The 55,341-nt window shown below is 70.4% G+C and carries 53 protein-coding genes and 2 pseudogenes (2 of these 55 running past the window's edge); 28 read left to right on the top strand and 27 right to left on the bottom strand.

Annotation, left to right across the window (positions count from 1 at the left end; all coding sequences use genetic code 11):
* Positions 1-58, bottom strand: the beginning of a protein-coding gene (locus ACZ5U5_RS13560) for an extracellular solute-binding protein (RefSeq protein WP_469020315.1). 1,214 nt of this gene lie to the left of the window's left edge; 58 of the gene's 1,272 nt are visible here — the first part of the coding sequence; the start codon lies at positions 56-58; the stop codon falls past the left edge of the window.
* A 336-nt stretch (positions 59-394) separates the two neighbouring features.
* On the opposite strand from ACZ5U5_RS13560, the gene ACZ5U5_RS13555 reads away from it, so the two are divergent.
* The 6 genes from ACZ5U5_RS13555 to ACZ5U5_RS13530 all read left to right on the top strand — a co-directional run bounded on the left by ACZ5U5_RS13555 (position 395) and on the right by ACZ5U5_RS13530 (position 5,635).
* On the top strand, positions 395-1,435 hold the full coding sequence (locus ACZ5U5_RS13555) for a LacI family DNA-binding transcriptional regulator (protein WP_469020312.1): 1,041 nt from the start codon (positions 395-397) through the stop codon (positions 1,433-1,435).
* Between the two features lie 15 nt (positions 1,436-1,450).
* Positions 1,451-2,389 (top strand): adenosine kinase, encoded by a 939-nt coding sequence (locus ACZ5U5_RS13550; protein WP_469020310.1) that lies wholly within the window; start codon positions 1,451-1,453, stop codon positions 2,387-2,389.
* A 45-nt stretch (positions 2,390-2,434) separates the two neighbouring features.
* Positions 2,435-3,379, top strand: a complete 945-nt coding sequence (locus ACZ5U5_RS13545; protein WP_469020307.1) for an aldo/keto reductase — start codon at positions 2,435-2,437, stop codon at positions 3,377-3,379.
* Positions 3,380-3,425: 46 nt separating this feature from the next.
* Positions 3,426-4,175: an aminoglycoside phosphotransferase family protein gene (locus ACZ5U5_RS13540; RefSeq protein WP_469020305.1), complete on the top strand. Its 750-nt coding sequence runs from the start codon at positions 3,426-3,428 to the stop codon at positions 4,173-4,175.
* Between the two features lie 71 nt (positions 4,176-4,246).
* On the top strand, positions 4,247-4,372 hold the full coding sequence (locus ACZ5U5_RS13535) for a hypothetical protein (RefSeq protein WP_469020303.1): 126 nt from the start codon (positions 4,247-4,249) through the stop codon (positions 4,370-4,372).
* Positions 4,373-4,567: 195 nt separating this feature from the next.
* Entirely contained in the window at positions 4,568-5,635 is a 1,068-nt protein-coding gene (locus ACZ5U5_RS13530) for a YncE family protein (RefSeq protein WP_469020301.1), read from the top strand.
* A gap of 84 nt (positions 5,636-5,719) precedes the next feature.
* Here ACZ5U5_RS13530 and ACZ5U5_RS13525 read toward each other — a convergent pair whose 3' ends face one another.
* A complete protein-coding gene (locus ACZ5U5_RS13525; protein WP_469020299.1) occupies positions 5,720-7,015 on the bottom strand; it encodes an MFS transporter in 1,296 nt (431 codons plus the stop codon).
* 75 nt (positions 7,016-7,090) lie between these two features.
* On the opposite strand from ACZ5U5_RS13525, the gene ACZ5U5_RS13520 reads away from it, so the two are divergent.
* Positions 7,091-8,410: an aminotransferase class I/II-fold pyridoxal phosphate-dependent enzyme gene (locus ACZ5U5_RS13520; protein WP_469020297.1), complete on the top strand. Its 1,320-nt coding sequence runs from the start codon at positions 7,091-7,093 to the stop codon at positions 8,408-8,410.
* Positions 8,411-8,472: 62 nt separating this feature from the next.
* Entirely contained in the window at positions 8,473-9,012 is a 540-nt protein-coding gene (locus tag ACZ5U5_RS13515; RefSeq protein ID WP_469020865.1) for a GNAT family N-acetyltransferase, read from the top strand.
* 16 nt (positions 9,013-9,028) lie between these two features.
* Here the strand turns inward: ACZ5U5_RS13515 and ACZ5U5_RS13510 are convergent, their stop codons facing one another.
* Positions 9,029-9,874 carry an aldo/keto reductase gene (locus ACZ5U5_RS13510; RefSeq protein WP_469020294.1) on the bottom strand — a complete coding sequence of 282 codons (846 nt, stop codon included), beginning with the start codon at positions 9,872-9,874 and terminating at the stop codon, positions 9,029-9,031.
* 180 nt (positions 9,875-10,054) lie between these two features.
* Between ACZ5U5_RS13510 and ACZ5U5_RS13505 the strand changes: the two genes are divergently transcribed.
* Positions 10,055-11,194 (top strand): hypothetical protein, encoded by a 1,140-nt coding sequence (locus ACZ5U5_RS13505; protein ID WP_469020291.1) that lies wholly within the window; start codon positions 10,055-10,057, stop codon positions 11,192-11,194.
* A 30-nt stretch (positions 11,195-11,224) separates the two neighbouring features.
* On the opposite strand, the gene ACZ5U5_RS13500 is transcribed toward ACZ5U5_RS13505, so the two are convergent.
* The gene (locus ACZ5U5_RS13500) at positions 11,225-12,034 is read right to left on the bottom strand and encodes an SDR family NAD(P)-dependent oxidoreductase (protein ID WP_469020289.1); all 810 of its coding nucleotides are present in this window, start codon (positions 12,032-12,034) and stop codon (positions 11,225-11,227) included.
* Between the two features lie 110 nt (positions 12,035-12,144).
* Positions 12,145-13,623, bottom strand: a complete 1,479-nt coding sequence (locus tag ACZ5U5_RS13495) for an esterase (protein WP_469020286.1) — start codon at positions 13,621-13,623, stop codon at positions 12,145-12,147.
* Positions 13,624-14,030: 407 nt separating this feature from the next.
* Between ACZ5U5_RS13495 and ACZ5U5_RS13490 the strand changes: the two genes are divergently transcribed.
* Positions 14,031-14,318 carry a hypothetical protein gene (locus ACZ5U5_RS13490; protein WP_469020285.1) on the top strand — a complete coding sequence of 96 codons (288 nt, stop codon included), beginning with the start codon at positions 14,031-14,033 and terminating at the stop codon, positions 14,316-14,318.
* A gap of 67 nt (positions 14,319-14,385) precedes the next feature.
* On the opposite strand, the gene ACZ5U5_RS13485 is transcribed toward ACZ5U5_RS13490, so the two are convergent.
* From ACZ5U5_RS13485 to ACZ5U5_RS13465, 5 genes are all read right to left on the bottom strand, one after another.
* A complete protein-coding gene (locus ACZ5U5_RS13485) occupies positions 14,386-14,595 on the bottom strand; it encodes a hypothetical protein (RefSeq protein ID WP_469020282.1) in 210 nt (69 codons plus the stop codon).
* A 284-nt stretch (positions 14,596-14,879) separates the two neighbouring features.
* The gene (locus ACZ5U5_RS13480; protein ID WP_469020280.1) at positions 14,880-17,273 is read right to left on the bottom strand and encodes an ATP-binding cassette domain-containing protein; all 2,394 of its coding nucleotides are present in this window, start codon (positions 17,271-17,273) and stop codon (positions 14,880-14,882) included.
* Between the two features lie 305 nt (positions 17,274-17,578).
* On the bottom strand, positions 17,579-17,656 hold the full coding sequence (locus ACZ5U5_RS13475; protein WP_370443954.1) for a 50S ribosomal protein bL37: 78 nt from the start codon (positions 17,654-17,656) through the stop codon (positions 17,579-17,581).
* 145 nt (positions 17,657-17,801) lie between these two features.
* Positions 17,802-18,431: a cysteine hydrolase family protein gene (locus ACZ5U5_RS13470; RefSeq protein ID WP_469020277.1), complete on the bottom strand. Its 630-nt coding sequence runs from the start codon at positions 18,429-18,431 to the stop codon at positions 17,802-17,804.
* 89 nt (positions 18,432-18,520) lie between these two features.
* On the bottom strand, positions 18,521-19,513 hold the full coding sequence (locus tag ACZ5U5_RS13465) for a GlxA family transcriptional regulator (protein WP_469020275.1): 993 nt from the start codon (positions 19,511-19,513) through the stop codon (positions 18,521-18,523).
* Between the two features lie 179 nt (positions 19,514-19,692).
* Between ACZ5U5_RS13465 and ACZ5U5_RS13460 the strand changes: the two genes are divergently transcribed.
* Together ACZ5U5_RS13460 and ACZ5U5_RS13455 are read left to right on the top strand one after the other, a co-directional pair.
* Positions 19,693-20,784, top strand: coding sequence for a methyltransferase (locus tag ACZ5U5_RS13460; RefSeq protein ID WP_469020272.1), 1,092 nt, complete (start codon positions 19,693-19,695; stop codon positions 20,782-20,784).
* Between the two features lie 68 nt (positions 20,785-20,852).
* Positions 20,853-21,503: a hypothetical protein gene (locus ACZ5U5_RS13455; RefSeq protein ID WP_469020270.1), complete on the top strand. Its 651-nt coding sequence runs from the start codon at positions 20,853-20,855 to the stop codon at positions 21,501-21,503.
* 48 nt (positions 21,504-21,551) lie between these two features.
* Here ACZ5U5_RS13455 and ACZ5U5_RS13450 read toward each other — a convergent pair whose 3' ends face one another.
* Positions 21,552-22,775: a phospholipase D-like domain-containing protein gene (locus ACZ5U5_RS13450; RefSeq protein ID WP_469020268.1), complete on the bottom strand. Its 1,224-nt coding sequence runs from the start codon at positions 22,773-22,775 to the stop codon at positions 21,552-21,554.
* Between the two features lie 173 nt (positions 22,776-22,948).
* On the opposite strand from ACZ5U5_RS13450, the gene ACZ5U5_RS13445 reads away from it, so the two are divergent.
* Positions 22,949-23,191 (top strand): DUF6411 family protein, encoded by a 243-nt coding sequence (locus tag ACZ5U5_RS13445; protein WP_367047630.1) that lies wholly within the window; start codon positions 22,949-22,951, stop codon positions 23,189-23,191.
* Between the two features lie 36 nt (positions 23,192-23,227).
* Here the strand turns inward: ACZ5U5_RS13445 and ACZ5U5_RS13440 are convergent, their stop codons facing one another.
* The 3 genes and pseudogenes from ACZ5U5_RS13440 to ACZ5U5_RS13430 all read right to left on the bottom strand — a co-directional run bounded on the left by ACZ5U5_RS13440 (position 23,228) and on the right by ACZ5U5_RS13430 (position 26,756).
* Positions 23,228-23,845, bottom strand: a complete 618-nt coding sequence (locus tag ACZ5U5_RS13440; protein WP_469020266.1) for a TOPRIM nucleotidyl transferase/hydrolase domain-containing protein — start codon at positions 23,843-23,845, stop codon at positions 23,228-23,230.
* A gap of 54 nt (positions 23,846-23,899) precedes the next feature.
* A complete protein-coding gene (locus ACZ5U5_RS13435; protein ID WP_469020264.1) occupies positions 23,900-24,235 on the bottom strand; it encodes a hypothetical protein in 336 nt (111 codons plus the stop codon).
* A 116-nt stretch (positions 24,236-24,351) separates the two neighbouring features.
* A pseudogene (locus tag ACZ5U5_RS13430) lies at positions 24,352-26,756 on the bottom strand (phosphoketolase family protein).
* 214 nt (positions 26,757-26,970) lie between these two features.
* Between ACZ5U5_RS13430 and ACZ5U5_RS13425 the strand changes: the two are divergent.
* Together ACZ5U5_RS13425 and ACZ5U5_RS13420 are read left to right on the top strand one after the other, a co-directional pair.
* Positions 26,971-28,170 (top strand): AAA family ATPase, encoded by a 1,200-nt coding sequence (locus ACZ5U5_RS13425; RefSeq protein WP_469020862.1) that lies wholly within the window; start codon positions 26,971-26,973, stop codon positions 28,168-28,170.
* 17 nt (positions 28,171-28,187) lie between these two features.
* Complete coding sequence (locus ACZ5U5_RS13420) at positions 28,188-29,807, top strand: VWA domain-containing protein (protein WP_469020262.1); 1,620 nt, start codon at positions 28,188-28,190, stop codon at positions 29,805-29,807.
* Between the two features lie 22 nt (positions 29,808-29,829).
* Here ACZ5U5_RS13420 and ACZ5U5_RS13415 read toward each other — a convergent pair whose 3' ends face one another.
* The 3 genes from ACZ5U5_RS13415 to ACZ5U5_RS13405 all read right to left on the bottom strand — a co-directional run bounded on the left by ACZ5U5_RS13415 (position 29,830) and on the right by ACZ5U5_RS13405 (position 32,078).
* Positions 29,830-31,344 (bottom strand): exo-alpha-sialidase, encoded by a 1,515-nt coding sequence (locus ACZ5U5_RS13415; protein ID WP_469020259.1) that lies wholly within the window; start codon positions 31,342-31,344, stop codon positions 29,830-29,832.
* A 210-nt stretch (positions 31,345-31,554) separates the two neighbouring features.
* Positions 31,555-31,680, bottom strand: coding sequence for a hypothetical protein (locus tag ACZ5U5_RS13410; protein ID WP_469020257.1), 126 nt, complete (start codon positions 31,678-31,680; stop codon positions 31,555-31,557).
* A gap of 29 nt (positions 31,681-31,709) precedes the next feature.
* Positions 31,710-32,078, bottom strand: coding sequence for a hypothetical protein (locus ACZ5U5_RS13405; RefSeq protein ID WP_469020255.1), 369 nt, complete (start codon positions 32,076-32,078; stop codon positions 31,710-31,712).
* A 394-nt stretch (positions 32,079-32,472) separates the two neighbouring features.
* Here ACZ5U5_RS13405 and ACZ5U5_RS13400 point away from each other — a divergent pair, with 394 nt between their 5' ends.
* Positions 32,473-32,970, top strand: a complete 498-nt coding sequence (locus ACZ5U5_RS13400) for a MarR family winged helix-turn-helix transcriptional regulator (protein ID WP_469020252.1) — start codon at positions 32,473-32,475, stop codon at positions 32,968-32,970.
* Positions 32,971-33,010: 40 nt separating this feature from the next.
* Here ACZ5U5_RS13400 and ACZ5U5_RS13395 read toward each other — a convergent pair whose 3' ends face one another.
* A complete protein-coding gene (locus tag ACZ5U5_RS13395; RefSeq protein ID WP_469020249.1) occupies positions 33,011-34,177 on the bottom strand; it encodes a PP2C family protein-serine/threonine phosphatase in 1,167 nt (388 codons plus the stop codon).
* Between the two features lie 312 nt (positions 34,178-34,489).
* On the opposite strand from ACZ5U5_RS13395, the gene ACZ5U5_RS13390 reads away from it, so the two are divergent.
* Positions 34,490-35,395 carry an RNA polymerase sigma factor SigF gene (locus ACZ5U5_RS13390; RefSeq protein ID WP_469020247.1) on the top strand — a complete coding sequence of 302 codons (906 nt, stop codon included), beginning with the start codon at positions 34,490-34,492 and terminating at the stop codon, positions 35,393-35,395.
* Positions 35,396-35,482: 87 nt separating this feature from the next.
* Here ACZ5U5_RS13390 and ACZ5U5_RS13385 read toward each other — a convergent pair whose 3' ends face one another.
* Positions 35,483-36,310, bottom strand: coding sequence for an EamA family transporter (locus tag ACZ5U5_RS13385; protein ID WP_469020245.1), 828 nt, complete (start codon positions 36,308-36,310; stop codon positions 35,483-35,485).
* Positions 36,311-36,383: 73 nt separating this feature from the next.
* Here ACZ5U5_RS13385 and ACZ5U5_RS13380 point away from each other — a divergent pair, with 73 nt between their 5' ends.
* The 4 genes from ACZ5U5_RS13380 (at position 36,384) to ACZ5U5_RS13365 (ending at position 39,902) form a co-directional block, all read left to right on the top strand.
* Positions 36,384-37,322, top strand: a complete 939-nt coding sequence (locus tag ACZ5U5_RS13380) for a LysR family transcriptional regulator (protein ID WP_469020243.1) — start codon at positions 36,384-36,386, stop codon at positions 37,320-37,322.
* A gap of 91 nt (positions 37,323-37,413) precedes the next feature.
* Positions 37,414-37,653, top strand: a complete 240-nt coding sequence (locus tag ACZ5U5_RS13375; RefSeq protein ID WP_469020242.1) for a DUF5133 domain-containing protein — start codon at positions 37,414-37,416, stop codon at positions 37,651-37,653.
* Between the two features lie 443 nt (positions 37,654-38,096).
* Positions 38,097-38,939: a SigB/SigF/SigG family RNA polymerase sigma factor gene (locus ACZ5U5_RS13370; protein WP_469020240.1), complete on the top strand. Its 843-nt coding sequence runs from the start codon at positions 38,097-38,099 to the stop codon at positions 38,937-38,939.
* A gap of 495 nt (positions 38,940-39,434) precedes the next feature.
* Positions 39,435-39,902: a peroxiredoxin gene (locus ACZ5U5_RS13365; protein ID WP_469020238.1), complete on the top strand. Its 468-nt coding sequence runs from the start codon at positions 39,435-39,437 to the stop codon at positions 39,900-39,902.
* Positions 39,903-39,914: 12 nt separating this feature from the next.
* On the opposite strand, the gene ACZ5U5_RS13360 is transcribed toward ACZ5U5_RS13365, so the two are convergent.
* Genes ACZ5U5_RS13360 through ACZ5U5_RS13350 form a run of 3 tightly spaced genes read right to left on the bottom strand, consistent with a single transcriptional unit; the run spans position 39,915 to position 42,423 of the window.
* Positions 39,915-40,295, bottom strand: a complete 381-nt coding sequence (locus tag ACZ5U5_RS13360) for an STAS domain-containing protein (protein ID WP_469020237.1) — start codon at positions 40,293-40,295, stop codon at positions 39,915-39,917.
* Positions 40,292-41,614 carry a SpoIIE family protein phosphatase gene (locus ACZ5U5_RS13355; protein ID WP_469020859.1) on the bottom strand — a complete coding sequence of 441 codons (1,323 nt, stop codon included), beginning with the start codon at positions 41,612-41,614 and terminating at the stop codon, positions 40,292-40,294. The genes ACZ5U5_RS13360 and ACZ5U5_RS13355 overlap by 4 nt, the downstream gene beginning before the upstream one ends.
* Positions 41,614-42,423 (bottom strand): alpha/beta fold hydrolase, encoded by an 810-nt coding sequence (locus ACZ5U5_RS13350; RefSeq protein WP_469020236.1) that lies wholly within the window; start codon positions 42,421-42,423, stop codon positions 41,614-41,616. The genes ACZ5U5_RS13355 and ACZ5U5_RS13350 overlap by 1 nt, the downstream gene beginning before the upstream one ends.
* Before the next feature lie 281 nt (positions 42,424-42,704).
* Here ACZ5U5_RS13350 and ACZ5U5_RS13345 point away from each other — a divergent pair, with 281 nt between their 5' ends.
* The 4 genes from ACZ5U5_RS13345 to ACZ5U5_RS13330 all read left to right on the top strand — a co-directional run bounded on the left by ACZ5U5_RS13345 (position 42,705) and on the right by ACZ5U5_RS13330 (position 47,579).
* Positions 42,705-43,193, top strand: a complete 489-nt coding sequence (locus ACZ5U5_RS13345; RefSeq protein ID WP_469020233.1) for an ATP-binding protein — start codon at positions 42,705-42,707, stop codon at positions 43,191-43,193.
* 187 nt (positions 43,194-43,380) lie between these two features.
* A complete protein-coding gene (locus tag ACZ5U5_RS13340) occupies positions 43,381-43,875 on the top strand; it encodes a hemerythrin domain-containing protein (RefSeq protein ID WP_469020232.1) in 495 nt (164 codons plus the stop codon).
* An 81-nt stretch (positions 43,876-43,956) separates the two neighbouring features.
* The gene (gene uvrA / locus ACZ5U5_RS13335) at positions 43,957-46,452 is read left to right on the top strand and encodes an excinuclease ABC subunit UvrA (RefSeq protein ID WP_469020230.1); all 2,496 of its coding nucleotides are present in this window, start codon (positions 43,957-43,959) and stop codon (positions 46,450-46,452) included.
* Between the two features lie 119 nt (positions 46,453-46,571).
* Positions 46,572-47,579: a DMT family transporter gene (locus ACZ5U5_RS13330; protein ID WP_469020227.1), complete on the top strand. Its 1,008-nt coding sequence runs from the start codon at positions 46,572-46,574 to the stop codon at positions 47,577-47,579.
* A gap of 20 nt (positions 47,580-47,599) precedes the next feature.
* Here ACZ5U5_RS13330 and ACZ5U5_RS13325 read toward each other — a convergent pair whose 3' ends face one another.
* A complete protein-coding gene (locus ACZ5U5_RS13325) occupies positions 47,600-48,400 on the bottom strand; it encodes an endonuclease/exonuclease/phosphatase family protein (protein WP_469020857.1) in 801 nt (266 codons plus the stop codon).
* 231 nt (positions 48,401-48,631) lie between these two features.
* Here ACZ5U5_RS13325 and ACZ5U5_RS13320 point away from each other — a divergent pair, with 231 nt between their 5' ends.
* Positions 48,632-48,811 carry a transposase family protein gene (locus tag ACZ5U5_RS13320; protein ID WP_469020225.1) on the top strand — a complete coding sequence of 60 codons (180 nt, stop codon included), beginning with the start codon at positions 48,632-48,634 and terminating at the stop codon, positions 48,809-48,811.
* Between the two features lie 4 nt (positions 48,812-48,815).
* Here ACZ5U5_RS13320 and ACZ5U5_RS13315 read toward each other — a convergent pair whose 3' ends face one another.
* Positions 48,816-50,876 carry a SpoIIE family protein phosphatase gene (locus tag ACZ5U5_RS13315; protein ID WP_469020223.1) on the bottom strand — a complete coding sequence of 687 codons (2,061 nt, stop codon included), beginning with the start codon at positions 50,874-50,876 and terminating at the stop codon, positions 48,816-48,818.
* A gap of 578 nt (positions 50,877-51,454) precedes the next feature.
* Between ACZ5U5_RS13315 and ACZ5U5_RS13310 the strand changes: the two genes are divergently transcribed.
* Complete coding sequence (locus ACZ5U5_RS13310) at positions 51,455-52,210, top strand: sigma factor-like helix-turn-helix DNA-binding protein (RefSeq protein WP_469020221.1); 756 nt, start codon at positions 51,455-51,457, stop codon at positions 52,208-52,210.
* On the opposite strand, the pseudogene ACZ5U5_RS13305 reads toward ACZ5U5_RS13310, so the two are convergent.
* Positions 52,211-52,531, bottom strand: a pseudogene (locus ACZ5U5_RS13305) (MerR family transcriptional regulator); the annotation flags it as partial.
* Between the two features lie 850 nt (positions 52,532-53,381).
* Positions 53,382-53,606 carry a hypothetical protein gene (locus ACZ5U5_RS13300; RefSeq protein WP_469020218.1) on the bottom strand — a complete coding sequence of 75 codons (225 nt, stop codon included), beginning with the start codon at positions 53,604-53,606 and terminating at the stop codon, positions 53,382-53,384.
* A gap of 166 nt (positions 53,607-53,772) precedes the next feature.
* On the opposite strand from ACZ5U5_RS13300, the gene ACZ5U5_RS13295 reads away from it, so the two are divergent.
* Complete coding sequence (locus ACZ5U5_RS13295) at positions 53,773-54,528, top strand: ankyrin repeat domain-containing protein (RefSeq protein ID WP_469020216.1); 756 nt, start codon at positions 53,773-53,775, stop codon at positions 54,526-54,528.
* A 48-nt stretch (positions 54,529-54,576) separates the two neighbouring features.
* Here ACZ5U5_RS13295 and ACZ5U5_RS13290 read toward each other — a convergent pair whose 3' ends face one another.
* A protein-coding gene (locus ACZ5U5_RS13290) for a GDSL-type esterase/lipase family protein (protein ID WP_469020215.1) crosses the window boundary here: on the bottom strand, positions 54,577-55,341 show its 3' portion. 432 nt of this gene lie beyond the right edge of the window; the window shows 765 of its 1,197 coding nt (coding positions 433-1,197); its start codon lies off the right edge, out of view; the stop codon is at positions 54,577-54,579.

The raw sequence follows: 55,341 nt of genomic DNA, 5'->3' as shown, positions 1-55,341 counted from the left end.
CTGCCACCGTCAGGGACAGGGTCGCGACCAGTGCGGTGGCCGCTATGCCACGCCGCATGTGAACTCCTTCAACTGATCCCGGAACAAGGGGGAGGCGAAACCCCCAACAGAGCTGCCTCCTACGAGCCGCACTCGACGCGGCGCCGGGTTGCCAGGGAACGTAACAGGATTGAAAAGCGCCCGAAAGACCTTGCGGGAAATTTCTGCAAGGACTGCTGATCGTTACCGCCGTGTGTCCTTACGGTTGCTCTTGCCGCACTGGACAGGCTCCTGAGGTGGCAGGGGTCGCCCCCACTTGGCCCCAGATGTCCCGCAAGCTCCTTGCAGAACCGGAACTTTCTGCAAGCTTTCACAACCGGTGTGCAATCCGGCGTATCACCGGTACAGTCCCCGCATGACCGCACGGCTCGTCGACATCGCAGCGCAGGCGGGGGTGAGCGAGGCCACCGTCAGCCGCGTCCTCAACGGCAAGCCAGGCGTGGCGGCGGGCACCCGCGAATCCGTACTCGCCGCCCTGGACATGCTCGGCTTCGAACGTCCCACGCGGCTGCGGCAGCGCAGCAGCGCCGGCCTGATCGGTCTGATCACGCCCGAGCTGGACAACCCGATCTTCCCCGCCCTCGCCCAGGTCATCGCCCAGGCCCTCACCCGCCAGGGCTACACGCCGGTCCTGGCCACCCAGACGCCCGGCGGCTCCACCGAGGACGAGCTCACCGACATGCTGGTGGACCGCGGCGTCTCCGGGATCATCTTCGTCTCCGGCCTGCACGCCGACACCACCGCCGACATGGAGCGCTACGAAGTACTGCGCGGCAAGGGCGTGCCCTTCGTCCTCGTCAACGGCTTCTCCCCCAAGGTGCAGGGCCCCTTCGTCTCCACGGACGACCGCGCCGCGGCCCGGCTCGCCGTCACGCACCTCGCCTCGCTGGGTCACACCCGTATCGGACTCGCGGTGGGTCCCAAGCGTTTCGTGCCCGTACTGCGCAAGATCGAGGGCTTCCAGCTCGGCATGCGCGAACGCCTCGGGATGTCGTCGGCGGATTCCGAGCAGTTGATCGAGCACTCCCTCTACACCTTGGAGGGCGGCCAGGCCGCGGCGGGCACGCTGATCGGCCGTGGCTGCACCGCGATCGTGTGCGCCAGCGACATGATGGCGCTCGGCGCCGTCCGGGCCGCGCGGGAACGGGACTTGCGGGTGCCGCACGACATCTCGGTGGTCGGCTACGACGACTCGCCGCTCATCGCGTTCACCGACCCCCCGCTGACCACCATCCGCCAGCCGGTCCAGGCGATGGGACAGGCCTCCGTGCGTACGCTCCTCGAAGAGGTCGGCGGAACTCCCGCCCCGCACAGCGAGTTCCTCTTCATGCCGGAGCTCGTGGTCCGCGGCTCGACCGCGTCCGGCCGGTCCGACCCATCATCGGACCAGCACTGACGAGCAGGAGCGCCCGTGCCCACTGAGACCGAGATCGACGTCCTGGTGCTCGGCGGCGCAGGCGTGGACTCGATTGTGTACGTCCCCGAGCTGCCGCTCCCCTACGCCGACAGCTACATGGTGCCCGCGATCGACATGCGCGCCGGGCAGACCGGCGACTTCGTCGCGCTGGGGGTGCAGGCGCTGGGGCTGCGCACCCACCACATCGACCTCATCGGCGACGACCACGAGGGCGACCTGGTCCGCGCGCTGCACCGCGAGCGCGCGATCCCCTTCACCGAGGTGCTCCAGCGCGGCGGCACCAAGCGCGCGGTGAACCTGGTCGGCCCCGACGGGCGGCGTCTCTCGCTGTACGACAACAGCCGGGCGCAGGGCACGGACCGGCTGCCCACGGCGACGGTCGAGGCCCTCGCCGCGGCGAGCAGGCACGCCCACGTCTCCCTCACCCATCCGTGCGCCTTCGCCCTGCCCACGCTGCGGGCGGCCGGTGTGAGCATCTCGACCGACCTGCACGACTGGGACGGCGCCGAGCCGTATCACGAGGCCTTCGCCTACGAGGCCGACATCGTCTTCCTCTCGGCCACCGCGCTGAGCGACCCGGAGAAGACCATGCGGCAGATCGCCGCGCGAGGCCGGGCCGAGGCGGTCGTGGCGACAGCCGGGGCCGAGGGCGCCCACCTTCTCGTCGACGGCGAGCTGTCCCACGTGCCGCCCGGCACGCCCCCGGCGCCCGTGGTGGACTCCAACGGCGCCGGTGACGCCTTCGCCGCGGCCTACCTCTTTGGCCGCCTTGCCGGTGAGTCCCCCCTGCGGTGCGCCCGCTACGGCGCGATCGCCGGGGCGTATGCCTGCACCGTCCCGGCCACCGGCACCGACGTCATCACCAGGGAACAACTCCTCTCCCTGGCCGCCGAGTCACCGGGAGGGCCGCCCACCGAACCACCTCGGGCCTGAGCGACGATGGCGGGGTCCACCACGCAGCGACACGGAGGAAGAGACATGGCATCGCGGACCGACGTGCACACCGGTCGTGTGCTGTACGGATGCATGGGGCTCGGCGGTTCCTGGGACACCACGCCGTACGCCGCCGAGGACATCGCCACGGCCGAGGCCGCCGTGGAGGCCGCGCTGGAGGCCGGCATCACGGTGTTCGACCAGGCCGACATCTACCGGCACGGCAAGTCGGAGGCGGTCTTCGGGGAGGTGCTCGCCAGGGCGTCCGGACTGCGCGAACGCATCGTGCTGCAGACCAAGTGCGGCATCCGCCTGGCCGACGGTGACCGGCCCGGTCTGTACGACCTGCGCGGGCCGAACATCGTCCAGCGGGTCGAGGAGAGCCTCACCCGGCTGCGCACCGACGTGATCGACGTCCTGCTGCTGCACCGGCCCGACCCGCTGACCGGGCCGGAGGAGATCGCGAAGGCGCTGGCCTCGCTGCACGGACAGGGCCTGGTGCGCCGGTTCGGCGTGTCGAACATGAGCGCCGCGCAGATCGCGCACCTGCGGGCGCACCTGGACGTACCGCTGGTCGCCAACCAACTGGAGATGAGCCTGGAGTGCCGCGACTGGGTGGAAGCCGGGGTACTGGTCAACACCCCGGCCGCGGCCGACAGCGGCTTCCCGCACGGGACGCTCGAGTACTGCGCCGCCAACGGCATCCAGCTGCAGGCCTGGGGAGCCCTCGCCCGGGGCCGCTTCACCGGCGGCGGCGAGACCCCGACCGCACGGCTCGTCGCCGACCTCGCCGCACGCAAGCGGACGACCCCGGAGACGATCCTCCTGTGGTGGCTCCAACGACACCCGGCACGGATCGCCCCCGTCATCGGCACCAGCCGCCCGGACCGCATCCTGGCCTGCCGCGACGCCGTCCACCGCGAACCCGACCTCACCCACGAGGAGTGGTACACCCTGTGGACCACCGCCCGCGGCGGCCCCTTGCCGTAGAGCTGCCGAAACGCCCGGTCCCGCCCCTACGGCCATAATCGACGGCGTGACCGAGCCTGCCGTCGAAGTCCAGCCCCTCGTACGCCAGAAGGCCCACAGCCTCGGAGATCTCGGCTACCGGTGGCTGGCTGAGTTGCCCGGCCTCATCGGGGAACTGGAGCGGCGCTGGTCGATCGAGGTGGGGGCATCGTTGCCCGGCGGGACTTCCTCGTACGTGGCGCGGGTCCGGACTCACGACGGTGGGGGCGCGGTGCTCAAAGTCGGGCTGCCCGCAGCGGACTTCGACGGCCAGGCGCAGACCCTGCGTCGGGCGGAGGGCCTGGGGTATGCGCGGCTCCTGGCCGACGACCTCGACCGGCGCGCGATGCTTCTGGAGGCGCTCGGGCCGTCGATGGACCGGCTCGGTCTCGCTCCTCGGCAGCAGATGGAGACCCTGTGCGCCATGCTGCGGAGCGCCTGGCGAGTGCCGCGCGCCGACCAGCCGGTCGTCGATCCGGCCCAGGAGAAGGCCCGTTGGCTCGGCGAGATGATCGGGCGGTCGTGGGAGAGCCTCGGGCGGCCCTGCTCGGAGCGGGTCGTGACCAAGGCGCTCACCTTCGCCGAGCGGCGCGCTTCCGCGTTCGACCCCGGACGCTGCGTCGTCGTGCACGGCGACCCCCATCCCGGCAACGCGCTGCGGGTCCCCGCGCCCCGGGCCGGGGCCGAGGCCGGTTTCGTCTTCGTGGATCCGACGGGTTCCTCGCTGATCCCGCGTACGACCTGGGAGTCGTACTCCGTGACTGGTGTACGGAGTTGAAGGGCCGGGACAGAGCTTCGGCCCGCGGTCTGATCCGTTCGTACTGCGGGCTGCTCGCAGACTGTACGGGCGTGGACGAGCGGGCGATCTGGGAGTGGGGATTCCTTGAACGGGTGTCCACCGGGCTCTACGTGCTCGGCTTCGGTGCGGAGGAGCTCGGTCGGCCGTTCCTGGACACCGCGGAGTTGCTGGCCTGAGCCTGTCTCCTTCCCTCAACTGACGCACAGGGACGCGGATTTCACATCGGCCTTACCCTCTGGGGTCGTAAGGTCGAGGGGCGTGAATGTGGCGGGCGCCACACAATCCGAGGCGTGCGACTTAGGTTAGCCTAAGCTAAGTTATCGAGTGATCGCCTCCCCCGGAGGCGCCTCAGTCAAGGAGATTGACGCAGCATGTCCTCACTCACCTGCCGCATCCGCCGTACCGCCGCAGTCGCCGTGGCCCTCGCCGCCGGCAGTGCGCTGGCCCTGACCGGTACCGCCTCCGCGCAGCCCGGCAAGGCCTCCGGCAAAGCGTCCGGCTCGACCGTCGAGTCCGCGCCGCTCGTGAAGGGGCTCTACCAGTCCGCGTACTCCGAGCGGAACAACGTGCTGTGGGCCACCTCCGCGGTGGGCCGGCCGCCCGTCACCAACTCCAGCCTGCTGAAGGTCGACCCGCGCACCCTGAAGGTGAAGGCCACCTACACGCCGCCGGTCACCAACGCCACGACCGGCGCCGTCGAGGCCGTCTACGGAATCGCCGTCGACGACGAGCACAACACCGTCTGGACGACGAACACCCGCGACAACTCCGTCGCCGTCTACGACCAGCGCACCGGCAAGCACCTCACCTCGCTGCCCAACGTGAACCACGCCCGTGAGGTCGTCGTGGACGCCAAGCACAACACGGCGTGGGCGAGCGGCTTCGGCGACGGCACCGTGGTCGCCTTCGACACCCGCACCCTCAAGGAGAAGAAGCGCGTCACGGTCGAGGGGGCGGGCCCGACCGGCCTCGCCGTCAACGCGCGGACCGGCGCCCTCTACGCCGCGGACCTCAACGGCGACCGGATCATCGAGATCACCCCGAAGGGCGAGAGCCCGCGCCTCATCCCGACCGGCGACGGCCCGATCTCCATCGCGCTCTCCAAGAACGGCCGCACCGCCTACACCGCCGACCAGGCCGCGGGCGGCCTCTCGGTCGTCGACCTCAAAAAGGGCACCGTGACGAAGTCCGTGCCGACCGGCGCGGGCGCCCTGTCCGTCGCCACCGACCGGCGTTCGGGCAAGGTCCTGGTCGCCAACCGGACCCCCGGCACCGTCACGGTCGTCGACCCCGCCAAGGGGGCCGTCATCGAGACGCTGGCCACCGGCGCCAACCCCAACCACGTGCAGGTGACGGGCGGTACGGCCTTCGTGGTCGACAAGTCCGGCTCCGGCCCCGAGGGCCAGGACAAGGCGCACCGCATCCGGATTGGCCGCTGAGCTCGCGCGCACGCCGCGAACCACTTGACGCCCCGTCCGCCACGCGATCGTGGCGGGCGGGGCGTCCGCGTACGCAGCGACGGGTCACGAGGTGAGCCGTTGACCGCGGTCTCTCGCCGCGCCGGGCGCATCCACCGGACCGCTCGCACGAGCAAGCCTCTTGCGTACGAGGTGGCTCTGCGCCGCGACTGTCGCGATCACACCCGCGCCGAGCACCGGCCAGGCCAGAGGACCCGCGGCGATCACCGCCGTGACCAGGAGCGGTCCCCCGCTGCGCTGGGCCGACGAGGAAAGGCCGTGCACGCCGAGGTAGGCCCCCTGGGCATCGTCGGGGGCGAGCGCGATGGAGAGTTCCCAGGACGCGATGGCGTGCAGTATCTCCGCGAAGGTGAAGGCGATCGCCGCGGCCACCAGGGCGGTGACGGACAGCCAAGGGCCGCCCGCCACCGATGCGGTCATCGCGGCGCAGCCGACGACGAAGCAGGCGGCCAGCGGTACGAGGAGTGCGCGGGCCGCGTCCGGCGTGCTCCCGAAGCGGGACAGCGGGACCTGGCAGCAGACGACCAGCACGCAGTTGAGGACCATGAGCAGCGGCGCGAGGCCGTGCGGGGCATCCGTGGCGTGCACGATCCACAGGGGCATGCCGACCTGGAGCACGGCGTCGTCGAGGAAGAGGGCCGCCTCGGTGGCGGTGAAGAGCAGATAGGGGCGGTCGCGCCACGGGTTCGACGGCGGAGCAGGACGCTCGGACGCCGTGGAATCGGTGACCACCCGGGAGGGCGAGTGCGGTTCCGCGCACCGCAGGGTGAGGAAGGCGGCGACGAGGAAGCTGAGCACGTTTCCGATGAGCAGGCCCTGGTAGGCGTGGTCCGTGCCGACGGCGAGGGCGAGCGCTCCGGCAAGGCCGCCGATGGCCCAGCCCGCGTTGGACACGGTGCGCTGCACGGCTTGGTACCTGGTGCGATCGGGGCCCGCGATGCGGGCGGCGTACAGCTTGGTGAGGACGTTGGCCCCACGGTCGGCGAGGCTGTTCACGGACGAGTACAGCAGGAGCAGGGAGAAGTTGTCCGTCGTCAGCAATGCCAACAGTGCGATGGCCTGCTGGAGTTGGGCGCCGAAGATGACGCGGGTGACGGGGAACCGGTCGGCGAGGTGACCCGCGAGCGGCGCACCCGCGATGCCGACGGCGCCCGAGACCCCCATGAGCACGCCGACCTCGGCGACGGAGAGTCCGGTGACCAAGGTGAAGTAGAGGGCGGCCGCCCCCATCCACAGTCCGGTTCCCATCTTGTTGATCAGGGCGATCCAGAGCATGCGGCGGCCGTCGAGACCCCCTGGTATGCGTGCGTACAGCGCGGCCCGCCGATGGCTGATGCCCACCGCTCCCCCTTGGTTTCCCACTTGCCCCGACTTCCCGCTTGACTCCGACTTTTGTACTGATACATAATTATTTACGTGGCAGCACAATATGCGATCAAGGGCACGACCGCCAAGGGCATTACCTCGTCGGTCGAACAGGCCGTATCCGAAGGAGGGTTGGGTCCGGGCGACGCCCTGCCTCCGGTGCGGAGACTGGCCGATGACCTCGGGGTCAGCGCGGGGACGGTGGCCACGGCCTACAAGGAGCTCCGGCAGCGCGGGATCGTGGTGACGCGCGGACGGGGCGGGACGGTGGTCGCGCAGGCGCCCGCGGTCGGCGCGCGTCGGCCCCCGAGAGTGCCGCACGGAGTGTGCGATCTGGCGGGCGGACATCCGGACCCGGCACTGATGCCCGTACTGCTGCCGCCCGAGCACGTGGCCCCCGTTCTCGGGTCGCACCGCAGCTCGCCGCGCCGTACGGGGCTTGAGGAACTGTCCCGTGAGTGGTTCGCCCGCGACGGGATCCCCGACAGCCGGGTGACCTTCGCGCACGGGGCACTGGACTGCATGGCGCGGCTGCTCTCCACAGAGCTGAAGCCGGGCGACGCGGTGGCCGTGGAGGACCCGGGATTCCACCATCTCCTCGATCTCGTACCGGCGTTGGGCCTGCGCATGCTGCCGGTCGCGGTGGACGACGAGGGGATCAGGCCGGACGCGTTGACCGTCGCGCTGCGGGCCGGGGCCAGGGCCGTGGTGTGCAGCCCGCGGGGGCAGAATCCGATGGGCGGCTGCTTCTCGGAGGCGCGACGCGACGCTCTGCTCGAAGCACTCGGTGACGTCCCGGACGTCCTGGTCATCGAGGACGACCACAACGCGGAGGTCGCGGGCGCACCCTCGTACTCGCTGGCTTCCGGCGGGCTCGCGCGGTGGGCGCAGGTACGGACCGTGTCCAAGCATCTGAGCGTCGACCTGCGGTGGGCGGCGCTGGCGTGCGACGCGACCACGCTGGCCAGGCACGAGGGCCGCATGCTGCTCACTTCGGGATGGGTCAGTCACCTGCTGCAGGAGACGGTCGAGCGCACGCTGCCCGATCCCGCCGCGCGGACACTGGTCGCGCGGGCCGAACAGGCCTATACCGAGCGGCGCGAGGCGCTGATCGCGGAGCTCGCGCGGCACGGCATCGCGGCACGCGGCGTGAGTGGGATGAACGTGTGGGTACCGGTGCGGGACGAGTCCGCAGTGGTCAACGGCCTGCGCTCACACGGGTGGTGGGTGGCCGCGGGCTCACGCTTCCGCATCGCCACACCCACCGCCGTACGGATCACCACAGCCACGCTTGAGGCGCCGGACGCGGCTCGGTTCGCCGGGGACTTCGCCGCGGTGCTCGACGACTCCGAGGCCACGTACGGAGGTTGAGTTCACGGTAGGACAGAATGCGAGAGACGAAAGGCAGGAGGCAGACGGTGGATGGCATGCGGATCATCAGCTGGCGTCGGCTCGGCGAAGCGGACTTCCCCCTGCTGCGGCGGTGGCTCGAGCAGCCGTTCGTCGCACGCTGGTGGAACCACGAGACCTCGCCCGAGGCGGTGGCACGCGACTTCGGCCCGGCTGCCCGTGACGAGGAGCCGTCGGAGGACCTGCTCATGCTGCTTGACGGCGTACCGTTCGGCCTCGTCCAGCGCTGCCGCTTCGCCGACTACCCTGAGTACGGGGACGAGTTGGCCGGACAGGCGGAGGTTCCCGAGGGCGCCATGAGCATCGACTACCTGATCGGGGAACCCTCGTACGTCGGCCAGGGGCTCGGCACGCGCATGATCCGGGCGATCGTCGAGGCCACCTGGAGCGACCACCCCGATGCCACCGCGGTCCTCGTCCCTGTGCACGTGGGCAATCACGCCTCCTGGTGCGCCCTGGAGAAGGCGGGCCTGCGGCGGATCGCCGAGGTGTCGCTGGAGCCGGACAATCCCCTCGACGACCGCGCCCACCACCTCTACCGGATCGACCGGCCCGCTCCGTGAACGGGCCGGTCCCGCCTCAGCCCTGCGCGGGGAACGCGATGCGGTCGAGACGCTCCCGCTGCTCCGCGCTCAGCCGGATATCGGCCGCGGCGACGTTCTCCGCCAGGTGGTCGAGCGAGGCGGTGCCGGGGATCGGCAGCACGACGGGCGAACGGTCGAGCAGCCAGGCCAGGGCGATCTGCGCCGCGGTGGCGTCGAGCTCGGCCGCGACGGCCGCGATCTCGGCCGCCCCGGTCGAGGCCGCCGGGTGGACCGGCCGCCAGGGCAGGAAGGCGATCCCCGCCGCGTCACAGGCGTCGAGCACGGGCTCGTGCTCCCGGTCCAGCACGCTGTAGCGGTTCTGCACGCTCGCCACGTCCACGATCTGCCGCGCCTCGCGCAGCTCGTCGACGGTGACCTCCGACAGGCCGATGTGCCCGATCCTGCCGTCGAGTTGGAACTCCCGCAGCGTGCCGAGCTGATCGGCGAGCGGCACCTTCGGGTCGAGGCGGTGCATCTGAAGGAGCCCGATCCGCTCGACGCGCAGCCGGCGCAGGGCCTGCTCGACCTGCTCACGCAGGAACTCCGGCCGTCCGTTGGTCTGCGCCTCCTCGCCGGGACTCGGGCGCTCGATCGCCACCTTGGTCGCGATGAGCAGGTCGTCGGGGTACGGATACAGCGCTTCGACCAGAAGTTCCTCGTTGGCGCCCCATCCGTACATGAACGCCGTGTCGATCAGCGTGACGCCCAGCTCCACGGCCCGCCGGGCCACCGCGACGGAGGCGGTCCTGGCCGCTCCGGCCTCGGTCGCGAGCCGCATCGCCCCGAACCCCATGCGGCGGACCGGGATGTCACCGCCGATACGGAAGGTGCTCGATGTCATGCTCCTCCTCGCTCAACAACTGTCACCACGACGACGAACCGCATGCGTGAACGGTTCCCGCCTGTCCCGCCCATCCCACCGGGAATTGCGCACCCCCGTGCATTGACGGCTCACCACACCCGGTTCAGGGTGTTGCCTCCCGAAAGGTCTCAAGCCGCAAGCCTCTAGAAGGGTTCCTTCATGCGAAGACGAGTCTTTGTCCGCGGTCTGGCCATCACCGGCGCGGGGCTGACCCTGCCCGTCCCCTTATCCGGCGCCGCCACCGCACGGCCCGCCACCCCACGGCCCGGCGCCTCGGCAGGAGCCTGGCAGCACGTCACCGCACCGGCCGCGCAGGAAGCCGCCCACCTGCTCGCGGTCGCCGCCACAAGCCCCCAACTCGCCTGGGCCGTGGGCGAACAGGGCCGCAACGGAGGCACGCTCGGCACCCCGCTCGCCCTCAGCTGGAACGGCACCGCCTGGTCACGGACCGACCTCTCCCACCTGACGTACAGAGGCGGACTGCGCGCGGTCGCCGCCTCACCGGACGGCATGTCGGCGAACGGCAGCGCCTGGGCCATCGGCACGGACACCGCCGGGCGCGACCAGCTCCTCGCGTGGGACGGCGCCACCTGGCGCGAGGCGGACTTCCCCGGTCGGGGCGAACCGGGGACACAGCTGACCGACGTCACCGCTGCCCCCGACGGCCGGTTCTGGGTCTCGGGGCGGCACGGTGACCGCGCCGGCCTGATGCGCGGTGACGGCACGACCTGGCGCTGGTGCCGGCCGCTGCCGGACGAGGCCGCGCCCACGCCGACCGGCGTTCACGTGACGCCCGGCGGTGAGGTGTGGGTCTACGGCGACATCATCGCCCGCTGGGACGGCAGCTGGACGGTGGTGCCCCGCACGCTCGGCATCCGCGGCTCGGTGACGGGACTGCTCCCGGTCGCGCACGACGACATCTGGCTCACCGGATTCGCGTACGGCCCGGGGGGACCGCCCGGCAAACCGCCGGGCGTCACGCTGCAGCACTGGGACGGCACCCAGTGGACCAACGTCCAGGCGCCGTTCACCGTCGGCCTGTTGAGCGGCATCGCGGGGGACGCCAAGGGGCAGCCGGACCGGATCTGCGGCTGGGACTTCTGGGACCAGAAGCGCGCCCACTACCTGCGCTGGGACGGCACGGCCTGGCACAGCGAACGCGGTCCGGAGACGCCGTCCACCTATCTGCCCCAGGCCATCACCCCGATCCCCGGCACGGACGGCGGCCACTGGTCGGTGGGTACGACCTCGTTCTCGCCGTACCCACCCGCCCAGCTCCGCGTGGAACGCTTCGGCTGACCCTTGTGCCCGCCGCCCCCGCTCTGGCTTCTAGGCCCTCGGCGTGATGCTGAAGTCGAAGGCGGAGGTGCCGGGGTCCACCGCCGTCACCCCGCCGTCGACGGTCAGCGTCGCGCCGTTGACGAAGGAGGCGGCGGGCGAAAGCAGCCAGGAGATCGCCTCGGCGACCTCTTCCGGCTCTCCCGGCCGGCCCGCCGGGACGAGGCGCGTCGCTTCCTCGTACGCCGCGTCGGCCCCGCCGTCCCCCAGGCCCGCCTCATCGGCGAACCGGGTCATCCGCCGGTCTGCCATCTCGGTGCGCACCCAGCTGGGGCACACGGTGTTGGCGCGAAGGCCGGCCTTGCCGTAGTCGACGGCTAGGGAGCGGCACAGCTGGAGCAGCGCCGCCTTGGACGTGGCGTACGCGGCGTTGGCCACGCCGTTGCGCAGCGCGGCGACCGAGGCGACCGCGACCACCGAGCCGCGCGTCTCCAGGAGGTGGGGAAGCGCGGCCCGCATCAGCAGGAAGGGACCCGTCAGGTTGGTGCGCAGCACGGCGTCCCAGTCCTCGTCGGAGAGATCGCCGACCGCCCCGCTGCGCCCGATCCCGGCGTTGAGGACGAGCCCGTCGACGCGGCCGTAGGCCTCGACGGTCGCCGCGACGAGGCCGGCGACCTCCGCGGGATCACCCGCGTCCGCGGGGTGGGCCAGCGCACCGGTCTCCTCGGCGACGCGGCGCAACGGCTCGGGGCGCCGTCCGGAGACGACGACACGGTGCCCGGCAGCACGCAACTGCCGGGCGGTGGCGGCACCGATGCCCGTCCCGCCGCCCGTGACGACGACAACTCGACTCTCCGTCATGCCTGTTCAGCCTCCGAACGCGGTCGTGAGCGATAGGCCGCGATCATACGTAGGCTGCTCACGACCGCGTTCGGTCGACCTGCCCGAAGGCCCTCGCGGGCCGTCGGACCTTACTCGTCGATCGCCGCGCCGAAGGCCGCGCCCGTGCCCGGCGCGCCCAGCGACTCCGCGCCGTAGGTCCACGACCCGGACGCGGTGACGCCGCCCGCCCCCGCGGACAGGACCCACACGATGCCGTCACCGGCGTTCTCGCGGGGTGCGGCGGCCAGGAGACCGAATCGGCCGTCGCGGTTCGGGTCCGTCAGGCGCACCTGGGCGCCCCACTTGTCGCCCTTCTCGGCCGCGCCGGGGATGTCCGTGGAGTTCTGGTCCCACGACTTGGCGCCGACCCCCGTCAGACCGTGCTCGGAGCCACGCAGCACCCAGGCCGCCCCGGCGTCCGCGACCGTACCGATGTCCTCGCCGGGAGCGCCGATGGCGACGTCCGCGTATCCGTCGCCGTTCGTGTCCGCCACGGACAGGTCGGCGCCCCAGCCGTCGCCGCGCTCGGCGACGCCGGGCACGTCCACGCTGTCCTGCGTCCACCACTTGGCCTCGTCCTTGAGGCCGCCCGCGTCGCCGTAGCGGACGCCGACCAGGCCGCCGGTCTGCGTCTCGCCCCCGTCGTCCGGGGAGTTGGGCTCGCCGGTCACCAGGTCGTCGAAGCCGTCGTGGTTGATGTCACCGGACGCGGCGACGGGTCCGCCGCGCAGGTCGTGCTCGTACTTGAGGCCGTCGGCGTTGCCCGAGAAGTACGCGGACCAGCCGTGCCCCGGCTCGTCGCCCACGGTCACACCGGACACGACGAGATCCGCGTATCCGTTGTTGTCGTAGTCGCCGGTGGTGAGCGACTTCGGCGTGATGTCGCGCTCCTCGGCCGCCGCGGAGAGCCGCTTGGTCTCCTGGCGCCGCAGCGGGGCCTGCCCGTCGGCCTGCGGAGCGGCGTCGTACGCGAAGAGTTCCAGGTCGTCGCGGTCCAGTACGCCGAGGATGTCGCCCGGCGTCTCGTCGGTGTGGTGCGCGGCGGAGAGGCTCAGGCCGAACTGCTCGCCCTTGGTGGGCTCCTGGGTCTCAAGCCAGTCGCTGTCGGCACCGCTGAGGCCGTCCTTCGAGCCCCACAGGATCGCCACCCCGCCCGCGTCCGCCGTGTCGCCGATGTCCTCGCCGGGGATGCCGACGATCGCGTCGTCGAAGCCGTCGGCGTCCAGGTCACCCGTGGCGACGGCCGTCCCGAAGCCGTCGGCCGCCTCCGCGGCGCCCGCGACACCGGCCGTCGACTGGCTGAACCGGTCGACGGAGGTGGTGTTCATGCCTCTTGAGGAGCCGTACTGGGCGGTGACGAGACCGGCGCCCTTGTGGCCGCTCACCGTCGCCCCCGGGGCTCCGACCAGCACGTCCTCGTATCCGTCGCCGTTGAAGTCACTGTTGCGGTCGTCGGCGTGCGTACCCCCGGGGGTGCCGGCGACGGCGGAGGGGGCGGCGACGATGCCCGCTCCGGAAAGAAGAAGGAATGAGGCCGCGGCGAGGGCGGCCGAACGGTTCTTGCGCACGAGCGGCTCCTGAGAAGGAAAGTGGCCGGGCAGGCGCGAGGGTGTCCGGAAAGGGCCCGTTCCTTGTCCGGCGTCCTGTTCGACACCGCATGAGGCACAAGGGTTGTACGCGACCTCCTGGTCAGAAGCGGGGCGTGTCATTCCCTCTGGGCTCGTGGCCGCCACAGGACCGCCGCAGCACGGATTCGCGGCGTAGACGCCATCCGTCTCTAACTCGCTTGCCGTGTACAGGGTTTGTGTCTACTCCGTTGGCAGAAGCACTCAACGGGCCTTGTGAGCAGTTCATATGGCTCGGCGCCCGGCGATTACCGCGTTCGGGTGTTGTGGCGGGCCCGGTGCAACCGGAGGGGCCCCGGACCGCTTCCTGACCGACACAGGCATTGCCCGCACGTCGTGAGGAAGCCGCCATGACTTCGCCCGCCACCATCCTGCCGACCGTCGACTGGGACGCGGAGGCCGACTTCCTGCTGCCCCCGCCCGACCCGACGCAGCGCCTGGACATGGCCGCCCCGACCGTCCTCGCGCCCCGCGACCGACACCGCCTGAGCCTGCACGCGACGCTCACCACGGCCGGCATCCCTCCCCACCCCGACGACGCCAGGGCCATCGACGCGCTGAGCACGCTCGACGACACCGTCGCCCTCGCGATCCGCCGCTGGCTCAGCAACGCCCAGCCGGCGACCCCGCTCACGTGACGCGGCACGGCCGTTCACCGCGCCCTGCCCGCGGCGGCAGCGACAGCGGCAACGGCAACGCAGCCGGTCAGCCCCGGTGGAAGAGGTCCTGCGGGTCGACGCGCTCCCAGCGTGAGCGCGTGGTGGCGGGCGCCCGCGGCAGCTCGCGGTTCTGTGCCTGCCACTCACGTACCAGCGCGTCATAGATCGGGGTCTGCGAAACAGGCCCCCCGCCGCCGGTCCTGGTCTCGGCACGGGGCGGCCGCGGCGAAGGGACCCCGTTCCCCGCATCGCTCATGCGCAGTCCAACGATCCTTTCGCTCCCGGCACTTCAAGAACTGGTCCGCGTCCGGCATGAAGCCCGCGGCACGCGCATGCCGCGGGCTTGATGGAGCGTCGGAGACAGAACACTGTCCCCATGGATCGTCTGGGCGCGGTCCTCGAATTTGCTCGCACCCATTCAACGCCGACCTCCGGCGTCAGTGTCGCTCTTGAAACTGCGGCACACGTTTGAGTGACAGATCCGTGCGAGTCAGTCGCGCGGAACCTCCTCGGGTCCATACTCTCCGCCCGGCCTGGTGGTCAGCCGACGTACGCCGCGAGGTGTTCGCCGGTGAGCGTGGAGCGGTCGGCTACGAGATCCGCGGGCGTGCCCTCGAAGACGATCTTGCCGCCGTCGTGTCCCGCGCCGGGGCCGAGGTCGATGATCCAGTCGGCGTGCGCCATGACCGCCTGGTGGTGCTCGATCACGATGACCGACTTCCCCGATTCGACGAGGCGGTCGAGCAGCCCGAGCAGTTGCTCCACGTCCGCGAGGTGCAGACCGGTCGTCGGCTCGTCGAGGACGTATACACCGCTCTTCTCCGCCATGTGGGTGGCCAGCTTGAGCCGCTGCCGCTCGCCGCCGGACAGCGTGGTGAGCGGCTGGCCGAGGCTGAGGTAGCCGAGCCCCACGTCGGAGAGCCGCTCAAGGATCTTGTGCGCGGCCGGGGTGCGCGCCTCGCCCTCACCGAAGAACTCCTCCGCCTCGGCCACGGACATCGCGAGCACCTCGCTGATGTCCCGGCCACCGAAGGTGTATTCGAGGACCGCAGGCTGGAACCGCTTCCCCTCGCAGTCCTCGCAAGGGGTCTCGACGCTGGCCATGATCCCCAGATCGGTGTAGATGACGCCCGCGCCGTTGCAGGTCGGGCAGGCCCCCTCGGAGTTGGCGCTGAACAGCGCCGGCTTCACGTCGTTGGCCTTGGCGAACGCCTTGCGGATCGGTTCGAGGAGACCGGTGTACGTCGCCGGGTTGCTGCGCCGCGAGCCCTTGATCGGCGCCTGGTCGACCGAGACCACCCCCGCGGACGCGGGGACGGAGCCATGGATCAGGGAGCTCTTGCCGGAACCGGCGACACCGGTGACCACGCACAGCACCCCGAGCGGGACGTCGACGTCGACGCCCTGCAGGTTGTGGCGGGTGGCGCCGCGGATCTCCAGCGTGCCGGTGGCCTCGCGCACCGTCTCCTTGAGTGCGGCCCGGTCGTCGAGGTGGCGGCCGGTGACCGTGTCGCTGGCCCGCAGCCCGTCGACGGTGCCCTCGAAGCAGACGGCTCCGCCGGCCGTACCGGCGCCGGGCCCGAGGTCGACGACGTGGTCGGCGATCGCGATGGCCTCCGGCTTGTGCTCGACGACGAGCACCGTGTTGCCCTTGTCCCTCAGTCGCAGCAGGAGCTTGTTCATCCGCTCGATGTCGTGGGGGTGCAGGCCGATGGTCGGCTCGTCGAAGACGTACGTGACGTCGGTGAGCGAGGAGCCGAGGTGGCGGATCATCTTGACGCGCTGTGCCTCACCGCCCGACAGCGTGCCCGCGGGCCGGTCGAGCGAGAGGTAGCCGAGGCCGATCTCCACGAACGAGTCGAGGGTCTGCTGCAGCGCGGTGAGCAGCGGCGCCACGGACGGCTCCTTGAGGCCGCGGACCCACTCGGCGAGATCACGGATCTCCATCGAGCAGGCGTCGGCGATGCTGATCCTCTTGATCTTCGAGGACCGGGCCCCCTCGCTGAGACGGGTGCCGTCACACTCCGGGCAGGTGGTGAAGGTGACCGCGCGCTCCACGAAGGCCCGGATGTGCGGCTGCATCCCCTCCTTGTCCTTGGAGAGGAACGACTTCTGGATCTTGGGGATCAGCCCCTCGTAGGTGAGGTTGACGCCGTTGACCTTGACCTTGACCGGCTCCCCGTAGAGGAAGTCCCGCAGTTCCTTCTTGGTGTACTTGCGGATCGGCTTGTCGGGGTCGACGAAGCCGGACTGCGCGTAGACCTGCACGGTCCACTGGCTGTCGGACTTCCAGCCGGGGATGGTGAAGGCGCCCTCGGCGAGCGACTTGGTGTCGTCGTAGAGCTGGGTGAGGTCGATGTCGGAGACCGTGCCCCGGCCCTCGCAGCGCGTGCACATGCCGCCGGTGCGGTTGAAGGTCGCCTTCACGGTCTTGGTCTTGGCGTCACCGCGTTCGACGGTGATGCCGCCGCTCGCCCTGACCGACGCGGTGTTGAACGAGTACGCGCTGGGCGGGCCGATCTGCGGCTTGCCGAGCCGGCTGAAGAGGATGCGCAGCATGGCGTTGGCGTCGGTGGCGGTGCCGACCGTGGAGCGGGGGTCGGCGCCCATCCGCTGCTGGTCGACGATGATCGCGGTCGTGAGACCGTCGAGTACGTCGACCTCGGGGCGCGCCGGCGTCGGCATGAAGCCCTGCACGAAGGCGCTGTACGTCTCGTTGATCATCCGCTGCGACTCCGCGGCGATCGTGCTGAACACCAGTGAGCTCTTGCCCGACCCGGAGACGCCGGTGAACACCGTCAGGCGTCGCTTGGGGAGCTCGATGCTGACGTCCTTGAGGTTGTTCACACGCGCGCCGTGCACACGGATCAAGTCGTGGCTGTCGGCGGCGTGGAGCGCAGGCGACTGCGTGGTCTTTCTCTTGGCCGGGCTCATGGTTTCTCCATCTGTCGGGCGGAGCCGCCCGCGCGGTCTCCGTCGTTGTCGCCTGGCCCGATCCGATCTTCGTCGAGCACTACGTCAGGTTCTACTTCGTCGGCGTGATCGCGGCAACGGGTCGCTGTCCTTCCGCTTGGCGGCGTCAGGGGGGAGGCAGCTCGCGTGGAGGGTGACGTCCATGGGATGCACGCTAGGCGCGGCTCGGGGGCCGGCGCTTCTCGATTCCTGACCGGTCTGGTCAGGTCAGGACATGCTTCGGGGGCGGCACCGCATGGTGCCGCCCCCGATCGCCGCGCCCGTCGTCAGGACTGGGGGCGGCTGCCGTGGTTCGCGCCGTTCTTGCGGCGGGCCTTCTTCTTGCGACGTCGCTTCGAGGACATGGGTACCTCCGTGGTTCCGGTATTGCTTCCCGGGCGCGAGCCCAGGCGATCATGCACTCCCTACCCAGGACGACGCCGGGTAATGACGTGTCCTACGACACGATGTGCACCACTTGTGGCATACCGCGCCCCACAGGCCCGTCACTCAGGCAGGCAGCGCCTCGACGGTGGGTACGACGGTGCCGAACAGGTCCGTGATGGTGGTCAGCGCGGCGCTCTGGAGCGCGGCGGCGGGCAGGACGGTGCCGTCCGGGGCGGTGAGCGCGCGGGTGGCGGTGGCCTCGGCGACGACGGTGGGGCGGTAGCCGAGGTTGAAGGCACCCTGGGCGGTGTAGTTGACGCACATGTGGGTCATGAAGCCGGCGAGGACCAGGTCCTTGCCGCTGCCCGGGGCGATGCCCAGATCCGTCAGCGTCTTCTCCAGTTCGGTGGCGTGGAAGGAGTTGGGGAACTGCTTGACCACGACCGCCTCACCCTCCACCGGGGCGACCTCGTCGCTGATGGCCCCGATGCGGGCGCGGATGTCGTAGGGGGAGCCCTCGCCGCCGTCGTTGAGGATGTGGACGACCGGCGTGCCCGCGGCACGGGCGCGCTCCAGGAGGCGGGCCCCTGCCGCGAGGGCCTCCTCGGCGCCGTTCAGTGCCATGACGCCGGTGCGGTATGTGTTCTGGAAGTCGATCAGGATCAGTGCGGATTCGCTCAGCCGGGGCGGCTGGTCGTCCAGGCCGATCACGGCGCGCAGGGGGGTGGAGGGCTGGTGCGTGTGCGTGCTCATGAGGTGCGGAACCTTTCGTGAATGAGGCATGGCGAAGCCGCGGGGTTCGCCCGTGTGCCTGTGTGTTGTGTGCCTGAGGGGTGGTGGGATCAGGTGGGCTGGATGCGGAAGCGGCGGCGGTAGGCCGCCGGGGTGGTGGCGAGCTGCCGGTTGAACGCTCGGTGCAGCGTCTCCACCGAGCCGATCCCGGCGGCAGTCGCGACCTGGTCGAGCGGTCTGTCGGTGGTCTCCAGGAGGCGGCGCGCCACCTCGACGCGGGCGGCTTCCACGTAGTCGGCGGGGCTGGTGCCCGTCTCCTGCTTGAACACCCGGGCGAAGTGCCGTTCGCTCAGGCACATCCGGGCCGCCAGTGCCGCCGCCGACAGGTCCTCGTCGAGGTTCTCTGCGATCCACAGCCGCAGTTCATCGATGTCCCGGCGGGCGGACGCGGGGCGGCTGAGGGGTACGGAGAACTGGCTCTGACCGCCCTGGCGCTTGAGGTACATGACCAGTTGCCGGGCCACCGAAAGGGCCACTTCCTCGCCCTGGTCCTCGGCCACGAGCGCCAGGGCGAGATCCAGGCAGGCACTGATCCCGGCCCCGGTCCACAACCGGCCCCGGTCGGTGCGCACGAAGATGGGGTCCGGGTCGACGACGACGGCCGGGTGCTCGGCGGCGAGCTGGGCGGCGGTCGACCAGTGGGTCGTCGCCGTTTTCCCGTCGAGGAGTCCGGCCGCGGCGAGCACGTGCGCGCCCACGCACACCGAAGCCACCCGGCGGGCCTGCGGAGCGGTCGCCTTCACCCACTCCACGACGTCCGCGTCGATGCGGGCGACCGGGCCCCTGTCGGTCATGTCGACCGCGCCGGGCACCAACAGGGTGTCCACCTGGCCGCGGACCTCGTCGAACCCCAGGTCGGCCATCAGCCGCACCCCGGCCGACGTACGGACCTCGCCGGCGACCGGTCCCGCGAGGCGGACCTGGTAGCCGGCGCGGCCCGCGGTCTCCCGGCCGGCCAGTGCGAAGACCTCGGCCGGTCCTGTGACGTCGAGGAGGTCGACATCGGGGAAGACCGCGATGACGACACGGTGCGGAGTGGGCATGCCCCCATCCTCACCGCGTCGGCCGATGGCCGCAATGACGGTTCTCTGTCACATCCGGACATCCCCCTCGGCGGCCGGCTGCGCCGACGGGAACATTCGTCCAATACGGCCGCTTCCCGTTCGGCAAGCCTGAGGGCACACGACCGAGGGGCTTCAGCATCAGTCGAAGGGAAGCAACGATGGCGTACGACGACACCACGACGAACGACAACGACTCCGAGGGCGTCCGTGAGCTGGTCGCACAGCTCGTGTTCGGAAGCCTGGCCGCGCAGACCGTGCGCGCGGCCGTCCGGCTGCGGGTGATGGAGCTGATCGGCGACAAGGAGCGGTCGGCAGCCGAGGTGGCCGCCGAGGCCGGGGCGCGCCCCCAGCCGATGACCAGGCTGCTGCGCGCCCTGGCGAGCCTGGGGCTGCTGCGCGAACACACCGCGGGCTCGTTCTCGGTGACCCCCGCGGGCGCCACGCTGGACCCGGGTCGCCCCGACTCGATCACTTCGCTCGTACGGATGTTCACCGAGCCGACGATGCTGCGTGCCTGGGAGCATCTGGACGACAGCGTGCGGACCGGTGACGTCGCGTTCGACGCGATCTTCGGGAAGGACTTCTTCGCCCACCTCAAGGAGTCCCCCGACCTGTCCGCGGAGTTCAACGCGGCCATGAGCCAGGCCGTCAGGGCGACCGCCGCGGTCCTGCCGCACGCCTACGACTTCGGCCGCTTCACCACCGTGACCGACGTCGGCGGCGGAGACGGCACCCTGCTGAGCGCGGTGCTCCGCGCACACCCCTCCCTGACAGGCATCATCTACGACACCGAGGAGGGGCTGGCCCAGGCTCCGGCGACGCTGGAGCGACAAGGGCTCACGAAGCGTTGCTCCTTGGTGGCCGGGGACTTCTTCCGCTCGGTTCCCGAGGGCGCCGACGCCTTTCTGATCAAGAGCATCCTGCACGACTGGCCGGACGAGCAGGCGGTCGCGATCCTGCGCCACTGCCGCGAGGTGCTGCCACCGTCGGGGCGCGTGCTGATCGTGGAGCCGGTCCTGCCCGAGGTCGTCGACGCGGAGACCGCCGGGCTCACGTATCTCACCGACCTCAACATGATGGTCAACGTGGGCGGCAGGGAGCGGACGCGGCCCGACTTCGAGGACCTGTGCCGCAGGGCGGACCTGACGCTCACCTCGGTGACCCCGCTGACGCACGCGGAACCGTTCTGTCTCATCGAAGCGACGGCGACGGCGGGGGCCACTGCGACGGCGACACGCGTCACGACCTGATCACGTACTCCACGTTTCAACCGTAGGTGATCTACCGTGTTCCGCCTGGCACAACTTTGGGGGGACATATGCGCGTTCGCGCTACCGCGGCTGTGGCCGCCATGCTTCTGGCCGCTCTGACCGCGTGCGGCGGAAGCGACGGCGGGGACGGCGACAAGGCCGACTCGAAAACGGTGAACGACTCGGAGGGCTCGGCCTCGAAGAAGGTCGACTGCGCGGACGAGAACATCAGTCAGGCCGACTGGACGAAGCACTGCTCCGACGAGGGCGCCGGCACCGAAGCGGACGGATCCGAGAAGAAGGCGACGGGCCTGAAGTTCGGCGAGTCCTACACGTGGCCCGACGGCCTGAAGGTCTCCGTCACCGAGGCGAAGGTGTTCACGGACCACGACGCCGAGTTGATGGAGTCCGCCGAGCCCGGCAACACCGACTTCCGCGTGCGACTGAAGCTGACGAACTCCGGTAAGTCCGCCGTCGCCCTCGACGACCTCTCCCTCATCGTCGAGGGCGCCACGAAGGGCGGCGAGGCCTCGCAGACCGCGTTCGAGAAGGGGGCGGAACCGCTCGAGGGGCGCCTGGCCCCGGGGGTGTCCGCGACGAAGACCAACGACAACGTGCTGGAGACGAAGTACGGCAAGAAGATCATCGTCACGGTGCAGCGCAGCAGCGAGGCCGCGAACCTGGACTTCCCGGAGTACACCGGAGCCATCACCGGCTGACCTGAAGCAGCGGGCCCGCGAAAGCCCGGCGTCCCCGGATCGGCCTCGTCAGAGGAAGCGGCGGATGGGGCGTACGGACAACTCGAGGGCCCGTTGCAGCATCGAGCGTCTCTTCCAGCGGCCAGGACGGATCAGGTCGCTGGCCGTCACGTCGTCGTCGAAGTGTGCGTCGAGCGTGGCGGTGAACCGCGGGTCCAGGACCGCGAGCATGACTTCCTCGTCGTGATCGAGGGAGCGGCGGTTGAAGTTCGTCGAGCCGATGAGCGAGGCGACGCCGTCGACCGTGATGATCTTGGCGTGCATCATCGTCGGCTGGTACTGGAAGATCTTCACCCCGCACGCGGTGAGGTCGTCGTAATAGTGCTGGCCTGCGAGGTGGCTGACCCTCTTGTCGGTGTGCGGCCCCGGCAGCAGGATCTCCACCTCGACGCCGCGCCTCGCGGTGTCGCACAGCAGCTCGATGAAGTACGCGTCCGGGGAGAAGTACGCGGTGGACAGCCGGAAGCGTTCCTCGGCCGACTCCAGCATCACCCGGATCAGGGTCTGCATGTCCTGCCAGCCGAGGCTGGCCGAGCCGCGGACCACCTGCACGATGGCGTCGCCCTGCGGCCGCTGCTCGATGAACCGGTCGCGCTCGTCGAAGAGCTCGTCGTGGCTCTCCGCCCAGTTCTGCGCGAACGCCGCGGCGATACCGTCCACCGCGGGCCCGCGGACCTCGACATGGGTGTCGCGCCACTCGTTCTCATTGCGCGCGTTGCCGCACCACTCCTGCGCGATTCCCACCCCGCCGGTGAACGCGCTCTCCTCGTCGACGACGAGAACCTTGCGGTGGCAGCGGTGATTCTGCTTCAGCGGGGAGAGGTACAGCGGCTTGCGGAACCACGCCACCTGCACCCCCGCCCGGTCCATCGCGTCGAGCTGCTCGCTCTCGATCAGCCGACTGCCGAACCCGTCCAGGAGCAACCTCACCCGCACCCCGGCACGGGCCCGCTCCGCGAGCGCCTCGGCGAACTGGTGAGCGATGTCACCCTTCCAGTACACGAAGGTCATCATGTCCACGGTGTGCTCGGCCCGGCGGATCCCGGCGAGCATGGCCGCGAAGATCTCGTCCCCGTTGCGCAGGGGCGTGAGCGAGTTGCCCTCGGTCGCCGCGATGCCTATCAGCCGCTCCAGGCGCCGTCGTATGCGCGTGACGCGGTCCTCCATGGACGGCGCGCCCGCCCCGTCCCGCGTCGCCGGAGTCAGCTCGGGCGGTTCCTGCGTGCTGGTCATGGTGTCACCTGGCCGGTACGCGAAGGGAGTCCTCTGGCCGCGGCGCCCGGTCCGGCACGGGCTGAGCGGCGAGCCGACTGTACCGGTCGGATCGCCGGGCCGGTCGGGCCCCCGCGCATACACCTCGCCCGGCCGGGCACACGGCACTCACGCCTCGAAACAGGGAGCCTTTCGTGATCATTGTCGGCATAGTCGCTGTCTGTATCGTTCTGGCCGTTCTCGCGTTCTTCGTGCCGCGTCTTTCCCGGCACCCCGAGCGAGGAACCCAGCGCACTTTGGGAGCCGGTTCCCGCGCCGGAAGCAAGGCCCCCGGGATCCTTGGCCGGCTCTTCAGCAAGCCGTTCCGCAGCAGTTCCAAGGCCGTGGGCCGCAGTGGCTCGGCCGGGCGGCGGACGCGTGGCCGCATGCCCTTCTGACCCGGCTCGCAAGGGCCCGGCTCACAAGGACCCGGCTCACAAGCTCGTGAGGAGGTCGTCGAGCGGGGCCGGTGTCATCTCCGGGCCGAGGGCATCGACGAGGAGGCGGCCGTAGCGGATCTTGCGGCCCTTCTTCGTGCCGAGGAAACGCCTCAACTGCTGTTCGCGGGGGCGGTCGTGCTGGGCCGGCTGGCGCAGGAAGGTCTGCCAGGCCCGCAGGTCGCCCCCGTCCCGGACTCTCTCCTCGACCCGCGCCGTACCCAGTGCGCGGATGAGTTCGTCCTCCAGATCCGAGACACAGACGAAGAAGTCCCGGCGCGGTGCCCGCGCCCGCTCCAGACCACGGTCGTAGAAGGGCTGCTCGTTCGCGTCGCACAGTCCCGCGAGCCGCAGGTCGAGACCGGGCGGCCCGAGGAGTTCGGTGTAGCGTCCGATGCTCATCGCGCCGCCCATCGAGACGACGCACACCCCTTCGGCGGCGAGGTCCCGGCCGCGCCGCGCGGCCAGCGCCTCGACGGCCTCGCGGTCGCTCGGCCCTTCGAGCAGCACCGCCGTCCGCACCCCGACCCGCACGGCCAGCTCACGCGCCGCCCCGCCGGGCCCGCCGGCCGCCCAGTCGGTGACCGCGTCCCGGAACGCCCCCATGTCCGCCATGGGGCGAGTCTGCACCGTCGTCGACGACAGGGCACGCGATATTCGACGGCGGGGTCATCCGGCCTGGCCCGCCTTCATCAAGGTCTCGTAACCCGCGTCGTCGCAGTAGGACATGACGCGTCCCTCGGCGGCCGTGTCGCCGTCGACGGCCCGCGTGGTGTCATCGAGGATGTGGCTGCCGTCCCGGTCGAGTCCGTTCTGGTTCAGCTGTTTCGCGGCGGCGACGACCGTATATCCGCCGAAGCCTTCGTTGTCTGCCGCCTCGTTCCTTTCCTGCTGCCAACTCCCCAGCGCGGAGCAGTAGGTGTGCCGCCGCTCCTCGTCCCGCGCGGTGTCGGAGTCGTGTGCCGAGCAGCCGGCCATCAGGCCGACGACGGCGACAGCCGTCACGGTTCGCGTGGCTCTTCGCATGCTTGATGTGCCCCCTCGCCCTGTCGCAGCGCACACTGTCACCCGACGCCCGCCCCCGCGTCCAGCCGCCGGGGCGCAAGCCGCGCCCACGTCGCTCAGTCCTGCCAGGTCCAGTCCCGTACCTCCGGCAGGTCCACGCCGTGCGCACGCACGTAGACGTGGTGGCGCAGCCGCGCGTCCTTCATTCGCTGGCGTACTTCGACCGCACGGACGCCGAGGCCCGGCACCCGGTCGACGACGTCCATCACCAGGCGGTAGCGGTCCAGGTCGTTGGCGACGACCATGTCGAAGGGCGTGGTCGTGGTGCCGCGTTCCTTGTAGCCGCGGACATGCATGTGCGGGTGGACCGCACGCCGGTAGGCGAGGCGGTGCACCAGCCACGGATAGCCGTGGAAGCCGAAGATGACCGGCTTGTCGCGGGTGAACAGCGCGTCGAACTCCGCGTCCGGCATGCCGTGCGGATGCTCGCCCTCAGCCGCGCGATGTCCACGACGTTGACCACGCGCACCGCGAGCTCCGGCAGGTGGCTGCGCAGCAGGCTCGCGGCCGCGAGGACCTCCAGGGTGGGCACGTCCCCTGCGCAGGCAAGCACGACATCCGGCTCCTGGTCGGGGGCTTCCGTGCCGGCCCAGGTCCACACTCCGGCACCTCGCGCGCAGTGGGCCCGCGCGTCGTCGAGGCTCAGCCAGTCGAAGCCGGGCTGCTTGCCGGCCACGACCACGTTCACGTAGTCACGTGAGGCGAGGCAGTGCTCGGCGGTGGACAGCAGCGTATTGGTGTCCGGGGGCAGGTAGACCCGTACGGCCTCCGGGCTCTTGTTGAGGACGTGTCCGATGAAGCCGGGGTCCTGGTGCGAGAAGCCGTTGTGGTCCTGGCGCCACACATGGGAGGTCAGCAGGTAGTTGAGCGAGGCGATCGGCGCCCGCCAGGGCAACTCGCGGGTGGTGCGCAGCCATTTGATGTGCTGGTTGACCATCGAGTCGACGATGTGCACGAACGCCTCGTAGCAGGAGAACAGTCCATGACGCCCCGTCAGCAGGTAGCCTTCGAGCCAGCCTTGGCAGGTGTGCTCGGAGAGGATCTCCATCACCCGCCCGTGCCGGGTCAGGTGTTCGTCGACGTCATAGATCTCCTCCTGCCAGGCCTTGCCGGACGCCCCGTAGACGTCGTCGAGCCGGTTGGAGGCCGTCTCGTCCGGGCCGACGAGCCGGAAGTCGCGCCGCTCGGCGGTGTCCGCCATCACCTGGCGCAGGTAGCCGCCGAGGACCCGCGTCGGCTCGTTCAGGGTGGCGCCCGGCTTGTCCACGTCGACCGCGAACTCCTCGAGCGGCTTCAGCGGCAGCGAGCGCAGGAGCAGCCCGCCATTGGCGTGCGGGTTGGCGCCCAGACGCAGCTTGCCCGACGGGGCGATGTCGACAAGTCCGGCAGCCGGGCGCCCTTCGGCGTCGAACAGTTCCTCGGGGCGGTAGGAGCGCAGCCACTCCTCCAGCTGCCGGCGGTGCTCGGCGCTCTCCCTGACGTTGGACAGCGGTACCTGGTGCGCGCGCCACGTGCCCTCCACCGGCTTGCCGTCCACCGTCTTGGGGCCGGTCCAGCCCTTCGGGGTACGGAGCACGATCATGGGCCAGCGGGGTGCCGGGGCGTCCTTGGCGCGCTCGGTGTCCCCGGCGGCCCTGGCCTCGCGCTGGATTACCGCGATGCGGTCGAGGCATCGGTCGAGGGCGACGGCGAAGTCCCGGTGTACCGCCATGGGGTCGTCGCCGGTGACGTGCACGGGCTCGTACCCGTATCCGCGCATCAGGTCGTCGAGCTGGTCCTGGGGCAGCCGGGCCGGGATCGTCGGGTTGGCGATCTTGTAGCCGTTCAGGTGCAGGATGGGCAGCACCGCGCCGTCGTGCACCGGGTCCAGGAAGGTGTTGGAGTGCCAGGAGGCGGCCAGCGGTCCGGTCTCGGACTCTCCGTCGCCGATGACGCACACCGACAGCAGGTCCGGGTTGTCGAACGCGGCTCCGTAGGCATGCGAGAGGGAGTAGCCGAGCTCGCCGCCCTCGTGGATGGAGCCGGGCGTCTCCGGGGCGACATGGCTCGGCACTCCGCCGGGGAACGAGAACTGACGGAAGAGGCGGGTCATCCCCTCCTCGTCGCGCGTGATGTCGGGGTAGGTCTCGGTGTACGTCCCGTCCAGCCACGAGTTGGCCAGGACGGCGGGCCCGCCGTGTCCCGGGCCCCAGATACAGATGGTGTCCAGGTTCCGCGCCTTGATGACCCGGTTGAGGTGCGCGTGCACGAGGTTGAGGCCGGGCGAGGTGCCGAAGTGGCCGAGGAGGCGTGGCTTGATGTCCTCGACGGTGAGGGGGCGCCGCAGGAGGGCGTTGTCCATCAGGTAGATCTGGCCCACCGAGAGGTAGTTCGCTGCCCTCCAGTACCGTGCCAGCTCCTGCAGTTCGGCGTCGGAGGGTGGTTCGGCGGGTGAGGCCGGGTGCACCGCGGGGTCGCCCATGGCTGTTCCTTCCGATAGATGACCGGCCACGCTCAACGTAACGGCGCGCAGGATCACACGCCTCCCGGAGTCGGCCGGACGCATGTTCAGCGCCCCCGGGTTCCCACTGGGAGAGATCTACACAGCTATCGTGCTCGGGCGAAGGGGCCGTACGGAAAGCGAAGGGTCCGTACGGGAGAGCGAGCCCGGCGACGTACAGGCAAGGGGTGAACTGGTGGGGGCACCGGAAGCGCAGGACACGGCCAAGAGGCTGCGGGCGATCAGTGACGAGCTGTCTGACCGTTTCTACGAGCGGGCCGACGTGGTGCGGACGCTGGTGGTGACGCTGCTAGCCGGACAGCACTCGCTGATCCTCGGCCCGCCGGGCACCGCGAAGTCCGAGATGGCCCGCGAGCTCACGGGCAGGGTCGACGGCGCGTCGTACTGGGAGATCCTGCTGTCGAAGTTCACCGCGCCGACAAGGATGTTCGGTCCCGTCGACGTCGCCGCGCTGGCCCGGGGTGAGTACCGCCAGGTGTACGAGGGCCGCGCGACGACCGCGCATGTGGCGTTCATCGACGAGATCTTCAAGTGCTCCACGGCGGCCCTGAACGAGACCCTTGGCTTCCTCAACGAGCGGATCTACCACCCCGAGAGCGGCGGCGAACCGATCCGCTGCCCGCTGATCGGGGCCATCACGGCGAGCAACGAACTGCCCACCGGGGAGGATTCCGCCGCGATCTACGACCGGCTCCTCGTGCGGATCGAGGTCGGATACCTCGCGGACCCCTCGAACTTCGCCGCGCTGGTGCGCTCCGCCGTCGGCCGCCCCGCGGCACCGCATCGGACCACGGTCGACCTGGGCGCGTTGCAGCACGCCGTGGCCGAAGCCGTCCCGGCCGTGGAGGTCCCCGACGTGATCGTGGACGCGGTGTGCACGCTGCGGGCCGCCCTGCGCCGCAAGGAACTTGTCGCCTCCGACCGGCGCTGGCGGCAGGCGGTGGGCCTGCTCCAGGCGTCCGCGTACCTCGACGACCGCACGGCGGTGACCGAGAGCGACCTGTCGGTCCTGACCCATGTGCTGTGGGACTCCCCCGCCGAGCGTCCGACCGTCGAGCGCGAGGTGCTGCATCTGGTCAACCCCGACGCCAAGGAGGCGCTCGACCTGGCCGACGCCATCGAGGAGATAGAGACCCAGCTCGACGCGATGGCCGGGCAGTCCCGCGAGGCGCTGAGCGACTGGGTCATCAAGAAGGCCCACAACAAGCTCGCCATGGCGGGCAAGCGGCTGGAGACCCTGCGCGCGGAGGCGGCGGGAGCGGGCCGCTCCACCGCGGCCATCGACCGGGCCGCCGGCCGCCAGCGTGCCGTCCGCGCCCGCGTTCTCACCGAGGCACTCGGCGTGGACGCCAGCATGGTGCAGACCCAGTTCTGACACCGGGGGGCGGACGCATGGACGGGATACCGAGCAAGCTCGGCGAGCTGACGAACCAGGCCGGGAGGTGGCTCGGTGCGGCGGCCGCCGCTCCCGAGCGGCACACCGCGGCCGTGGTCGCGGACCGGTTCGAACAGATCGCGTGGCGCGACACCCTTGAGCAGTCGGCGGGACTGCGCGAGCTCGCCGAAGAGCTGAGCCGGCGGCACGACCACGCCACGGATCTCCTGACCGACGTGTTCCTGGCCGCGTACAAAGCAGGACCACGTCTTCGCGAGCGCACGCGGATGGCCCCGTCCCGGCTGGTCAACCACCAGGTCATCGCCTCCCTGATGGAGTCACCGGAGTTCGCCGAGCTGCACCGGGAGACGAACGGGGACCCTTACGCCGCCGCCATGGCCGTACTCGCCCAGGCCCCTGCGCTGCGCCGACTCCTCGACCGCTCCCGCGAGGCCCAGGAACAGGCCGAGCGGGCGAACGACGCCGAGCAGGACGCCGGGGAGACGGCGGCCGCCGTGGGTGGGGCCTTCCAGCAGGCCGCGGAAGGGGCAGACGAGGACGGCACCGTGCCCGCCCCTGCTGCGGACGCCCTCCAGCTGGCGATCGCGGCCGCTGAGTCCTCCGAGGCCGCCGCGCGGGAGGCATCCCGGAACGCCGAGCAGGCTCTCGGCGCGGCGGCTCCCGGTGTCCGCGCCGCCACGCGGGGCGCGGCGGCGCAGGCCGCCCGGACCGTGCGGGACGAGGCCGCCCTGATGCGGGCCTGGGGTGTCGGCCCCGGCGATCTTGAGCGGCTGCCGTACGAGCAACGGGCCCGGCTCGCCGAGCGGCTGCGCACCAGCCGGCTCGCGCAGTGGGCCGAACTGATCGGCCGCTTCCGGCAGATGGCCGACGGCGAGCGCGCCCGCAAGGTGGAGAACGCCACCGGTGAACTGATCGGCGTCACCCTCGGCGACGATCTCTCCCGCGTGATCCCCTCCGAGCTCGCCAACCTGGGTCTGCCCGCACTGCGGGCGGTGTTCGCCGCACGCTACGCCGCCGGGGAACTGATGCTCTACGACAGCCAGGGCGAGCAGAGCACCGGCAAGGGCGCCGTCATCGCGTGTGTGGACACCTCGCACTCCATGTACGTGGAGGGGCCGGGCGGAGTCACCCGGGAGGCGTGGGCCAAGGGGTGTGCCCTGGCCCTCCTCGATCAGGCCCGCCATGCCGGACGTGACTTCGTCGGCATCCTGTTCGCCGCCGCCGACAAGCTCCAGGTCTTCCGCTTCCCGGCCGAGGAGGGCGCCGACATCGCCCGGGTCCTCGACTTCGCGGAGACCTTCCTCGGCGGCGGGACCAGCTACCAGAGGCCGCTGTCGGCGGCGGTCGGACTGCTGGAGGAGGAGTTCGACGACGCCGCCCGTGCTCGCGGGGACATCGTGATGCTCACCGACGACGAATGCGGCGTCACCGAGGAGTGGATGCGCGGCTGGAACAGCGCCAGGCACCGCCTTGGATTCCGTGTCTTCGGCGTGGCCGTCGGCGCCCCGCCCGCCGCCGAGGCCGGCTCGGTCCTCGATGCCCTGTGCGACAACCTCCGCTCCATCGAGGACCTCACCGATGTCCACGCCGCCGCCGATCTGTTCCGCGTGATCTGACCGCCGTCACGTACGGGCGGTATCACCGAGCGTCGGCGCCCGCTCCTTCATCGGAGATCGTCGAAGCCGTCGCGGAGGGTGGGCCGACCGGGGTGGTCCAGGGAGTGATCGCCACCGTCGCGCCGGCCGAGGCCCGCTTGCCGCCGGTCCGGTAGGTGGCGGTCAGGTCGACGCTGCCCGAGGCGTCCGACGGCACGGTGACCGGGACCTTGACCGTCGCCCCCTGGCCGGGGTGGAGCGCGGGCACGGTGACCTGACGCGTCGTCCACCCGCCGGGCACCGTGAGATCGAGGGTGCCCTGGGCGCTCCGCGTGTCCATCCGGTTGGCCACCCGCACCTCCACCTTGCCGTTCGCGCCCGCCTTCAGGGTCTGGGGCGGGGCGATCGTGATGTCGGCGCAGGTGCCGCCCAGCCAGTCCAGGTCGAAGGAGGCGTAGGTGAGGTGGTCGTAGCCGCCGCGCTCGTAGAGCAGTCCGACGCGCCCGCCCGGCAGCCTGGTCAGCGTCGAGTAGGCCGCGCTGCCCGGGTCGACGACCTTTCTGATCGGCCACGTCCTGCCGTTGTCGCAGGACATCTTCACGGTGAGGTTGCGCCGCTCCGTGGTGTCCTCGGTGTTGCTGAACAGCAGCCACGAGGACCGTGGATGCGAGGCCGGGGCTCCGGGCTCGTACCGCATGATCGAGGCGTTGTTCGCCGGGTCGGTGAGCCGCTTGTCCTGCTCGAACGGGGTGTAGTTGACGCCGCCGTCGGTCGAGTACGCGATCGTGCGGTAGGGCTTCGAACGGTTGTTGAGCATGATCCTGCCGTCGGACAGTTCGACGGTCTTGTTCTCGTCCCCGCCGGGACCGACCGGGTTGCCCATCGTCCAGGTGGCCCCGTGGTCGTCGCTGTGGGCGCTCGCCGCGTAGTTGGCGCCGTCGATGCGGATCGCGTACTGCTGGATGAGCCGCCCCCTGTGCGGGCCGTGCCGCAGCTGGATGCCCTCGCCCGACGCCGCGAACATGCCTGCCCAGGACGGGTCCTTGAGCTGTTCGGTGATACGCCGGTGGGTCCAGGTCACGCCGTCGTCGTCCGAGTAGCTGTAGTCGGCCTGCAGGATGTCGGGGTCGCTCTCGTCGTTGCCGGTGCCCGAGCCGGGGAATCCCTGGTTCACCGAGGATGCGTAGAAGACGAAGATCCGGCCGGTCGTGCGGTCGACGAGCAGGCTCGGATCGCCGTGGCCCTTGGGCGCGGGGTCCTTGCGCACCACGTGCTGCGCCTGCCACGTCCTGCCCCCGTCGGTGCTCCGGCGCAGGACGACGCCGATGTTGCCCGGCAGGTCGCCCAGGGTGGGCCTGGCGTCGTAGGCGGCGAGCAGCGTTCCCTTCACCGAGGTGGTCAGGGCGGGGATGCGGTAGTAGGGCGACCCCACTCCGTTGGTGGTCAGGTCCTGGGAGGTCAGCTCGCCCGGGGCGGCGGGGTCGCCGTGCGCGGTGCCGGTCGCGGTGACGACGAGCGCTGCGGCGGACAGCAGGGCAAGGGGGATTCTTCGCTGCATGGACGATCCATCCTCGGGTTCCGCGTGGGGTCGTAGGCGCTGGAGCAGGGGGAGGGCAGGCAGATCGCGTCCATCGTCGCGATCAGGAACGGCGCCGGAGCGATGACGCGCGCGGCCGACCGAGCGGCGTCGAAGCACGACGGAAGCGCCGGGGTCCCGCCTTACCGGTGACGCACTCCCCCAGGGCAGCGCGAAGGGCGTACGACCCGGTCAGGCCTGCGCGGCGTCCCGTGCGTGAGCCTCGGAGATCCGGCGCCGCACCGGCGCGGAGTGCTCGCCCAGCGCCTTCGTGAAGGCGGCGGCGTCTCCGGCCCGCGCGGGTGAACTCCCCGCCACGTGACTCTCACGCCAAAAAGGGCGGCGTCCTAAGCGGAGGGGGTCGCGCTACGGCCCATCAGGCGTATGAGGTGGCGCGTCACGCCCCAGGCGACCAAGAGGGAGAGAGCGAGGAGAGCGACGTCCGCCGCGACGCGCACGAGGCCGGTGCCCGCGGCCCGCCCGATCACGATCGACCCGGCAAGGCTGGTCAGCCAGCCCACCACGGTCAGCAGGGTCGCCGCCACGGCGACCGGCACACCGCCGAGCCCCACCGCACCGGCGTCGACGTCCGCGTCGAAGCTGTCGGCATCGGCGCCGCCGAGCGCGACGAGCAGCCAGAAGCACAGGACCACGGGAAGAGCCGCACTGAAGAGGATGGCCGGGAACCCGGCCACGGCATGCAGGAACTCCCCCATCGCTCCCCCTCGCCTCCGCCACGGCTCAGGTCCTGGTGCCGGATCCCGCTCACGCGACCCGGCACCAGGACCGGCCCCCCGTTCCTGCGCTGCTCATCCTGGTCGGCGGGGCAGGTACGGCGCATTGCCGTATCCCGGCAGTCTTTACGCGTTATTGATGCCGGGCGCCCGGAATCTTGGGCGCCGTCCGGGGCACGGAGCGGTGCATCGTTCCTCGAATCACTGACCGGCCAGCGAAGCTGAGGCCGGTTTCCACTATGCTTCGTCGCACAACCGCCTGCGCCGAGACGCGATCCGGTGCGCATACCCCACCGGCGCCCCCTCGTCCTGTGCCCCGTCAACCGGGAGAAGCTCGCTGAGGCCGACGCGGTCTGACGGAGGGAGTGTCATCGATATGGGTCTGAGTCCCGAACCCGATCGCTGGTCCCGGGATGCAGCTCATGCGGGTTCCGAGTTCATCGAACTGCTCGAAGTCATGTGGGAACAGGGACGTGAGGCCGTCCCGACCGGACCCGTCTCCCCGTCCCAGTTGCGCGTGCTGTACGCACTGGACCGCGAGGAGGGCATCAACCTGCGGATGCTCTCCGAGACCCTTGGATCGGCTCCCCCCTCGGTGAGCCGCCTGTGCGACCGCCTTCAGGCCACCGGCCTGATCGAGCGCACGCCCAGCCCGGTCAGCAGACGGGAACTGGAGCTCCGCCTCACCGGCCACGGCAGGACCTATCTCGCCGACCTGCGAAAGCGGCGCGAGAGCATCCTGATGGCCACCATCGAGGCCATGCCGCCCAAGGCGCGCCGCGCCCTGCTCGAAGGACTCAGGGGCTTTCGTGAGGTGGCGACGGCATCCGACAAGGACGACGAGGGGGCCAGAACCTGGCGCTCGGTCGGTTAGACCACACCGCTGAGCGCTCAGGCCGGCTCGTCCTCGACCCCTACTGCCGTCCGAACCAGTCGAGGCAGACCACGAGAGCGTCGTCCTCCAGGGGCAGAGTCCCCCGGTACTCCCCGAGATCACGCAGCACCGCCTGCGGCACCTGCGCCGCGGGAAGCAGGCGGTGCGCCGACAGGGACCGCGCCAGCGCCCGCTCCCCGTACCGCTCCCCCGCCTTCGAGACGCTCTCGTAGACGCCGTCGCTGCTCACCAGAATGCGGTCACCCGGTTCAAGGCGCAGACGCTGCGCGACGTAGGCCGTCTCCTCGAACATGCCGAGGGGAAGCTGCGCGTCGAAGTCGACGGAATCGACCGTCCGGTCCCGGTACCTCCACATGCGGGGCGACCCGGCGTCGACGACCTCCACCTCGCCGGTGGCGAGGTCGAAGCGCAGCAGCAGGACGGAGGCGTGCAGCTCGCCGCGGTACTGCGCGTAGACGGCCTGGTCGGCGAGGCTGGCCTGACCGGCGAGGTCGAGTCCCGCGCGGCGGGCATTGCGCAGCGCGCTCACCACGAGATTGGTGAGGAGCGCCGCCTCCATCCCCTGGCCCATTCCGTTGGTCACGGTGAGCGTCAGGTGCTGCGAGGAGACCGACCAGTCGAAGTTGTCGCCGAAGATCGCGTACGCGGGCTCGAGGTGGGCGCCCAGCTGGAACTCCGGACGCGCCACCGAATGGCCGGGCAGCAGATGCCACTGCATCTCGGCGGCGAGCGTGAGACGGACGGCCCTGCGCGCGAGGAGGTACAGATCGGTGTCGCGTTCGGCGACCAGGATCTCGTGGCCCAGCGCCTCGCAGACGCGCTGGATCTCCGGCAGGTGCGCCAGCTCGAAGCGCGTCTCGGGGAGGGTGACCGTCAGTACGCCCATCCGGTCCCCTCGGACCGTCACCGGCAGGTGGATGGTCGCCGTGCCCTCGCCGCCCTTGGACTCGACGCGAGGTTCCTGGGCGCCGAAGGCCCTGCCCTGCGGACTGTCATGGATCGGCACCGGCTCGGTGGTGTATGGCACTTCCTCCACCATCTGGAGGGTGGTCAAGCCGTAGTCGGCGAGCCGGAGTTCCACCCTCTCGGCGCCGTACTCCTCGTGCAACGCCCCCGTCACGACATCGAGCAGCAAATCGGGCGCCGCGTTGCGCAGCGCCCGCTCGACGGCAGCGAATCTGTCCACGTGATCCTGCTTCTCGTTTAGCCACGCCGAATTGAGGGCCCGGCCGACAGCGTCCCCGCTCCGTCGGCCTTCGGCGTTTGGGGACATGCACTCAGTGCAACACGGCCCGCCCGAAGAGTCACTCCGGTGGCTGGGTCTGTCAGGTTTGGGCGTATGCCAGGCTGAAGCCGGGCAACCTCCCCTTCCACATCGTACGATGCACGGAGACAACTATTTCCCCACAGCAAGAAAATTTGGGTCAACGCACATGCCTGGCTTGAGCCGGGGCAGGGGCGGTACGAGGAAGCTTCGTAGACCAGGGGAGGTAGAGACATGTCAGTGATCTCTGAACAGGCTGCCGAGACCGCGCGTGGCAGAACGTCAGCCGCGCTCGATACGCATGCCTCGACCGAGGCGTCCGCCATTGAGGGTGATCTGCCGTGGATCGAGGACACGGACAAGGTCGCCCCCAAGGACGCCCGGGCGCTGTCGAAGATGTTCTTCGACCGGCTGCAGACCTTGGAAGAAGGCACGCACGAGTACCAGTACGCACGTAACACCCTTATCGAGATGAACCTGACGCTGGTGCAGTTCGCGGCCCGCCGGTTCCGCAATCGCGGCAACGGCGACATGGAAGAGATCATCCAGGTCGGCACCATCGGCCTCATCAAGGCGATCGACCGGTTCGACCTCAGCCGTGAGGTCGAGTTCGCCACGTTCGCCGTGCCTTACATCCTCGGCGAGATCAAGCGTTTCTTCCGCGACACCACCTGGGCCGTGCATGTGCCGCGCCGCCTCCAGGAGTTGCGTGTGGAGCTCGCCAAGGCCAAGGAGGAACTCTCCGCCCATCTTGACCACGACCCGACCGTCAAGGAACTCGCCGAATATCTGGACCTGACCGAGCAGGAGGTCATCGACGGCCTCGTCGCCTCGAACGGTTACACCGCGGGTTCCCTGGAGGCGCCCACCGACGGCGGGGAGAGCGCGGCCAAGCCGACGCGCACCCTGGCCGATGTGATGGGCGGGCCCGACCCGGCCATGGAAGCGGTGGAGAATCTGCACACCCTGGCCCCGCTCCTCGACGAGCTCGACGACCGGGAGCGCCGCATCCTCGAACTGCGTTTCGGCCAGGAGATGACGCAGTCGCAGATCGGATCCGAGCTCGGTGTCTCCCAGATGCATATCTCCCGCCTGCTGACCGGCACCCTCAACAAGCTGCGCAGGGGCATGCTGGCCTGACGCACCGCCGACCGGGCATTTTTCCCATCGGACACTTTTACTGACACGTCCACTGACACGTCACCAACTGCGGGCCCCGGGGCGCCATCAGCGCTCCGGGGCCCTTGCCGCGCCCGCGCTCGCCGCTCCCACGCATCCCAGCGCCAGCCACTGCGTGGCGCCCAGATCCTCGCCGAGGACCAGTACGCCCGCCAGGCCCGCGCTCGCCGGCTCCAGACTGGTCAGCACGCTCACCGTACGGACCGGCAACCGCCGCAGGGCCGCCAGTTCCAGGGAGTACGGGATGACCGCCGAGAGCACGGCCACCACGGTCGCCGGCAGCAGAATCGAAGGGGCGAGCAGGGCGGCCCCCTGGTCCGCCACGCCCAGCGGGAGGGTCAGCACGGCCGCCCACGTCACCGCCAGGGCCAGCGGGCCGCCTCCCGTACTTCTGCCGCCCGCCTTCTTGCTCAGGAGCAGGTAGGCGGCCATCGACGCCCCCGCGGCCAGCGCGAGGAGCACGCCGGGGAGCGGGAATTCGGCCCCGTGCGGCACCTGGAAGAGGAATACACCGCAGCCGGCGAGGGCGGCACAGCCCAAGTCACGCCATCGGCGCGAGGACAGCACGGCCAGGGTGATCGGGCCGAGGAGCTGGAGCGCGCTGGCCAGCCCCAGGGGCAGCAGAAGCAGCGCGGGGTAGATCAGGTTCATCCCGGCGATGGCCGTTCCGAAACCGAGGACCAGGGCCACATCTGTGCGGGTGCGCGGCAGCGAGGGCCGGTAGAGGAGCAGCAGGAGCACCGCGGCCAGGCCGAGACGCAGGGCAACGGCCCCGGACGCGCCTACGGCATCGGCGAGCTGCCGGCCGAAGGCCTGCCCGAACTGAAGGCTCAACACGCTGCCGAGCATCAGCGCGGGAGCGGGAAGCTTCGTCATGCCTCAAGGCTCTGCACTCCGAACGTGCACGTCCAGCGAATGATTGCGTACGAAACCCTTTAGGCTTCCCTTCATGATCGACCATCGGCTGTACGTCCTTCAGGCACTCGCCGAGCACGGCACGGTCACCGCGACCGCGGGGTTTCTGCATCTGACTCCCTCGGCCGTCTCCCAGCAACTGCGGCTGCTCGCCCGTGATCTGGGGGTGGAGTTGCTGCGCCCCGAGGGGCGTTGCGTGCGTCTGACACCGGCCGCGCACATCGTGCTCCGGCACGCCGACGCCTTGCGGGCGCAGTGGGAGGCGGCTCAGGCGGAATTGGCCCAGCACGGCGCGGGGGCCCAGGGAACCCGGGGCACGCTACGGATGTGCGGGGTGTCCTCGGCGCTGGCCGCGCTCGGCGCTCCGGCCGCCGCCCGGCTGCGGGAGACCCACCCGCTGGTGGATTCGCTGATGGTCGAGGAGGAGAGCGCCGACTGCTACCGGATGCTGCTGGCCGACGAGACCGACGTGGCCCTCGTGCTGCCCGGCCCCGACGCGCCGCCCGTCACGGACTCCCGCTTCGAGCAGACCCCGCTGCTGACCGACCGCCAGGACCTGCTGGTTCCCGTCGGGCACCGGCTCGCCCGGCCCGAAGGAGTCGCGCTCGCGGAAGCCGCCGGGGAGTCATGGGTCGTCAAGAAGGCGAACAACGACACCTATCCGCTGGTGCTCGCAGCGTGCACGGCGGCCGGCTTCACACCGCGCGTCACCCATCAGGTCAAGGAGTGGTACGCGGTCTCCGCGCTCGTCGCCGGGGGGTTCGGCGTCTGTCTCATGCCGAGGATCGTGCCGCTCCCCCAGCACGCGGTCACCCGAGTCCCCTTGATGGGCACGGCCGTTCCCGCGCGCCGATTCCTGACCGCCGTACGGCGCGGCAGCGCTTCCCACCCTCTGGTGACGGCCGTACTGCACGCGCTGGGTGATGCGGCCACCGCTCACACAGGGGCGTCGGCTGAATCCTCCGGGAGGTGAGCCTCACCTCACGTGGACTCAGATTGATCTGATCTTCCACGGGCACATGGGCGAAGCGATGGACGCACCGCGCCCCCGAGAGAGGATGCTCATGCTGCTGGCACACCCCGTGGTCCTGGCGGATCTGGTGGAACGTTACAAGGCCCTGGCCGTGCTGCGGGCCGACCAGGGAAGCCCCGAAGGCCGCCAGGAGTACGAAGACGTCGCCTACAGCCTGTGCCTGGCCACCGGCACCAGCGACATCGACGCCGCACTCGTGGCCGCCAGCCATCAACTGCCCGGCGCCCGCCCCACCGACGACTCCCTCCTGTCGGGCGAAGCCCTTCTCTGACGCATCCGAGGGGTGCCGCCCGCCCCGGCGGCCGGCACCCCTCGCTCCGTCTGCATCTCATCTCGGCGACCCCGCCGCCGTCAGCCACCGCGCGCACCGCACCAACTGCCCTGCACGGCCCTGCCGGTAGGCCTCGGCGACCATGAGCCGGTCACGAGGGCCATGCCCGACGCGACAGCGGTGGCGGACGCGGTGAGGACGTGGCTGCCGCGTACGTCCCTGCGGCTCGGGACCTGGCCCGTGGGCCTTCGCAACCGCCTCTGTGCGCATGACCTCAGCTGCGATTTGTTTCCCCACCGAGTCCAGGGGCAGGCGGACTTCGTGCTTCGGACCGGAGGCGCATTCGCGGGGAGCGGTATGTCTTCTCCCGTCGGATGCCCGGCTCCGGGCCACTCCGTTCCTCCGCGGTCACCTGCACGCCCACCGCTTAGGAGCGATTCCTGATGCTTACCGATCTCAACGCACCCGCCGCCCGTCGTCGCCAGGGACCTCGGCACCTCCACGAGGACGCTCCCGACACCGCGGCGGCCTTCGCGCGGCTCGCCACGCTCGACGGCGGACCCGAGTACGACCTGCTCTGCGAGGAGATCGTGACGGCCTGGCTGCCCATGGCGCACCGGCTGGCCAGCCGCTTCCGCAACAAGGGGGAGAACCTCGAGGATCTGCGACAGGTCGCCGCGATGGGCCTGATCAAGGCGGTCAACCGGTACGAGCCGGAGCGCGGCGCCTTCGAGAGCTATGCCGTGCCCACCATCACCGGTGAGCTGCGTCGGCACTTCCGCGACCGCATGTGGGACGTACGGGTGCCCCGGCGCGTCCAGGAGCTGCGCAACAAGGTCCGGGTCGCACGCCGCGACCTCATGGACCGGCCGGGCAGCGACACCGAGCCCAGCTCGGCGGACGTCGCCGAACAGGCGGGGCTGACCGAGGGCGAGGTCCGTGAGGGGATGGAGGCCATGACGAGCTACAGCGCACTGTCGCTGGACGCCGAAATGTCCTTCGACCCCGATGGCTTCAGCCTGGGCGACACCCTTGGGGCCACCGACCCCGCCTACGACTGCATCACCGACCGGGAGGCCGCCAAGACGGGTCTGCGGCGGCTGCCGGAGCGTGAACGGACCATCTTGTACCTGCGTTTCTTCGAGGACATGACGCAGAGCAGGATCGCCGAGGAGCTCGGCATCTCCCAGATGCATGTCTCCCGCCTCATCACCACCAGCTGCGCCCGAGTGCGCGCGGAGGCCGTCCGTGGAGAGGATGGCGCCGGCCACGCTCAGGCCGCGTGACCGCGGGCGCGTGAACCAAGCGCTGCCCGCGCCGAGTCCCTGGGGCGCCAGGGCCGCCCCAGGGGCTCAGCAACACCGCTGAGCCCGAGCCCCCCTTCACGACCACCCCACCCGGAACCACCACTCGAGACCAAGCGGCCGGGATCCGTCCCGGCCAATCGGGCCAAGACTTGTCGACGACCGACTCGGTGCCGGCTTCCGTCCACCGCCCGCCCACGGGCCGACCCGCCCGAGCCAAGTCCAGCCCACGGCCGACACGGCAGTGAACCCCCGCTGCCCACCCGTCCAAGGCCACCCGCCACCAACCCGGTCGGCACACCTCCCCCGCCGATCCGGCCGAGGCCGCCCCTCGGCCAACCCAGCAGCACACACACCTCCTTACCGGCGAGTAGTATCGCGAGCCACGTTGCCCTGTGATGCCGAGCCGTCTGGAGACCCTGTGTCCGTGTCGCCACCTCGTCCCGTTCTCCTCCGCCCCGGGCAAGGAGTTCAGCGATGAGCCGCGTGCAAGTCGGGTCACTCGTCGAGGACTTCAGCCTGCCCGACGAGACGGGCGCGTCCACGTCCCTTGCCGCGCTCCTGTCCGAAGGGCCGGTGGTGTTGTTCTTCTACCCGGCAGCCATGACTCCCGGCTGCACCGCCCAGGCCTGTCACTTCCGGGACCTGGCGGCGGAGTTCGCGGCGGTGGGCGCCAGGCCGGTGGGGATCAGCTCGGACGCGGTGGAGCGCCAGCGGGAGTTCGCGGGGCGGCACACCTTCGGGTTCCCTCTGCTGTCCGACCCGGAGGGCGTCGTGCGCGGCCGGTTCGGCGTGGCACGCGGCTTCGGCCCCCTGCCGACCAAGCGGGCCACCTTCGTCATCGGCACCGACCGGCGCGTGATCGAGGTGGTCCGCAGCGAGTTCCGGATGAGCGCCCACGCGGACCGGGCACTGGCGGCGCTACAGTCCATCGCCGACCAGTAGGTCCGCCTCGGCTCAACCGCCGTATCCCGTCCCGGGGCGGGCTACGGACGGTGGCCAGGCCGCTTCCGCCGCGTGCGCCGTGGGATACGTGGGGAAGACCTGGCTCAGGCCCACCAGCGCGAGGATGCGGCTGATGCGCCCCGGCACCGCTGCCAGGGCGATGGCCGCGCCGGCGGCGAGGGCGTGGTTGCGGGCGGCGATCAGTGCGCTGATGCCGCTCGAGTCGCAGAGGGTGATGCCCGTCAGGTCGACGACGAGTTGTTGCCCCCGCCGCAGGGCCAGTCCGGGCAGGACTCCGCGGAGCTGGGAGCAGCTCTCGTGGTCCAACTCTCCCGTCAGTTCGACGACGGGTCCGGTGGCCGCGGTCCGGGTGCGGATGGCGAGCTGGGTCACGGCTGCTCTTCACTGGTCGGCAGGGGCACGCTGATGGCCAGAAGGGCGGTGTCGTCCTCGACGCCGGCGCCGAAGGTGTCGAGCAGGTCGCGGATCGCGGCGACGGCGGCCGGTGCGGTCGTCGGTGCCAGCGCCTGGGTGAAGCCGAGGAGAGCTTCGTCCCCGTAGCGGTCGTCGTCGCTGTTCGAAGCTGTGTGCGCTTCGGTGAGGCCGTCGGTGTACAGCAGCAGGGTGTCGCCCGCCGCGAGGCAGACGGTCGTCGTGGCGATGTGCGCGTCGGGCAGGACCCCGATGAGCTGTCCGCCGGGAGTGGGCAACTGGTCGGCGCTGCCGTCCGCGCGCATGAGCAGGGCCGGGGGGTGGCCGCCGCTGGCCAGGGTGACGCGGAAGCCGCCCCCGTCGGGGTCGGGGGTGAGCAGTCCGAAGATGACCGTGCAGAAGCGGGGATCGTCACCGTTGTACTCGTGGTTGAGGACGGTGTTGAGGTTGGCGAGGACCGCGACCGGATCGGGATCGTAGACGGCGGCGGCACGCAGGGTGTAGCGGGCCAGGGAGGTGATGGCCGCGGCGGCGGCGCCCTTGCCGCACACGTCCCCCAGGAACAGTCCCCACGTCCCGGCGGCGAGCGGGAACAGATCGTAGAAGTCGCCTCCGACCATGTCCGTGGAGGCGATGTGGTAGTGCGCGGCCACCTCAAGACCTGGCACGCTCACGAGCGCCGGGGGCAACAGCGTCTGCTGGAGGACGGCGTTGAGCCGCTTGAGTTCCTCGCGCTCGCGTTCCGCTTCCTGCCTGGCGCGCAGCAGTTCGGTCTCGTACGAGCGGCGGTCACGCGCGTCGAAGACAGTTGTGCGAATGAGCAGCGGCTGTCCGTCGCTGCCGGTCTTGACCGTGGAGGTCACCAGGACGGGCAGGCGGCGGCCGTCCGCCGTCCTGAGTTCCAGGGCCACACCGCTGAGCTCGCCCTGCATCTGCAACAGGGGCCCGAAGTGCGTCTCGTGGTAGAGCCGGCCACCCACGGTCAGCAGGTCGGAGAACGCCTTGCGGCCCACCAGATCCTCGCGGGCGTATCCGAGCCAGTCGAGCAGCGTCATGTTGATCTTGGCGATGGTGCCGTCGAGAAGCGTGGAGAGGTATCCGCACGGCGCGTGCTCGTACAGATCCTCGGGGCTGTCCTCAAGGAGCGCGGAGAACGCCGCGGAGTCGCCCGCGGACCGCTCCTCTGGCTGCTCCCCGCGCTGTTCTCCGGGCTGCTCCTCGGGCTGTTCCTCCGGCTCCGAGGGCTCGCAGCCCCCGCCGTCGCTGGTCCTGCTCATCATCATCTCGCGCCTCCGACGAAGTCGGTGATCGCGGCGGCCGTCTCCTCCGGTGCGGCGAGCTGGGGGCAGTGGCCGGTCGCGTTCAGGGTGACGAGACGGCTGCCGACGATCCGGTCGTTGACGAAGGCTCCGACCTCCGGGGGCGCGATCGCGTCACGGGAGCACTGCGCGACCAGAGTCGGCACGCTCACCTTGGCGAGGTCCTCGCGGTTGTCGGAGAGGAACGTGACCCGGGCGAAGACGCGGGCGATGTCCGGATCGGTGCGGCAGAAGCTGTTGGTCAGCTCCTCGCCCAGTTCCGGCCGCTCGGGATTGCCCATGATCACCGGGGCCATGGCGCCCGACCAGCCCAGATAGTTCGCGTCCAGCGAGCTGAGGAGTTCATCGATGTCCTCGGCGCTGAAGCCGCCGCGATACCCCTCGGCCGGATCGTCGATGAAACACGGCGACGGGGCCAGCAGCACCAGACCGGCGAACGCCTCCGGCTCCCGCGCGGCGGCGAGGACACCCATCATCGCGCTCACCGAGTGCCCCACGAACGTCACAGGGCCGAGCGCCAGCTCACGGCAGATCTCCAGCACATCTTCCACATAGCCCTCGAGCGAGGAATAGCGTTCCTCGCTCCACGCCGACAGATCGGAACGCCCGGCTCCGACGTGGTCGAACAGGACCACGGTGTACTCGCGCTCGAGGAGCGGCACCACGAGCCTCCACATGTTCTGGTCGCATCCGAAGCCGTGCGCCAGCATCACCACAGGCCCTCCGGGGCGGCCGGTGACCGTCACATGATTTCTGCTCACTGCAACCATGGGCCACATCGTCGCAGAATCCCCGCCGACTGCTTCATCGAAGCCGCCGCACGCCCGCGCCGCGTGTCCGCACGTCATTCCACTCGCGATGGGTACGGGCGTGAAGCACGGGGCGTCCCTGGCGTGCGTCTGTCACCATGTTCTCGACTGCACTCGCTGGTGCGGCGCGGGTCCCGGACGCTGCTCGAACGGATCATCGATCTGGGCCAGATCAGAATGTGACGCGTCCAGCAGGGTAAGGGAGCGGGAAACGGGGACGCGGGGACGAAGGTGGAGAGGAAATGGAGTCAGCCGGCAGTGGCGGCGAGGGGTCGACGGCAGCGCAGCTCGAGGGCCTCGCCGTCCCTTTGAACGACGGCGATTCCTCCATCGCGGAAGCACGTCATCTCGCCCTCGACTTCCTCACCCGCGCCCAGGCGGAAGGGGACGTCGACATCTCCGCCCGCGCGATGGACCTGACGCAACTGGTGGTCAGCGAACTGGTCACCAATGCCCGCAAGTACGCACCCGGGCCGATGCTGATGGAGCTGCGCATCGTGGACTCCGCGGTGGCGGTGACCGTGCACGACAGCGCCCGTACGCGCCCCGTCGCACGCTCCGAGGACCCGCACAGAATCGGCGGGCACGGCCTGGAGATCGTCAAGGCCGTCGCCCAGGATTTCCACGTCCAGCTCGAACCGGCCGGCAAGCGCGTCACCGCCCACATCGCCCTGGCCGGCGAACCAGCCGCCGGTGCCCGCGGAGCCGGCGTTCCTCGCAGCGCTCCCTGATCCGCTCACGGCGCGAAATTCACGGCGCCGAAGCTCTCGCCCTCGGTAGGCCGCAGGAGTGACACACGCGACGGCCGGGTACATGAGGCACCTCGTGGAACTGCGAGCGCGCTAGGTATCTGTACGAAACGTATCGAAACGTAGCTGAGCCCGCTCCCCCTGCCCCCTGCCGAGAAGGAGAACCCCCATGCCGGACAAGGCAACGGACGTCGTGGAGCTGATCCTCGACGATCACCGGCGGATGGAAGAACTGTTCCGCGCCATGCGCAGCGTGGAGGCCGAACGGGCCAAAGCCCTGGAGAAGTTCGCCGACCTGCTCATCGCGCACGCGCTCGCGGAGGAGGCCGAGGTCTACCCCGCCCTCAGGCGCTACCGGGACATCGACAACGAAGAGGTCGAACACGGCGTCGAAGAGCACGAGGAGGGCAACGAGGCGCTCCTCGCCCTCCTCGAAGTGGACGACGTCGGCTCCGACGACTGGGACGAGAAGCTGGAGAAACTCGTCGAGGCGGTGACCCACCACACCGACGAGGAGGAGCGGACGATCCTCAACGGCGCACGCGAGAACGTGGCCATGGAACGCCGCGAGGAATTGGGCACCGCTTTCACCAAGGAGCGTGACAAACACCTCAAGGCGGGCTGCGGAAGCGTCGACAATGTCCGCCGCATCGTGAAGGACTGACGCTCCTGGGAGCCTTCACCGGGCGCCGTTTCATTCGCGTGGCGGCCAGCCGTCACTGCCGGAACGGTTAAAGAACACTCCATGGAAGAAAACGCGGCCGGCCATTGCGTGCGTGTCCGGGGAGCCAACGAGCACAATCTGCGGAACGTGGACGTGGACATTCCCCGGGACGCGATGGTCGCCTTCACCGGTGTCTCCGGCTCGGGCAAGTCCTCGCTCGCCTTCGGCACGCTCTACGCCGAGGCCCAGCGCCGGTACTTCGAGTCCGTGGCGCCCTACGCCCGCCGGCTGCTGCAGCAGGTCGGTGCGCCGCACGTGCAGGAGATCACCGGACTGCCGCCCGCCGTGGCGCTGCAGCAACGCCGCGGGGCTCCCAGTTCGCGGTCCACGGTCGGCACACTCACCACGCTGTCCAACCTGCTGCGCATCCTTTACTCCCGGGCCGGGACCTATCCGCCGGACGCCGAGCGGCTGGAGGCCGAGGCGTTCTCGCCCAACACGTCGGCGGGCGCCTGCCCCGAGTGCCACGGGCTCGGCGCCGTGCACGACGTCACCGAGCAGCTGCTCGTCCCGGACCCGTCGCTGAGCATCCGGGACGGCGCCATCGCGGCCTGGCCGGGCGCCTGGCAGGGCGCCAACCTGCGCAGCATCGTGAGCGGCCTCGGCATCGACATCGACAGGCCGTGGCGCAGGCTCAAGAAGAAGGACAGGGAGTGGCTGCTCTACACAGACGAGCAGCCGTCCGTGCTCATCGAGCCCGAACCGGGGCGCGTCGACTACGGCTATTACGGCAAGTTCTGGAGCGCCCGCAAGCACGTCATGCATGTCCTCGCCGACTCCAAGAGCCAGCGGATGCGCGATCGCGCCATGCGGTTCGTCCAAGGGGTGCCCTGCCCCGAGTGCGAGGGCAGCGGCCTGCGGCCCGAGGCACTCGCGGTCACCTTCGCGGGGCACTCCGTCGCCGAGGTCAACGCGATGCCGCTCGCCGAGGTCGCGGACCTGCTGCGGCCCGTCGCGGAACTCCCGGAGGCCTCGGCCGCCACCTCGTCCGCCCGGTCCGGGGAGAGCACCGAGGTCGCCGTACGGATCTGCGCCGACGTGGTCGCACGCGTCGAGGTGCTGCTCGGCCTCGGGCTCGGCTATCTCAGCCTCGGCCGCCGCTCGACGACCCTCTCCCCCGGCGAGGCGCAGCGCCTGCGGATCGCCACCCAGCTGCGCTCCGGGCTGTTCGGCGTCGTCTACGTGCTCGACGAGCCGTCGGCGGGGCTGCACCCCGCCGACGCGGAGCCGCTGCTGGACGTCCTGGACCGGCTGAAGGCCGCGGGCAACTCGCTGTTCGTCGTGGAGCACGACATGGACGTCGTACGGCGGGCGGACTGGGTCGTCGACATCGGGCCCGGCGCCGGCGAGGCAGGCGGACGAGTGCTCTACAGCGGGCCGGTCGCCGGACTCGAAAAGGTCGAGGAGTCGGCCACCAGCAGCTACCTCTTCGGACGCGCCGAGCCGGTCGCCCATCGCCCCCGCAAGCCGCAAGGGTGGCTGCGCCTGCGCGGGGTGTCCCGGCACAACCTGCGGGACGTGTCCGTGGACGTGCCGCTCGGCGTGCTGACGGCGGTCACCGGCGTCTCCGGCTCCGGGAAGTCGACACTGGTCACGCACGTGCTCGCCGAGGTCGTGCGCGGCCACCTCGGGCTGGCACCCGACGAGGACGAGGAACACGCAAAGCACGGGACGTCCGACGAGGCGGAGCTGGAGGTCGACGTGCGAGACGCGGAAGGCCTCGAATCCTTCGACCGTCTTGTCCGCGTCGACCAGCGGCCCATCGGCCGCACACCCCGCTCCAACCTGGCGACGTACACCGGGATGTTCGATGCCGTACGCAAGCTGTACGCGGCGACGGACCAGGCCCGGGAGCGCGGCTACTCGCCCGGCCGCTTCTCCTTCAACGTCCCCGAGGGGCGGTGCGAGACGTGCCAGGGCGAAGGGTTCGTCACGGTCGAGCTGCTGTTCCTGCCGGGAACCTACGCCCCGTGCCCGACGTGCCACGGCGCGCGCTACAACGCCGAGACCCTGGAAGTGACCTACCGGGGCAAGCACATCGCGGACGTGCTCGCGCTGTCCGTCGACGACGCCGCCACGTTCCTCGCCGATGTGCCCGCTGCCTCCCGAAGCCTTGAAACGCTCCGGGAGGTGGGCCTGGGATATCTGCGGCTCGGCCAGCCGGCGACGGAGCTCAGCGGTGGTGAGGCCCAGCGCATCAAGCTCGCCACCGAGCTCCAGCGGGCCCGCCGCGGTCACGCGCTCTACCTGCTCGACGAGCCGACCGCGGGCCTGCACCCCGCGGACATCGCCCTGCTGCTCCGCCAGCTGCACCGGCTCGTGGACGCCGACAACACGGTCGTCCTGGTCGAGCACGACCTCGACACGATCGCCATCGCCGACTGGGTCATCGACCTCGGCCCGGGCGGCGGCGACGCGGGCGGCCGGGTGGTGGCGACCGGCACACCCGCCAAGGTCGCCCGGTCGAGACGCAGTGCCACGGCCCGCTATCTCGCGCCGCGGTTGCGGAGCTCCTGAGCGGGGCCGGTGACGCGGGCGGCCCCCGGATGTCTCGTCATCCGGCCCGCCCCGCCCGACGACGGACTGATCAGTTAGAAAGGAGTGATCAGTCACCCCCACCCAGAGGTCGTACGCACATGCCCGCCGCCGCAGCTCCCTGGCTGCTCCTCGCCGTCTTCTCCGGCACCCTGATATCCCTGCAAGCGCGCATCACCGGTGAGCTCGCCGCCGGGCTCGGCGGCGACGGTTTCGCGGCCGCGGTGATCTCGTTCGGCTCGGGATGCGTCGTACTGACTCTTGGGCTCCTCGTCCTGCGCGGGCCGCGCCGTGGGGTCGGCCGGGTGCTCGCGGACGTACGCGACAGGCGGCTGAAGTGGTGGCAGGTGCTCGGCGGCTTCGGAGGAGCCGCCTTCCTGCTCGCGCAGGGACTGACCGTCGGAGCGCTCGGGGTCGCACTGTTCACGGTCGCGATCGTCGCGGGCCAGGTCACCGGGGGCCTGCTCTTCGACCGGATGGGGCTCGGTCCCGCCGGACCGCAGCGGCCCACACGGCGCAGGGTCGTCGGCGCGGTGCTCGTGCTCGCGGCCGTGGGCCTGTCGATGGCGGACAAACTGGGCGGCGGGTTCCCCTACTTGACGCTGTTGCTGCCGCTGGTCGCGGGCGTGTGCGTGAGCTGGCAGCAGGCGGTCAACGGACATGTGAAGAACGCCGCCGGGTCCGCGTACGCGGGGACGTTCTTCAACTTCGTCGCCGGTACCGCCGCGCTGAGCGTGATCTTCCTGGTGCACGCCCTGGCCGCCGGGATCCCGTCCCGCCTGCCGACCGAGCCGTACGTCTACCTCGGCGGCCTCGTCGGCATCTCCTTCATCACCATCGCGGTCGCCGCGGTGCAGAAACTCGGCGTCCTACTCCTCGGGCTGTGCACGATCACCGGCCAGTTGGTCGGCTCACTGGCCCTCGACCTGCTGCTGCCGCACGGCGACACGGACGTCACGACGGCCACCGTCGCGGGCGTCGCGCTGGCCCTGGCGGCGGTGGCACTCGCGGCGCTCACGGGCACGCGGACGGGCCGGGTGGTCGCTTCGGGCAGCGCGGTGCGTACCGCGGACGCGGAGCGAGTGGACGGTCCGTCCGCGCGAGGTTGAAGTGCCGCTTCCCGCACCGGTCAGCCCGGGTCCACATCGGTGTGCAGCAGGTTGTGGTCCGAGTACGAGGTGAGATGTACGCGGTGCCTCAGCGGGGCGATGCCGCGCAGGAAGACGTAGTCGAACTTGCTGAGCCAGTCGGTGGTCGGCTTGCAGGTGCCGACGGACGAGGGGCGGCACTGCTCGTCCGTGTCCGCGGCCAGATCCCATATCCGGGAGAGCTCCGGAGCCTCCGGCACGGCGTTGAAGTCGCCGAGCACGATGGCGCGGTCGTGCCGGGCGACGGCGGTGGCCAGTACACCGACCTGGTCCGCCCGGACTTCTTCTTGCTGCCGCTGGGCGAGGTGCGTGTTGAAGACCCGCACGGACCGCCCACCCACCTTCGTGGTGACCGCCATGTACCCGCGGTCCTCGGAGCCGCCGTCGGGGTACTCCTCGTTCACCCGGTCGGTCATCGGCGCCGCAGAGAGGACCGCCTGACCAAAGCCGCCCGGGCTCCAGGGCACTCCCCCACAGCGGCCCCAACTGCTCAGCACCGAGCCGTACTCGACGTGGTAGACCAGCCCGTGCAGGTGCTCCAGGTAGTCCCGGATCCTTTGGACGTCACCCACACACGCTTCCTGCAGACCGATGACCTGGGGCGCGTACGAGGCGATCTCCGCGGCCCGGTCCACATCGCTCTCCTCGCAGGGGTTGCAGATGTTCCACGTCATGACCCGGTTCGGCACGACATCCCTGACGGCGTCGACGGGCCGTGCCCCGCCGAAGAGAGCATCATGTGGCGCGCTGGGGCCGATGAGCACGATGCAGGCCAGGGTCATGACGCCCGCGAGCCATCGCGTGGTCCTTGCGCGCACCGGCGCCTCCTCGGTGTGGATGCACACGGCATCTGTCGTCTCCACGGATGAGGCTATGGGACGAGGTCGCCGGGTACACGCGCTTCCGCCCCTTCACGGGTAGGGCATCATCCGGTACATGTCCCGTAGGTGTTCGGGAGCACAGCGGGACCTACAGCCTTGACCGGACGAAAGACTAGTGACGGGGGCACAGCCATGGCGGACACGTACTTCACGACGGAGCAGTGCCCGAGCTGCGGTCGTCACACCGACGGCCTCTCCAACCGTTTCACCTGCACTGTGTGTGACACCGTCTGGACCTCCGGGGTCTCCGAATCGGTGGTCACGCTGGGTCCGCTGGACACGACGATCCTCTGTCCGCCGAAGCCCGCCTGACGCTCTACGCCCTGGCCTGCGCGATGAGGAGCGCGATGTCGTCTGTGGTGTCCCCGTCGCACAGGGCCTCCAGGAGGTGGGTGCAGGTGGCCTGGAGGGGGCCGCTGTGCTCAAGGAGGCGGAGAAGTTCGTCCAGGCGTTCGTCGATGGTGTGATGGCGGGTCTCGACCAGCCCGTCGGTATACAGGACGAGGCGGTCGCCGGGATGCAGCTCGACCCCGGTGGTGCGGTACTGCGCGTGCCCGACTCCGAGGGGGGTGCCCTCGGGCAGTGCCAGCAGGCGCGGCGGGCCGCCACGGGGGATCAGCACGGGAGGCATGTGACCGGCGTTGGCGATGTGACACGTGTGGCGGTGGGGGTCGTAGACGGCGTAGACGCAGGTGGCGATGTGGGTTTCCAGTCGGGTGGTGGTCGTGTCGAGGTGGCGCAGTACCTCGTCGGGAGGCATGGCCAGGTCGGCGAAGGCCTGGGTGGCGGTACGCAGGCGGCCCATCGTCGCGGCGGCGTCGATCCCGTGGCCCATGACGTCGCCCACGACCAGGGCGGTGCGGTCGCCGTCCAGGGGGATGACGTCGTACCAGTCGCCGCCCACAGCGCAGGAAATCTGGGCCGGCTGGTAGCGGGAGGCGATGTCGAGGCCGTGCAACGGCGGCGGGGGCCCGGGCAGGAGGCTGCGCTGAAGGGTTTCCGCGGTGAGGCGGATGCTCTGGTGCCAGCGGGCGTTGTCGATGGCGATGGCGGCCCGGTGTGCGAGTTCCCCGGCCAGCAGGACATCGTCGTCGTCGAACGGTTCCGCGTTGCGGGCGCGCACCAGGTCCACGGCCCCCAGGATCTCCTGGTGGGCGGTGAGCGGCACCGCGAGATAGGAGTGGACGCCGGAACGGGCCAGGAGCCGCGCGGCGTCCGGGTCACGGGCGATGTGCTCCAGGTCCGCCGCGCCGACATCGCGCACGAGGACGGGCCGGCCGGTACGGACGCAGCGGGTGATCAGGCGGTCCGCGCGGTACGAGGCCAGGTCGCCGAGCTGGTCGGCGGCCACGGCCGCTTCGGAGGGGTAGGCCCTCGCCAGACCCAGCGCCCTGAACCGGCGCGGTCCGTCGCCGGCGGCGCCGTGCCGCAGCTCGAGTGCCGAGTCGAGGATGTCCACCGCCGCGATGTCGGCCAGGTCTGGCACCATCACGTCGGCCAGTTCCTGAGCTGTCCGCTCCACCTCCAACGTGGTGCCCACGGTCGCGGCGGCCGTGGCGAGCAGGGCGAGTCTGCGGCGTCCCCGCTCCGCCTCGGCCTCGGCACGGTGGCGTTCGGTGATGTCCACCACCGAGTTGGCCACCCCCATCAGCTGCCCGTGGGCTCCCTCCAGGCGGTAGTACGACACCGACCAGGCATGGTCGGTGTCCGGATCGGCGGGGGTGCGGCCCACGGCGTAGCGGTCGATGATCGGTGTCCCGGTGGCGAGAACCTCGCGCAAGCAGGACTCGATCGTCTCGACGTCGAGGAAGGTGAGGATGTCACGGGGGCGGCGTCCGATGTGGTCGGCCGCCGACAGGCCGTTGATCCGTTCCAGTGCGGGATTGACCAGGAGATAGCGCAGTTCGTGATCGAGCAACGCCAGTCCCATGGGCGACTGGGACACCAGCTTCTCGCACAGCGCCAGGCCGGTCTCCATGCGGTGGAGCACCTGCCGGCCGGCCGCGATCCCGAGTGCGTAGACCTCACCGCCTTCGTCGAGCAGCCGCATGTTGCGGAACTCCACGAGTCGGTTGACCCCGTCCTTGTGGCGGACCGGGAAGGCCCCGGCCCAGCTCGTCCCGGTGGCCATCACCTCGGAGAACAGTCCGGCCGCCAGGTCGCGGTGCCGTTGGTCGACGAGCAGGTGCGCGGCGTAGCAGCCAAGCGCCTCCTTGGCCGTGTAGCCGAAGACCTCTTCGGCCTGCGGGCTCCACAGCACGATGCGCCCTGATTGGTCCAGGACGACCGCGCAGACGCCGAGCAGGTCCATGAGCCCGCCCGGCGGCACGGTCCCACCGAGACCATCGGCGCCGGATTCCGCTTCGCTGTCGCGCATGCCGAACGCCTCCCGCCTCGCGCGCCCTGCCCATCGCCGGGACCCGGCCCCTTCCATGCTCACCCGCGCCTGACCTCAGCACGACCTGGCAGGGCTGCGATGGCAGAGGCCGGAGCCGATGAGAGCGGCGCCCCTGGCATATTTCCCAAGCCATAGCGCCTGGCCAGAGCCTTACTGGACTGCGCGGGGCATATGCCAAGGTGTCGCGCCACTTCGCACAGAGAGGCCGAGAAACCGTATGTGATCTAGAGCCGGTACGGTCGATACGGCCGAGCGTCGAGCCGTGGCGCTGTCGTCGAGCGCCGTCGGGCCGCCCGTGTCCGCGAGTCGGTCGGCAACTGCCTTTGCTCGAACGTCAATTCCGGCACGCCGGGGCGAAACTCCTTCAGGGCAGGCGGTGTTGGTAGCGACGGCATGCGGGTGACCCTCCGCCCGCACTGGGCCCGGGAGCAAGGAGACGGAAGATCGCTGCACAAGTCGAGGGCCTCGACGCTCCAGGAGAGACACCTCACGAGAGCCCCCCGGCCGTCCGCCCCCGAACCGCCGCACGCGCCGTGGCGTCGGCAAGGAGCCGCATCATGCTCCTGCGCGCCCTCGGCACGGAGCCCGTGACAGGGGCTGCTCACGGAGGCGGTCTTGGAGCGGCTGCTCACGAGGGCGGCCTCCCACACCAGGCCCTTCCCGCACCCCGTACAGCCGCTCAGGTCCTCACGCCGGAAGACGCGTTCGACGCTCTGTACGTCTATGCCGCCCCCGGGTTGATCCGCCAGGCACACGTACTCACGGGGTGCCTCCGGTTGGCCTTCGAATCCGCAGAGCACGCGTTCCACCGGGCGTGGGACCACTGGCCCGAAGTCGCCCGGGACGCCGACCCGGTGGGATGGGTGCGCGTACAGACACACGCCTACGCCCTGTCACCCTGGCACCGATTCCGCAGACCGTTCCGCCGCCCCTCCCCGGCCCCGGCCGACCCGCTGCTGCGCGCGATACTCGAACTCCCTCCCCGCCAGCGCCGCGCGCTCATGCTGTGCGACGGGCTGGGTCTGAGCGTGTCCGAAGCAGCCGCCGAGACCGAGGCCGGCACCGCCGCCACCCGCAACAGACTGCTGCATGCCCGCACGGCTCTCCGTGAACTGCGCCCCGACGAGCCGTGGGACGCGACGCGGGAATCACTCGCCGCGTTCCTCGAAAGCATGTCGGGCAGCACCGTGAGTCACCCGGCTTCTGTGCGCGAGGACAGCGAGCGGCGCATCCGCGTGCTCACGCACACCGTCTGGGCAGCGGTGGCGGGCCTCATCACCCTTGTCGCGTACACCATCGCGACCACGCCGTGATGGTTCGTTCGCGGCGGCCTCGCGATACTGGGCGTTGAGGCGCTGGGCCTCTTCCAGCTGGTCCTCGAGAATGACGATGCGGCAGGCGGCCTCTATGGGCGTGCCTTGGTCGACGAGTTCGCGGGCCCGCGCGGCGACGCGCAGTTGGTAGCGGGAGTAGCGGCGGTGCCCGCCCGCGGAGCGCAACGGAGTGATGAGACGGGCTTCGCCGATGGCGCGCAGGAAACCCTGGGTGGTGCCGAGCATCTCAGCGGCCCGGCCCATGGTGAACGCGGGATAGTCATCGTCATCGAGACGCCCGAACAAGTCTTCTGCTGTCATCGCACCTCTCTGTACAACGCGTGGAACGCTTGAATGCCTGGACGCGTGGAGGGGCCCGGGTGCCATTTCTGCACCCGGGCCCCGAAGGAACTGCTACACCATCTGCCGACCCTGATACTGCGTCGGCCTTCTGTTTCCGCTGACCCGACCGAACTGCTGTCGGGGATACGGGGATCGCGGTTGCTTGACCGGAGACCACCTCACTATCGATGTCCTGCGGTACCCGGACTCAACATGCCGTCCGGGCGATCCTGATGGCGCCTTGCTCCTCCGTTCTTTCCCTCTGATCTTTCTGAGCGGAACTGCGTACTGCTGATACTGCTGTTACTGCGGGTACTTCGAACTGCATGTACTGCTCGTACTGCCTACTGCTGATACTGCGAACTGCTTGTGGCCTGTCGTAGCACCACCCTTCGGCAGCCAGCCCCGTCGCCCCTCCTGCATCTGCTCTGGCTTAGAACCCCACTGCCGAACTTCCCGGTACGCGCGCCCGCAGCCGACGCCTTTACCGAGGGACAACTGTCCAACACTGCTGATCCTGCAACCTGCGGTACTGCTCACGGCGGCCCCTGATCACTGCGGGCCACCCGGTCCGGTCGTCAGCCCCGTCGCCGTCCTGCAACCGCTCTGGCTTCGAGACTCCACCACCGCACCGTCCTGCGAACTGCTTGTACTGCCTGTACTGCTGCCCGGCAGTTCGTGTCTGCCGGGCCTTGCTCGATCTCGGCTACGAGAGAAACCATAACCACACCGCCACCCAATGTCTACTCCGGCCGACATAGATTTTTGCGTGTCCGTCAGACAGGTAGTCGGCGTCGCTCAGTGACGGGGCGAAGGGTGCGCGGCGTCTTCAGGCTGCGGTCTGCAGGCTGCGGTCCTCAGGCTGCGGGGCCGGCTTGGCGCCGAGGCGGACAGCGCCTACTACTGCTGCGACTCCGAAGGCGGCGACCGCGGCTGCGAGGGTCACGGCATCGGGCGCTCCCGCGCCGATCGTGGCTGCTGTGGTGCCGCCGATCGCGGCCGTCGAAACGGCGGTCAAAGCGGTGAGACGCCTGGGACTGGGGAGAGAGATCATGGGGGTTCCTTCCGTATTCGTGGCGCCGGTGGGCCTTTTGCCGCCACCACGACTCTGGGGTTCGCGTACCCCCCGGCACCATGAACAGGCCACCGCGCCGCATGCCGGCGGATGAAGAGCCAGGACAGCAGTTCCGAGCAGTACCTAGCAGGAGGTCTTCCTCGCCATGCCCCTCGTGCACATCCTCAACTCACCGGAACCGCTGGCCGTCTCGGTGACCGAGGCGATCCAGAAGGGTGACGTCCCCGCGCTGCGTCAGCTCCTGGCCGGCCACCCCACTCTGGCCACCAGCTGGATCAGGCAGGACGGCCCCGCAGCGGGTCGGCGGAGTCTGCTGCACATCGCCACCGACTGGCCCGGCCACCGCCCACACGCCGCGGAGGTCATCGCCACCCTCGTCGCCGCGGGCGCCGATCCCGACGCCCGCTTCGTCGGCGCCCACACCGAGACGCCCCTGCACTGGGCCGCCAGCAATGACGACATCACCGCTCTGGACGCCCTCATCGCCGCCGGCGCCGACATCGAGGCATCCGGCGCCGTCATCGGCGGCGGCACCCCGCTCGCCGACGCGCGCGGCTTCGGCCAGTGGCGGGCGGCCCGCAGGCTTCTGGAGCACGGGGCTCGTGCCGACCTGCAGGACGCTGCCACCCTCGGCCTGCTCGACCAGGTGGAGACCTTCCTCTCCGCCCCGGACTCCCCCACCCCCACCGCCACCGAGAGCGCGATCACCAGCGCCTTCTGGGGTGCCTGCCACGGAGGCCAACTCCCTACGGCCAAGCTCCTGTTGCGCCATGGGGCAGATGTGAACTGGGTCGGCTACGACGACATGACGCCCCTGGACATCGCCCGCGCGCAGGACGCCGATGACGTCGTCCAATGGCTGCTCACCCAGGGAGCCGCGGCACGCACGGACCTCGGGTGAGCCACCTGACCCGGCGGCGCGCCGGGGCAACACCGACCCGAATACCGGTCAGGCCTCTCGGCCCGCCGCGGGGCCGAAGGCGCCCTGGGCCGCGAAGGCCAGCTCGGCGAAGTGTTCGCCCATACGACGGTGAGTGGCGGCGTCCGGGTGCAACTGGTCCGGCAGCGGCAGCTCGGCCGCGTCGGCTTCCCCGTACAGCTCCCGACCGTCGAGATAGTGCAGGTTGGGGTCCTCTGCCGACCGCTGCTCCACGATCCGGGCCAACTCCTCGCGAATGACGCGCAACGTCAGCTTCCCACTGGCACGCTCATCCGGATCGCCCATGGCGCTGAACGTCAGCCGTCCTGCGCTCAGGTCGCCGAAGTCCGGCGCGCTCGGGCCGGGCGTGTCCTCGTGGATGGGACACAGAACGGACGAGACGACCAACAGCGGTGTGTCGGGGTGGCCTTCACGAATGGTGTCGAGGAACCCGTGGACAGCCGGCCCGAAGGCGCGCAGGCGCATCAGGTCGGCGTTGACCACGTTGATGCCGATCTTGACGCTGATCAGGTCGGCGGGGGTGTCCCGCAGGGTGCGGGCGGTGAACGGGTCGAGAAGCGCGCTGCCGGCCAGGCCGAGGTTGATCAGTTCGACGCCGCCGAGGGAAGCCGCCAAGGCGGGCCAGACAGCGGTGGGGCTCGCCGCGTCGGAGCCATGGCTGATCGAACTGCCGTGGTGCAGCCACACCTTGCGGCCCCGGTCCGGCGCGGGCTCGACAGGTGCGTCGGTGCGCAGTTCGACGAGTTCGGTGGTCTCGTTGTGCGGCAACCAGAT

Source organism: Streptomyces sp. NPDC033177 (assembly GCF_055577715.1).
Note: the sequence above shows the minus strand (reverse complement) of the source record. Positions and strands in the feature narration are given on the sequence as shown.

Coding starts and splice junctions, on each gene's coding strand:
- ACZ5U5_RS13555 (WP_469020312.1), top strand. CDS start 395: ATGACCGCACGGCTCGTCGACATCGCAGCGCAGGCGGGGGTGAGCGAG.
- ACZ5U5_RS13545 (WP_469020307.1), top strand. CDS start 2,435: ATGGCATCGCGGACCGACGTGCACACCGGTCGTGTGCTGTACGGATGC.
- ACZ5U5_RS13530 (WP_469020301.1), top strand. CDS start 4,568: ATGTCCTCACTCACCTGCCGCATCCGCCGTACCGCCGCAGTCGCCGTG.
- ACZ5U5_RS13510 (WP_469020294.1), bottom strand. CDS start 9,874: ATGACATCGAGCACCTTCCGTATCGGCGGTGACATCCCGGTCCGCCGC.
- ACZ5U5_RS13505 (WP_469020291.1), top strand. CDS start 10,055: ATGCGAAGACGAGTCTTTGTCCGCGGTCTGGCCATCACCGGCGCGGGG.
- ACZ5U5_RS13500 (WP_469020289.1), bottom strand. CDS start 12,034: ATGACGGAGAGTCGAGTTGTCGTCGTCACGGGCGGCGGGACGGGCATC.
- ACZ5U5_RS13490 (WP_469020285.1), top strand. CDS start 14,031: ATGACTTCGCCCGCCACCATCCTGCCGACCGTCGACTGGGACGCGGAG.
- ACZ5U5_RS13485 (WP_469020282.1), bottom strand. CDS start 14,595: ATGAGCGATGCGGGGAACGGGGTCCCTTCGCCGCGGCCGCCCCGTGCC.
- ACZ5U5_RS13480 (WP_469020280.1), bottom strand. CDS start 17,273: ATGAGCCCGGCCAAGAGAAAGACCACGCAGTCGCCTGCGCTCCACGCC.
- ACZ5U5_RS13475 (WP_370443954.1), bottom strand. CDS start 17,656: ATGTCCTCGAAGCGACGTCGCAAGAAGAAGGCCCGCCGCAAGAACGGC.
- ACZ5U5_RS13470 (WP_469020277.1), bottom strand. CDS start 18,431: ATGAGCACGCACACGCACCAGCCCTCCACCCCCCTGCGCGCCGTGATC.
- ACZ5U5_RS13465 (WP_469020275.1), bottom strand. CDS start 19,513: ATGCCCACTCCGCACCGTGTCGTCATCGCGGTCTTCCCCGATGTCGAC.
- ACZ5U5_RS13460 (WP_469020272.1), top strand. CDS start 19,693: ATGGCGTACGACGACACCACGACGAACGACAACGACTCCGAGGGCGTC.
- ACZ5U5_RS13455 (WP_469020270.1), top strand. CDS start 20,853: ATGCGCGTTCGCGCTACCGCGGCTGTGGCCGCCATGCTTCTGGCCGCT.
- ACZ5U5_RS13450 (WP_469020268.1), bottom strand. CDS start 22,775: ATGACCAGCACGCAGGAACCGCCCGAGCTGACTCCGGCGACGCGGGAC.
- ACZ5U5_RS13440 (WP_469020266.1), bottom strand. CDS start 23,845: ATGGCGGACATGGGGGCGTTCCGGGACGCGGTCACCGACTGGGCGGCC.
- ACZ5U5_RS13420 (WP_469020262.1), top strand. CDS start 28,188: ATGGACGGGATACCGAGCAAGCTCGGCGAGCTGACGAACCAGGCCGGG.
- ACZ5U5_RS13415 (WP_469020259.1), bottom strand. CDS start 31,344: ATGCAGCGAAGAATCCCCCTTGCCCTGCTGTCCGCCGCAGCGCTCGTC.
- ACZ5U5_RS13405 (WP_469020255.1), bottom strand. CDS start 32,078: ATGGGGGAGTTCCTGCATGCCGTGGCCGGGTTCCCGGCCATCCTCTTC.
- ACZ5U5_RS13400 (WP_469020252.1), top strand. CDS start 32,473: ATGGGTCTGAGTCCCGAACCCGATCGCTGGTCCCGGGATGCAGCTCAT.
- ACZ5U5_RS13390 (WP_469020247.1), top strand. CDS start 34,490: ATGTCAGTGATCTCTGAACAGGCTGCCGAGACCGCGCGTGGCAGAACG.
- ACZ5U5_RS13385 (WP_469020245.1), bottom strand. CDS start 36,310: ATGACGAAGCTTCCCGCTCCCGCGCTGATGCTCGGCAGCGTGTTGAGC.
- ACZ5U5_RS13380 (WP_469020243.1), top strand. CDS start 36,384: ATGATCGACCATCGGCTGTACGTCCTTCAGGCACTCGCCGAGCACGGC.
- ACZ5U5_RS13375 (WP_469020242.1), top strand. CDS start 37,414: ATGCTGCTGGCACACCCCGTGGTCCTGGCGGATCTGGTGGAACGTTAC.
- ACZ5U5_RS13370 (WP_469020240.1), top strand. CDS start 38,097: ATGCTTACCGATCTCAACGCACCCGCCGCCCGTCGTCGCCAGGGACCT.
- ACZ5U5_RS13365 (WP_469020238.1), top strand. CDS start 39,435: ATGAGCCGCGTGCAAGTCGGGTCACTCGTCGAGGACTTCAGCCTGCCC.
- ACZ5U5_RS13355 (WP_469020859.1), bottom strand. CDS start 41,614: ATGATGAGCAGGACCAGCGACGGCGGGGGCTGCGAGCCCTCGGAGCCG.
- ACZ5U5_RS13350 (WP_469020236.1), bottom strand. CDS start 42,423: ATGGTTGCAGTGAGCAGAAATCATGTGACGGTCACCGGCCGCCCCGGA.
- ACZ5U5_RS13345 (WP_469020233.1), top strand. CDS start 42,705: ATGGAGTCAGCCGGCAGTGGCGGCGAGGGGTCGACGGCAGCGCAGCTC.
- ACZ5U5_RS13340 (WP_469020232.1), top strand. CDS start 43,381: ATGCCGGACAAGGCAACGGACGTCGTGGAGCTGATCCTCGACGATCAC.
- uvrA (WP_469020230.1), top strand. CDS start 43,957: ATGGAAGAAAACGCGGCCGGCCATTGCGTGCGTGTCCGGGGAGCCAAC.
- ACZ5U5_RS13330 (WP_469020227.1), top strand. CDS start 46,572: ATGCCCGCCGCCGCAGCTCCCTGGCTGCTCCTCGCCGTCTTCTCCGGC.
- ACZ5U5_RS13325 (WP_469020857.1), bottom strand. CDS start 48,400: ATGACCCTGGCCTGCATCGTGCTCATCGGCCCCAGCGCGCCACATGAT.
- ACZ5U5_RS13320 (WP_469020225.1), top strand. CDS start 48,632: ATGGCGGACACGTACTTCACGACGGAGCAGTGCCCGAGCTGCGGTCGT.
- ACZ5U5_RS13315 (WP_469020223.1), bottom strand. CDS start 50,876: ATGCGCGACAGCGAAGCGGAATCCGGCGCCGATGGTCTCGGTGGGACC.
- ACZ5U5_RS13310 (WP_469020221.1), top strand. CDS start 51,455: ATGCTCCTGCGCGCCCTCGGCACGGAGCCCGTGACAGGGGCTGCTCAC.
- ACZ5U5_RS13300 (WP_469020218.1), bottom strand. CDS start 53,606: ATGATCTCTCTCCCCAGTCCCAGGCGTCTCACCGCTTTGACCGCCGTT.
- ACZ5U5_RS13295 (WP_469020216.1), top strand. CDS start 53,773: ATGCCCCTCGTGCACATCCTCAACTCACCGGAACCGCTGGCCGTCTCG.